The organism is Rahnella sp. PD4 (assembly GCF_049199325.1).
Taxonomy (GTDB): domain Bacteria; phylum Pseudomonadota; class Gammaproteobacteria; order Enterobacterales; family Enterobacteriaceae; genus Rahnella; species Rahnella perminowiae.
The window spans coordinates 517,319-574,989 of the sequence record NZ_JBLZQF010000003.1; the positions used below are offsets into that span (position 1 = coordinate 517,319).

A 57,671-nucleotide genomic window follows, 5' to 3' on the forward strand; every position below is an offset into this window, starting at 1 on the left:
CAGGACAACTTCCACCGGCAAATCCGCAGTCAGCGCCTGAATACGCCGCTGAATATCGCTGAGATAATCCTGCGTGGCGACTTCGATATCAAGCCAGACGGGTTTTTGTGCATCGCCGCCTTCGAACTGCGCCAGTTGCTTTTCAATTTCCGCCAGCGAGCCTTTGAGTATCTGCATGGGCTGGAAAACAGGAATTTCCAGCGTGTCGATGGCACTGAGCGTTGCCCCGTCGAAATCGAGCAGATACACACTTTTGGCTTTGCTCAGTTCGTCAAAGCTCAGGGCAATTGGCGAACCGCTGTAACGGATGTGGTGAGTTTTTGCGACGCACTGTGCGCGGTGAATATGGCCAAGCGCCACATAATCAACCGGCGGGAACGCCTGCGCGGGGAAGGCGTCAAGTGTGCCTATATAGATGTCACGCACGGAATCAGAAGTACTGACGCCAACGGTGGTCAGATGGCCGGTTGCAATAACGGGCAGCGGTATGCCAAGTTCATCACGCCTGGCCTGCGCGGCCTGCCAGAGCGCGTCATAATGTGCGGCGATGGCTTCCTGCAATGCCAGTTGTTTGTCGCTGCCGGACTGACCGGCCTGACTGGCCAGCAGATCACGCGGGAGTAAAAACGGGATGGCACACAGTACCGCGCCCGGTTTTCCGTCACGCTGACTGAGCACCAAAATCTGTTCAGACAGATTTTCGCCGACAGTGGCAATCACCCGCGTATTCAGGCAGGAAAGTAGCTCGCGTGATTCATTAAGTGTTGCGACGGAATCGTGGTTGCCAGCCAGTACCACCAGCTGACAGCCGGTTTGTTGTAATTCCACCACGAAGCGGTTATACAATTCGCGGGCATAACTGGGCGGTGATCCGGTATCGAAAATATCACCCGCGACAATCACGGCGTCGACCTGATGTTGCTGCACCTGACCGGTCAGCCAGCGCAGAAATGCCTGATGTTCGGCTGCACGGCTTTTGGTGAAAAAGTACTGGCCAAGATGCCAGTCTGACGTGTGGATCAGGCGCATGAGACTCCTGTATGAACCCTGGATGACGACAATGGGGCAAAGTATAAACGTCGGCGGGGGGAGATGTCCCCGATAAATCAGTCCAATTTCAGCGAGATGGCCGCTAATTATCTGTCATATTTGACTGTAATGAACCATTCTTTTCATTCATAAATCTGTCACAAAACTGACGCATAATGGCGCCCGCAATCAAATAAAAGATCGCTAACCTATTGGCAGGACCTACGATGGCTAGACGTATATTGGTGGTTGAAGACGAAGCTCCAATCCGTGAAATGGTGTGTTTTGTACTGGAACAAAATGGCTATCAGGCCGTAGAAGCTGAGGATTTTGATTCAGCGATTGGGCAGCTTGTTGAACCTTACCCTGAACTTATCCTGCTCGACTGGATGTTACCTGGCGGTTCCGGTATTCAGTTTATTAAGCATCTTAAACGTGAGGCGCTGACCCGCGAAATTCCGGTAATGATGTTGACCGCACGCGGTGAAGAAGAAGATCGGGTGCGTGGCCTCGAAGTCGGTGCCGATGATTACATCACCAAACCGTTTTCCCCGAAAGAGCTGGTTGCCCGCATTAAAGCGGTGATGCGTCGCATCTCGCCAATGGCGGTGGAAGAAGTGATCGACATGCAGGGTTTAAGCCTGGATCCCTCGTCTCACCGGGTGATGGCCAACGAACAGGCGCTTGATATGGGGCCGACAGAATTTAAGTTATTACACTTCTTTATGACGCATTCTGAACGTGTTTATAGCCGGGAACAGTTGCTCAATAACGTCTGGGGCACTAACGTTTATGTGGAAGATCGCACCGTAGACGTGCATATTCGTCGTTTGCGTAAGGCGTTGGAAACCAGCGGACATGACAGAATGATCCAGACTGTTCGTGGTACCGGATACCGTTTTTCAACGCGTTATTGAGTCCTCACAGCGGAGAATCTGTGTGCTAGAACGTTTGTCATGGAAACGATTGGCCGGCGAATTTTTTCTCTTTTGTCTGCCAGCGTTAATTCTCGGTATTTTCGTCGGTCATTTCGGCTGGCTCCTGTTTGTGTCGCTGGTTGCGGCACTGGGCTGGAATTATTACAACCAGCTTAAACTCTCTCACTGGCTGTGGCTTGACCGCAGTATTACGCCGCCGAACGGCCGCTGGAGCTGGGAGCCGCTGTTCTACGGGCTTAACCAGATGCAGATGCGCAACCGGCGTCGGCGTCGCGAATTAGGTCAGTTGATCAAACGTTTTCGCAGCGGTGCTGAATCGCTGCCCGATGCCGTGGTGCTGACCACGGAAGAAGGCAATATTTTCTGGTGTAACGGGCTGGCGCAGGATCTGCTCGGTTTCCGCTGGCCGGAAGATAACGGGCAACATATCTTCAACCTGCTGCGTTATCCGGAATTCCGGCTGTGGATCCAGACCCGCGATTTCAGTCGGGCGCTGAATCTGCAACTCAATAACGAGCATTACGTCGAGTTTCGCGTTATGCCTTATTCAGAAGGGCAACTGCTGATGGTGGCACGCGATGTCACACAGATGCGTCAGCTTGAAGGTGCCCGGCGTAACTTCTTTGCTAACGTCAGTCATGAGCTGAGAACCCCGCTGACCGTATTGCAGGGATATCTGGAAATGATGGAAGACGCCAAACTGGAAGAACCTTTCCGCACCAAAGCACTGGATACCATGCAGGAACAGACGCGGCGAATGGACGGGCTGGTGAAGCAGTTGCTGACGCTGTCGAAAATCGAAGCTTCAGCGAATATTGATTTGCATGAGAAAGTCGATATTCCGGTGATGCTCGGTATGCTCGAACGTGAGGTGCAAACGTTAAGCAACGGCCGGCATGAGGTGGTGTTTCGCATTAATGACAAACTGAACGTCTTTGGTAATGAAGATCAGTTGCGCAGTGCGGTATCGAATCTGGTGTATAACGCCGTCAACCACACGCCTGCCGGGACGCGGATTGAAGTCAGCTGGCAGCAAACGCCGCATGGCGCGCAATTCCAGATCAGTGATAACGGACCGGGCATTGCGCCGCAGCACCTCCCGCGCCTGACCGAACGTTTTTACCGGGTCGATAAGGCCCGCTCGCGGCAGACCGGCGGCAGCGGACTCGGGCTGGCGATCGTCAAACATGCGCTCAGCCATCACCACACCAAACTTGAAGTCATGAGTGAAGTGGGGGTCGGTACGCGCTTTATGTTTACGCTGGCACCGAAGTTGATTGTTCCTCCGGAACAGGCCAGCCAAAGCGATGTAAAGGGATAAAAATCAAGCCACAGCAACAAGCTGTGGCTTCTTTTAGCAAACGTTCATCAGCCATTAGACATCGCCTCTTTAATTAATCCAGTCCGAAGTTCTGCTTTGAGTTGCAGTTCTGTGACGTTGAGCAAATCTTTAGCAATGGCCTTATACAAAGACAAAAGTTTGTCGGGAATTTCTGGTCCCTTCTTACGGACACTGTGTTTCAGCCAGCCATCGATAAAAAAATCTTCTCCTCCAAACGGAAAGCGACAATGGCCCGGCCAAACCTTGATTTCGATCTCCCTGTCGGCGCAATTCTCTTCTTGTAAACGTTGCCGGACAAATCCACATCAAAAAGTCCGTTTGCCAGTTTATGTGCCGACGTGAGGATAACCTGTCCCGACAATTTGCTGGCGGTCATGAAGTCGTGAAAATCCTCTGTAACGAAAATACGTAAACAGTTCATGCTATCGTCCCTGGTAAAAACAACTGCAGTATTTATTACCACAGATCGTCATGAGGCAAATATTGTTCAGCATCATGAAACATCGCAAAGCGATCATGAATTTTATTCAAGCCTCATGAGGATTCCTCTGTTGCTCCGGAGCAATCTGCATGACAATATCGGTTTAAAGACGTTTAGACATCCAGATGTCTAAATATAACGCCGCGTAATTATTCACTATGTAAATCATTCGCATTCCGCCGCAAGAAGCGGGATGGCTAAAAGGAGTCATGCATGCAACGTACAACCCCTCCGTTCCGCGCTGATGTCGTCGGCAGTTTCCTGCGCCCTGCGGCAATTAAACAAGCCCGTAAGCAATTTCAATCCGGGGAGATTGATGCCGCGCAACTGCGGGCAGTAGAAGACGCTGAAATCCGCCGCGTGGTGGATTTACAGCGCGAAGCCGGTCTGCAAGTGGTCACTGACGGTGAGTTCCGCCGGGCGTGGTGGCACTTTGATTTCTTCGAAGGTCTTGAAGGTGTGGAAGGTTACGACGCAGTGCAGGGGATCCAGTTCAACGGCGTCCAGACCAAAGCACGCAGTATTAAAGTGGTCAGCAAACTCGGTTTCGGCTCGCATCCGATGCTGGAAGATTTCCGTTTCCTGAAAAGCATCAGCGGAACGGCGGTGCCGAAAATGACCATTCCAAGCCCGAGCGTGATGCATTTCCGCGGCGGACGTAACGCCATTAGCAAAGAAGTTTATCCGGATCTGAAAGAGTATTTTGACGATCTTGCGCAGGTTTATCGTGACGCGATTAAAGCGTTTTACGATGCCGGTTGCCGTTATCTGCAACTTGACGACACGGTGTGGGCGTACCTGTGCTCTGAGGATCAAAAGAAGCAAATCCGCGAACGTGGCGACTCTCCGGAAGCGTTAGCGCGTACTTACGCTGATGTGCTGAATAAAGCGATTGCCGGTAAACCGGATGATCTGGTGATTGGTCTGCATGTCTGTCGCGGCAACTTCCGTTCCACCTGGATTTCAGAAGGTGGCTATGAGCCGGTGGCGGAGATCCTGTTTGGTGGCGTGAACATCGATGCCTTCTTCCTGGAATATGACAACGAGCGTTCCGGTGGTTTCGAGCCGCTGCGTTTCATCAAAAAAGGCCATCAGCAGGCGGTCCTGGGGCTGATTACCACCAAATCCGGTGAACTGGAACTGGCAAAAACAGTAGAATCACGACTGGCAGAAGCCGCTGAATATCTGGATATTAACCAGATTTGCCTCAGCCCGCAGTGTGGTTTTGCGTCTACGGAAGAGGGTAACAGCCTGACCGAAGCGCAGCAGTGGGAAAAACTGAAGCTGGTGGTCGATATCGCTGCCCGCGTCTGGTAACCCCTGACGCGGTCGAAATTCAGCTTCAGGAATATGCTGAGTATTGTGCGTGAAATAACCTGCAGATGGTGATTTCACGCATTTTTTGTCTTATCTGGGCGTATCTTGTGCTTCGTTAGTTTAAAAATCATACATATCATATGGTGTGTTTTTGACGGTATTTAGTGAATATCCCTGCTTTGATATATTAATCTGGTCAAACACTCTGCTTTTTCGATCACGTCTTGCCTTTATACGCTATAAAAGTTTACCTTAGCCTTCGCTGTCGCTCGATACTCCCTGCATAACAACGTAATCATCTGCATATCATCAGGCGTTTTGCTCACTTCGATCCTTATATTGATGCTCTCTGACTTTTTCAGGACATTCATCCTTTTGACGACGTGGCGCGACGGCAGCATCGGACACTTTATTCATTTGAACAGGCAACACGACACCCATCATGAGTACTCGTTTAACAAATAAAGATATTCTGGCGCTGGGTTTCATGACCTTCGCCTTATTCGTCGGGGCCGGAAATATCATTTTCCCGCCAATGGTTGGCCTGCAGGCAGGCCATGACGTCTGGTGGGCTGCTGCCGGGTTTATGATTACCGCCGTCGGGCTACCCGTGATGACGGTCATTGCACTTGCGCGCGTTGGTGGCGGTGTGGATGCCCTGAGTACGCCAATTGGTCGTGGTGCCGGTATTCTTCTGGCGACCGTGTGTTATCTGGCCGTTGGTCCGCTGTTTGCTACGCCACGCACGGCAACCGTATCTTTTGAAGTGGGGATCGCACCGATGACCGGTGACGGCCCGCTGCCTTTACTGATTTACAGCGTGATCTATTTCGCTCTGGTCATTGGCATCTCTCTGTATCCGGGCCGTTTGCTCGATACCGTCGGACATTTCCTCGCGCCACTGAAAATGGTCGCGCTGGCGGCACTGGGTATCGCTGCTGTACTTTGGCCAGCGGGTTCTCCGATGCCAGCGGTGGATGCTTACCAGACGGTGCCGTTCTCCAGCGGTTTCGTTAACGGTTATCTGACCATGGATACACTGGGGGCGCTGGTGTTTGGTATCGTTATCGTCAATGCCGCGCGTTCCCGTGGTGTTACGGATGCCAAACTGCTGACCCGTTATACGGTTCTGGCGGGTCTGATTGCCGGTCTGGGTCTGATGCTGGTTTATCTCAGCCTGTTCAAACTCGGCGAAAACAGTGCTTCACTGGTGCCTGACGCGACTAACGGCGCGATTATTCTGCATGCGTATGTGGCGCACACCTTTGGTGGCATTGGCAGTTTCTTCCTCGGTGCGCTGATTTTTATTGCCTGCATGGTGACGGCGGTTGGCCTGACGTGTGCCTGTGCGGAGTTCTTTGCCCAGTATTTACCGCTGTCTTATAAGACACTGGTCTTCATTCTGGGTCTGTTCTCCATGCTGGTGTCCAACCTGGGGCTGAGCCATCTGATTCAGATTTCAGTGCCGGTACTGACGGCGATTTATCCGCCATGTATCGCGCTGGTTGTGCTGAGTTTCACCCTGCGCTGGTGGAACAGCACCACGCGTATCGTGGCTCCGGTCATGGTGGTAAGTCTGGTGTTCGGCATTGTTGATGGGATCAAAGCCTCTGCTTTTGCTGACCTGATGCCCGCCTGGACCGCTAACCTGCCACTGGCTGCGCAAGGTCTTGCCTGGTTACCGCCTTCATTATTAATGCTGGTGCTGGTGGGAATATATGACAAAATCAGCGGCCCGCGCAGCGTAACCGCGCATCAGTGATCATCGGGTGAATGTTCGAAGAGCTGAAAGCATGAATGTCTGACGAATGTTTCGCCAATCAGGCCACGGAGAACCCTTCCGTGGCTTTTTCATTGGCGGGCTAAAAGTCATTTTTTTAGAATACGATTTTTGATATCAAAAAAAACAACACGGGTTAACGCACATGCAGCAAGAAGCTGAACAACCAATCGCGCAACAAGAAGCGCCGGGCACGAAGTTAAAACGTGGCCTGACAACGCGCCATATCCGCTTTATGGCACTGGGCTCAGCCATCGGAACCGGTTTGTTTTATGGCTCGGCAGACGCCATTAAAATGGCCGGGCCGAGTGTATTGCTGGCGTATCTGGTCGGCGGAATTATCGCGTTTATCATCATGCGTGCCCTCGGCGAAATGTCGGTTAACAACCCGCAGAGTGGTTCATTTTCGCGTTATGCGCAGGATTACCTCGGGCCGATGGCAGGTTACATCACCGGCTGGACATACTGTTTCGAAATCCTGATCGTCGCTATCGCTGATGTCACGGCGTTCGGTATTTATATGGGCGTCTGGTTCCCGGATGTGCCGCAATGGACCTGGGTTCTCAGCGTGGTGCTGATTATCGGCGCGATTAATCTGGTCAGCGTAAAAGTGTTTGGCGAGCTGGAGTTCTGGTTCTCGTTCTTCAAGGTTCTGACCATCATTATCATGATCGTGGCAGGCTTTGGCATTATCTTCTGGGGCATCGGTAATGGCGGGCAGGCGACCGGTATCCACAATCTGTGGAGTCACGGCGGCTTCTTCAGTCAGGGGATCATGGGGACAATTTTATCATTGCAACTGGTAATGTTTGCTTATGGCGGCATTGAAATCATCGGGATCACGGCCGGTGAAGCAGAAAATCCAAAACAATCTATCCCTAAAGCCATCAACTCCGTGCCGCTGCGTATTCTGGTATTTTACGTGGGTACACTGTTTGTGATCATGTCTATTTTCCCATGGAATCAGGTGGGGACACAGGGCAGCCCGTTCGTGCTGACTTTCCAGCACATGGGTATTACCGCGGCGGCGGCAATCCTGAACTTCGTGGTGATCACCGCCTCGCTGTCGGCGATTAACAGTGATGTATTCGGCGTGGGCCGTATGCTGCATGGTATGGCAGAGCAGGGGCAGGCACCGAAAATGTTCAGCAAGGTATCGCGTCTGGGCACGCCGTGGGTCACCGTGCTGGTGATGATGGCGGCACTGCTGGTAGCGGTTTATCTGAACTACGTCATGCCGTCGGCTGTGTTTCTGGTGATTGCGTCTCTGGCGACTTTCGCGACGGTCTGGGTGTGGATTATGATCCTGTTCTCCCAGATTGGTTTTCGTCGCAAACTGAGCAAACAACAGGTGAAAGAACTTGAATTCCCGCTGCGAGGGGGTGTTTACACCTCCGTGTTCGGGATCATTTTCCTGGTGTTCATCATTGGCCTGATTGGTTACTTCCCGGATACCCGTATTTCGCTGTATGTCGGGATGGTGTGGGTAGTGGCATTACTGGTGGGTTATGCCTTCAAACGCCGTAACGATCGCAAGAAAGAAGCGCTGGCGCTGAGCAACAAAGCGTAAGCAAGCACTTACCTTCCGGTAAATTTTAAAGCCCTTGATATCAGATGATTTTAAGGGATTTTTACTGTTTATAAATTGTTATTAACCAAATCATTCGGGCTGTATCAAGGCAGTCAACGCAGAGACAGCCCGAAGGATGAAGGTTAATAGCCGATGGCGGCACCTGCAGGTCGCCGCACATCATTTGCACCGTAGAGATAACCTTCGCGAACCTTGCCTGACACTGCCGAGTCATTACCTGAGTTCGCCGATGTCACGCCAGCAGCCCCCGGTAACCCCACCATAATCAGCTCTGTCGCGCCCCATGGCGTCTGCTCCACCATCTTGTAACCCATCTTCTGCAGGATGTTCAGGCTGTCCTGAGAAACGCCACGCTGCTCATAATAGACCTCATCCGGCAGCCACTGATGATGAATACGGGGGGCATCCACCGCTTCCTGTGGTGCCATGCCGTAGTCGATAACATTCAGCGCCGACTGCAAAGTAATGGTGATAATACGTGATCCGCCCGGCGACCCCAGAACCATGAAGATTTTACCGTCTTTGGTCACCAGACTCGGGCTCATAGACGATAGTGGGCGCTTACCGGGGGCGATGGCATTTTTGGTTCCCTGTACCAGTCCGTACAAATTCTTCTCGCCGACTTTGGTCGTGAAGTCATCCATCTCATCATTCAGGAAAAAGCCCGTACCCGGTGCAATCACCACTGAACCAAAGCGGCCATTGACCGTATAGGTGGTTGAAACGGCATTCCCCATTTTATCGACAATAGAGTAATGGGTCGTTTCCGGCTTCTCGTGGGGTTCCATGCCAGGCTGAACCGCCGTCGAAGGCGTGGCTTTATCCGCTTCTATTTTCTTACGGATTTCTTCGGCATAGCTTTTGCTGACCAGACGGTCGACGGGATTTTTCACAAACTCCGGATCGCCGAGATAGGTATTTCTGTCCATATACGCATGGCGCATGGCCTCGGTAAGGGTGTGTATAGAGGCTGCAGAGTTGAAACCCATACTTTTCAGATCATAACCTTCAACAATGTTGAGGATTTCACACATCGTGACGCCGCCGGAACTCGGCGGCGGAGCCGATACGAATTTATATCCGCGGTAACTGCAGGTGATAGGGGCGTCTTCAGTGACCTTATAGTTCGCGAAATCGGCCGCTGTCAGGATGCCGCCACCTTTTTTCGCAGCGGCCTCAACCGCCGCCGGGATTTTGCCTTTATAGAATGCATCCGGACCGTGCCGGGAGATGGACTCCAGCGTGTTGGCTAAATCGGTTTGCACCAGTTTGTCGCCGGGTTGCAGCGGGCTGCCGTCTTTGCGCAGGAAAATACGAGCCGCTTCAGGATCTTCTTTGAAGCGTTTCACGGTGGTGTCGAGAATATCGGTATCGGCGCGGGTCAGCACAAAGCCCTGACGGGCCAGTTTAATTGCCGGTGCCATAACTTGCTGGCGCGTCAGTTTGCCATATTCTTTCTGCACCGTATCCATGCCCAATACTGTGCCGGGTACGCCTGCAGCGAGATACCCGTACAGGCTGGCACCTTTCTTCACGTTGCCGTCAGCATCCAGATACATATTGGCGCTGGCAGCAGCAGGCGCAGTTTCACGGAAGTTGATAAAGGTATCTTTACCGTTGGCAAGATGCACCGTCATGAAGCCTCCGCCGCCAATATTGCCACAGCATGGGTTAACGACAGCCTGCGCGTAGCCGACAGCCACGGCAGCATCGATAGCGTTGCCACCCATTTTCAGAATATCGACGCCGACCTGAGAGGCCAGATATTGCGAAGTGACGACCATCCCGTTTTTGGCTTCCACCGCAGGATTAGATGCGGCGCAGAGCGGGAAGCTGGTCAGCAAGGCCAGCGCGATGAGTGATTTCCGTAACATATAGGCTCCTGTTTATTACCCTGTCTTTTGAGTCATAACCTTCAGGTTATTGTGTGATAACGCTTTTTTGTTATTTTAGTCCGACCATTATTATGCAAACGTCGCGCCATGATGACGCAGCCTGACCGTTTTCAGCGTAGACCTAAATAACAGAGAGTGAGGAAGCGGGGAGGGAAAAATGTGATCGTGCAGGATAAGAGGCAAAAAAAACGGCCAGCGAGGCTGACCGTCATGCATCATAAAACCGTGAAGGAATTACAGATTTGATGCGTTTTCAGACAAATATTTGGCCACGCCATCCGGGGATGCGCCCATGCCTTTTTTGCCTTTTTCCCACTGAGCCGGGCACACTTCGCCGTGCTCTTCGTGGAATTGCAGCGCGTCAACCATACGCAGCATTTCGTCGATGTTACGACCCAGTGGCAGATCATTCACTACCTGGTGACGGACAACACCTTCTTTGTCGATCAGGAAAGAGCCACGCAGTGCAACGCCGGCGTCCGGATGTTCAATACCGTAGGCTTTCTGGATTTCGCGTTTGATGTCAGCAACCATCGCGTACTTAACAGGACCGATGCCGCCTTTCTCAACTGGGGTGTTACGCCATGCGTTGTGAACGAACTCGGAGTCGAAGGACACGCCTACCACTTCTACGCCACGATTCTGGAATTCTTCATAACGGTGATCGAAAGCGATCAGTTCTGAAGGACAGACGAAAGTGAAGTCCATTGGCCAGAAGAAGATAACAGTTGGTTTGCCTGCAGTGTGTTTTTTGAAGTTGAAGTTTTCAACTACTTCGCCGCTGCCCAGTACGGCTGCTGCGGTGAAGTCAGGGGCTGGGCGAGTTACCAGAACCATAATATTACTCCTTATGAAACCCAAGAGGGCGTCGTAGGTGAAAGGAAAGGATGAACAAAACGACTGCCAGTATAGGGGCAAGCTGCGGGTGAATAAACCCCATCGCACCAATCAATCAGATAGTATCCGGCTATCAGTCTTTGACGTAAGTCCCAGAGTTCTTTAACAACAACCTCTTGTGTTGCAGGGAATTGCGGGACGGTTCACAGAACTGGTGAGATTGATCAGAGTTGTCGGTCTTTCGCCTGTTGCATCATGACCGGATAAAACTGCCAAAAAAGCTGCTCAAGGGCATCGTAATTCAATTCGATATCGTGGAAAGAGCCGGTCAGCGCACTAAGTTTCGGCCTCCGGTTGGCCATACCGCGTAATACGTCCCCAATAAAAGGCAGTGCGGCATAACGTTCCATCCAGCGTTCAGGCCATAAATACGCATTCAGATTCCGGAAACGTTCAGGCATTTCAGGCAGCAGCGGTTCAATTTCCTGCTGACAGGCGTCGAGAAAATCTTCGAGCGATTGCTGTGGATGAAGTGTCGCCCAGTGGCGGGAGAGAAAGTGATCCCAGACGACATCCAGCGTGATGGGCGCGACGCGGCGAAAATCTTCACGAAAATAGCGGCGGGCAATTTTCACTTCCGGCAGCGAATCGGTCATGGTATCTACGCGGCGATGCATGCGGATCCCGCTGACGATCTCGTCAGAAAATTGTCCGTCAGGATTGCCGCGAACGAAATCAGCCAGCAGGTTGCCGGTCAGGGAACTTTCGGCCAGAGAGGCTAAGTGGAGATGCGCTAAAAAATTCATCGGGCGAGTATAACGCAGGAAAGTTGATCTCTGACAGGGCTGTGATGCCTTTATTAGCGCAGAAGCTTGCAGGGGATGCCCCGTCCCTCTAGACTAAGCCGCCTGTTTTTGTCGTTAAGTGAAGTGAAAAGCCATGCGTGTTGCCGATTTTTCTTTTGAACTCCCTGAATCCCTGATTGCCCGCTATCCGCAGACCCAGCGCAGCGGCTGTCGTTTGTTGTCTCTGGACGGGCCGAGCGGTGAGTTAACGCACGGCGTGTTCACCGATATTCTGGATAAAATTCATCCCGGTGATTTGCTGGTTTTTAACAATACCCGCGTGATCCCGGCCCGCGTATTCGGCCGTAAGGTCAGCGGCGGTAAAATTGAAGTACTGGTTGAGCGTGTGCTCGATTCACACCGCGTTCTGGCACACGTACGTGCGTCTAAATCGCCAAAGCCGGGCGCTGAACTGCTGCTTGGCGACAACGAAGATATTAAAGCGACTATGGTGGCGCGCCACGATACCTTGTTTGAGCTGGAATTTAATGAAGATCGTGATGTCTTTACTCTGCTCAACGAAATCGGCCATATGCCGCTGCCGCCATATATCGATCGCCCCGATGAAGATGCTGATCGGGAATTGTATCAGACAGTCTACAGCGAACGTCCCGGCGCAGTGGCAGCCCCTACCGCCGGTTTACACTTCGACCAGCCGCTGATGGATGCGCTGAAAGAAAAAGGTGTGGAATTTGCTTTTGTGACGCTGCACGTGGGCGCAGGAACTTTCCAGCCGGTTCGCGTGAACACCATCGAAGACCACATCATGCATGCTGAGTATGCCGAAGTGCCTCAGGAAGTTGTGGATGCGGTGCTGGCCTGTAAAGCGCGGGGTAATAAAGTCGTGGCGGTGGGAACAACCTCGGTACGTTCGCTGGAAAGCGCGGCGAAGGCCAGCGAAGATGCGCTGATTGCGCCCTTCTTCGGTGATACCAAGATTTTCATCTACCCGGGTTATCACTATCAGGTTATTGACTCCCTGATCACCAATTTCCACCTGCCTGAATCGACACTGATCATGCTGGTGTCGGCGTTTGCCGGCTATAAAAATACCCTGAATGCCTATCATCAGGCCGTCGCAGAGCAATACCGTTTCTTCAGTTATGGTGATGCGATGTTTATCAACCGTAACCCGCTGGCGCCACAGGAAGTGGTGGGGCAGCAGTAAACCGCGCCGGACGCACTCGGTGCATCCGGGCTTTCTTTTCCGGGCGTGATGCCACGGACTTAACCTCATCAGACTGTTTCTCTGATGCTGGAGGCAATGTGAAGTACGAATTAAGCACTACCGATGGCCGCGCACGCCGCGGACGTCTGGTCTTTGAACGTGGCGTAGTCGAAACCCCGGCATTTATGCCTGTGGGCACTTACGGCACAGTAAAAGGTATGACCCCGGAAGAAGTGAAAGAAACCGGCGCACAAATTCTGTTGGGTAACACTTTCCACCTGTGGCTGCGTCCGGGGCAGGAAATCATGAAGCTGCACGGCGACTTACATGATTTCATGAACTGGCATGGCCCGATCCTCACCGATTCCGGCGGCTTCCAGGTATTTAGCCTGGGTGCGATGCGCAAAATCAAAGAAGAGGGCGTGCATTTCCGCAACCCGATCAACGGGGATCCGGTGTTCCTGAGTCCGGAAAAATCCATGGAGATCCAAAACGATCTGGGCTCCGACATCGTCATGATCTTCGACGAATGTACGCCATATCCTGCCGACTGGGATTATGCAAAACGCTCGATGGAAATGTCTTTACGCTGGGCAAAACGCAGCCGCGATCGCTTCAACGAGTTGAATAATAAGAATGCTTTGTTTGGGATTATTCAGGGGAGCGTTTACGAAGATTTACGAGATGTATCATTAAAAGGGCTGGTAGATATCGGCTTTGATGGTTACGCTGTGGGCGGACTGGCAGTCGGCGAGCCGAAGGAAGACATGCACCGTATTCTGGAGCACGTTTGTCCGCAAATTCCGGCAGACAAACCTCGCTATCTTATGGGTGTCGGTAAACCGGAAGATCTGGTTGAAGGCGTGCGTCGTGGTATCGATATGTTTGACTGCGTGATGCCAACGCGTAATGCACGAAACGGCCATCTTTTTGTGACCGACGGTATCGTTAAAATCCGTAATGCGAAGCATAAAGATGACACGTCAACGCTTGACGAACACTGTGATTGCTACACATGTCGCAATTATAGCCGCGCTTACTTGCATCATCTCGACCGTTGCAACGAAATTCTGGGTGCGCGCCTGAATACGATCCATAACCTGCGCTATTACCAGCGTCTGATGGCCGGTTTACGCCAGGCTATTGAAGAGGGTAAATTGGAAGCGTTTGTGACAGACTTCTACGAGCGTAAAGGCAAACCGGTTCCGCCTTTAAACTTCTGATTTCTTTCTCGCGTCGGCATCTTCGAAAGGAGGTGCCGATTTTATAATTTCTTGGACCGGCATTATGGGGTATTGTGCGAGACGTTTTATCGCCAGTCTCCGGGTCGGATTCTCGGTTTGTTTTACATCAATTTGCTTCACAACAACAATGAGGGAATTTAAATGAGCCTTTTCATTTCTGATGCAGTCGCAGCGACCGGCGCACCGTCACAGGGAAGTCCTTACTCTCTGGTTATTATGCTGGTGGTTTTTGGTCTGATTTTCTATTTCATGATCCTGCGCCCGCAGCAGAAACGTTCTAAAGAACACAAAAAACTGATGGATTCTATCGGTAAAGGTGACGAAGTCATGACCACAGGTGGCCTGATCGGTCGCGTAACCAAAGTAGCCGAAACCGGTTATGTGGTTATCGCACTGAACGACACCAACGAAGTGATGATCAAACGTGACTTCGTGGCAGCAGTTCTGCCAAAAGGCACGATGAAGTCTATCTAATTTTCGATTTTCCCGAAGGGAACTGCCGTGTTAAACCGTTATCCTGCGTGGAAGTATCTGATGCTGATCGTTGTGGTCATCGTCGGGCTGCTTTATGCACTTCCCAACCTTTATGGTGAGGATCCGGCTGTTCAAATCACTGGTGTTCGGGGTTCCGACGCCAGTGCAGCAACACTGGATCAAGTCCGTAATGTATTAGACCAAAACAAAATCCAGAGCAAATCGATTGCCCTGGAAAATGGCGCTATTCTTGCCCGTTTTAAAGACACAGACGTACAGCTTCGTGCACGTGAAGCGCTGACTGAAGCGTTGGGCGACAAGTTTGTTATTGCACTGAACCTCGCGCCGGCAACGCCGCGCTGGTTGAGTATGCTGGGCGCTGAGCCGATGAAGCTGGGCCTCGACTTACGTGGTGGTGTGCACTTCCTGATGGAAGTGGATATGGATACCGCGTTGAGTAAGCTGCAAGAGCAGACCATGGACAGCATGCGCAGTGACCTGCGCGACAAGAATATTCCTTATGCCACGGTGCGTAAGCTCGACAACTATGGCGTTGAAGTGCGTTTCCGCGATGCTGCGACCCGTGATTCTGCAGCCAGCTATCTGAGCCCACGTCATCGCGATTTAGTGATCACTAACAGCGGTGACAATGCTTTGAGTGTGGTGATGACTGATGCCCGCCTGAGTGAAGCCCGTGAGTACGCCGTTCAGCAAAACATCAATATCCTGCGTAACCGCGTAAACCAACTGGGTGTTGCTGAGCCACTGGTACAGCGTCAGGGTTCCGACCGTATTGTGGTTGAACTGCCGGGGATTCAGGATACTGCACGTGCCAAAGAAATCTTAGGCGCGACCGCGACCCTGGAATTCCGTCTGGTTAACACCAACGTGGATGCTTCTGCTGCTTCAACCGGTCGTGTACCGGGCGACAGCGAAGTGAAAGACATGCGTGATGGTCGCCCGGTTGTATTATACAAGCGGGTGATTCTGACCGGTGACCATATCACTGATTCCACATCCAGCATGGATGAATACAATCAGCCACAGGTCAACATCTCACTCGACAGCGCTGGCGGTAACGCCATGTCTAACTTCACCAAGGATAATATCGGCAAACCGATGGCAACCTTGTTCGTGGAGTACAAAGACAGCGGTAAGAAAGATGCCAACGGCCGTGCGATTCTGGCGAAACAGGAAGAAGTTATCAACGTGGCGACTATTCAGTCACGTCTGGGCAACAGCTTCCGTATCACTGGCGTCAACGATCCGAATGAAGCCCGTCAGTTGTCCCTTCTGCTGCGTGCCGGTGCGTTAATCGCGCCAATTCAGATTGTTGAAGAACGGACCATTGGCCCGACCTTAGGGATGCAAAACATCACTCAGGGTCTGGAAGCGTGCTTGTGGGGCCTGGTGGCATCCATTCTGTTTATGGTGGTCTTCTACCGTAAATTTGGTGTGATCGCGACGACCGCGCTGATTGCGAACCTGGTCCTGATTGTCGGGATCATGTCTCTGCTGCCTGGTGCGACGCTGACCATGCCGGGTATTGCCGGTATCGTACTGACGCTGGCGGTGGCCGTCGACGCCAACGTACTGATAAACGAACGTATCAAAGAAGAGTTGAAGAACGGGCGTTCCGTTCAGCAGGCGATTCATGAAGGCTATAAAGGCGCGTTCTCCAGTATCGTTGATGCCAACATTACGACCCTGATCACGGCAATTATTCTTTATGCAGTGGGTACCGGTTCGATTAAAGGCTTTGCTATCACCACCGCTATCGGTGTGGCAACCTCGATGTTTACGTCGATCGTGGGAACCCGTGCCATCGTGAACCTGGTTTACGGCGGCAAACGCATTAAAAAGCTGTCTATCTGAGGAGTGCGTTGTGGCACAGCAACAACCATATACTGTTGAACAACTGAACTACGGCCGTAAAGTTATCGACTTTATGCGCTGGGACAACGTGGCCTTCTGTATTTCAGGCCTGTTGTTTATCGCATCCGTTGCGATTATGGGCGTTCGCGGGTTCAACTGGGGTCTGGATTTCACTGGCGGTACCGTCATTGAAATCAGCCTTAGCCAGCCCGCTAACCTGGACGTAATGCGTGCCGATCTGGAAAAAGCAGGATTCAAGGATCCTGTTGTTCAGAACTTCGGTAGCAGTCGTGATGTGATGGTTCGCCTTCCACCTGTATCGGGTAATGCCGGTCAGGAACTGGGGAATAAAGTCCTGAGTCTGGTGAATGCGGATATCGACAAAGACGCGACCGTGAAACGTGTTGAGTTTGTCGGCCCGAGCGTGGGGAGTGATCTGGCGCAGGCTGGCGGCATGGCGCTGCTGATGGCGCTGATTTGCATCCTGATCTATGTCGGTTTCCGTTTTGAATGGCGACTGGCGCTGGGGGCGGTAATCGCACTGGCGCATGACGTGATCATCACCATGGGCGTATTGTCACTGTTCAGGATCGAAATTGACCTGACCATCGTCGCGTCCCTGATGTCCGTTATCGGCTACTCGCTGAATGACTCCATCGTGGTATCGGACCGTATTCGTGAAAACTTCCGCAAAATTCGTCGCGGTAATTCTTACGAAATCATGAACGTGTCCCTGACCCAGACGTTAAGTCGTACCATTATGACCTCAGCGACCACGCTGATGGTGGTTCTGATGCTCTATATCTTTGGGGGTGCGTTGCTGGAAGGCTTCTCACTGACCATGTTGATTGGCGTGTCGATCGGTACGGTTTCGTCAATCTACGTGGCGTCCGCGCTGGCCCTGAAACTGGGTATGAAGCGTGAGCACATGTTGCAGCAGAAAGTGGAAAAAGAAGGCGCAGATCAACCTTCGATTCTGCCGTAAGTTGCTGATGGTTCCGTTATCGGAATAGAAAACCAAAACCCCGCGACGCGGGGTTTTTTTTATCTGCTGTTTGCGGTTTTTATCGGGTTACGACAGGCAGGGACTGTGGCGTTGCCACAATATTATGCAGATGTACAAATCCCAGCGTTTCGACAGTCACCTGGTCAAACTTCACATCGACTGTTTTCACCGGACCCGGCAGAAGGTCTGGCTCGACGGTAATGGTCTGGGTCTGCATATCGACAGTCAGCGGCTTGCCTGTAACCGGATCGAGCTGTCCCCAGCTCAGAGATGCCGTAAACGCTGGCAATGGCTGACCGGCATTATTTTTGATTTCCAGTACGGCCTGTACGCCGCTGGCGTCCGGAGCGATACGGGTTAGCTGAAGACTTAATTCACCAATGTTACTTTTGAGCAATGCGGCACTTTTGGCTGCCGGTAATAAATAGACACCATTATCCGACTGGCGGTTGAGGGTGGTTTGCTGTTCCAGTGCGAGGGCCAGATCGGTCAGGTGTTGCAGCTTTTGATTAAGCTGCCCGACTTCCGTTTTCAGGGCCGGTATTTGTGAATTTTGCGTCGCGCAGCCCGTCAGGCTGAACAATGCGGCGCAGACCAACAAAAGGTGTGGATGTTTTGTCATATCAGAGACTTCCTTTCATCTGCCCGTTGAAACATTCCATCCGGGCACCCATATCGATAGCTAAGTTTAACCCGATGTCGATGAAAGTAGCGACAGCCTTTGTTGTCGGCACACTTCGGGTTAAACTACTGTTCAATTGAGTTCGCGATCAGGAAGTGCTATGCATTGCCCATTTTGTGCCGCTGTTGATACTAAAGTCATCGATTCCCGTCTGGTAGGCGATGGATCGCAGGTTCGCCGTCGCCGTCAGTGCCTGGTGTGCCATGAACGTTTCACCACGTTTGAAGTGGCGGAACTGGTGATGCCGCGCGTCATTAAAAGCAATGAAGTTCGTGAACCGTTCAATGAAGACAAACTTCGCGGTGGCTTTCTGAAAGCGCTGGAAAAACGCCCGGTAAGTTCCGATGACGTCGAAACTGCCATCAGCCACATTAAGTCGCAGCTGCGTGCGACCGGCGAACGTGAAATCCCGGCTAAAATGATCGGTAATTTGGTGATGGACGCCCTGAAAGGGCTGGATAAAGTCGCCTATATCCGCTTTGCGTCGGTGTATCGCAGCTTCGAAGATATCCGTGAATTTGGTGAAGAAATTGCCCGCCTTCAGGACTAAGGAAAGCTGATGTCGTCTGAACAATCTGCAAAGCCACTCTCCGCCGAAAACCATACCGATGAACGCTATATGGCGCGGGCTTTCGAGCTGGCGCGCCGCGGGCGTTTTACCACCACACCTAACCCTAATGTCGGTTGTGTCATTGTATTGAATGGCGAAATTGTGGGTGAAGGCTATCATCTGCGTGCCGGTGAACCCCATGCAGAAGTTTACGCATTACGCATGGCCGGTGAGAAAGCCAGAGGGGCGACCGCTTATGTGACCCTCGAACCGTGCAGTCATCATGGGCGTACACCACCGTGTGCCGATGCATTGCTGGCGGCAGGCGTCGCCCGCGTGGTAGCGGCGATGCAGGATCCTAATCCGGAAGTGGCAGGGCGGGGTTTGTACCGGCTCAAACAAAACGGCGTGGATGTTAGCCATGGGCTGATGCACCCGCAGGCTGAAGCGGTGAATCTGGGTTTCCTCAAACGGATGCGCACCGGTTTTCCCTATGTTCAGCTTAAAATGGGTGCCTCTTTAGATGGCCGAACGGCGATGGCTTCTGGCGAAAGTCAGTGGATCACCTCGGCGGCGGCCCGTGCTGATGTTCAGCGTTTTCGCGCAGAAAGCTCGGCGATCCTGAGCACCAGTGCCACGGTTCTGGCTGACAATCCTTCGCTTAATGTACGCTGGAGCGAACTGGGCAATGAAGTGCAGGCAATTTATCCCGAGGAAAATCTGCGTCAGCCATTACGGATTATTCTCGACAGTCAAAACCGCGTGACACCACAGCATCAGCTGATGAATTTACCGGGGGAAGTATTACTCGCACGGCTGGAAACTGACTCGCAAGCCTGGCCGGAGTCTGTTGAACAATGGCGCGTGGCCGGACGCGACAATCGTATTGATCTGGTTCTGCTGATGATGCAACTGGCGAAACGTCAGGTTAATTCCATCTGGGTGGAAGCCGGCGCACAACTGGCCGGTGCCTTATTACAAGCCGGTCTGGTTGATGAATTAATCGTTTATATGGCGCCTAAGTTATTGGGCAATAATGGTCGGGCACTGTGTGAACTGCCAGGATTGCAGCATCTGGCGGATGCGCCGGAATTTATTTTCAGCGATATCCGCCAGGTCGGCCCTGACTTACGTTTGCGTCTGAAACCGGTGTATTGAGAATTTTACTCCTCCCTGCGGAATGGCTTTAAAAGCGCATGTCCAGACAGGGTTATTTTATGATAGAATCCGCCCCCCTGCGGCTGGGGTTGAGAAACTCCTGAACCCACTTTAAGGAAAACTATGAACGTTATCGAAGGTGTTGTAGCCACGCCTAACGCGCGCGTAGCGATCGCGATTGCTCGTTTTAACAATTTTATCAATGACAGCCTGCTTTCAGGTGCTGTTGATGCATTAAAACGTATCGGTCAGGTCAGCGATGACAACATCACCGTAGTCTGGGTCCCGGGCGCGTACGAATTGCCTCTGGCAACCCGCGCACTGGCTGAAAGCGGCAAATACGATGCGGTTGTTGCACTTGGCACCGTGATCCGCGGGGGCACTGCCCACTTTGAATTTGTGGCGGGCGAATGTAGCTCTGGCCTGTCCAGCGTTGCCATGAACAGCGAAATCCCGGTTGCCTTTGGTGTGCTGACCACAGAAAGCATTGAACAAGCCATCGAACGCGCAGGGACAAAAGCCGGTAACAAGGGTGCAGAAGCTGCACTGACCGCGCTTGAAATGATTAATGTTATCAAGGCTATTAAAGCCTGAATCTAGTTAAGGGGAAATCCGTGAAACCTGCTGCTCGTCGCCGCGCCCGTGAATGTGCCGTTCAGGCGCTTTACTCCTGGCAGTTGTCGAAAAATGACATCGCCGATGTTGAATTAGAATTCCTGACCGAGCAGGATGTCAAAGACGTAGACATTGCCTATTTCCGCGAACTGCTGGCTGGTGTAGCAAACAGTGCTGAGAAACTCGATGCACTGATGGCGCCGTACCTGTCCCGCCAGCTGGATGAACTGGGCCAGGTGGAAAGAGCAATTTTGCGTCTGGCTCTGTTTGAGCTAAGCAAACGCCAGGACGTCCCTTACAAAGTGGCGATCAATGAAGCCATTGAACTGGCGAAAACTTTTGGTGCTGAAGATAGCCATAAGTTCGTCAATGGTGTGCTGGATAAAGCAGGCCCGCATATTCGTAAAAAATGATCATCAAAAAAGTTTCGGCTTCAGTCACAAATGGCGACAGTCATTTTGGCCTGGTAACCGTCTCTGTTGATAATCTGGTGATGTCACCTGGTTTATCTTTTGTGTGACACCCTTCTTAAGGCCGGATTTCCGGCCTTAAGTCATTCTAACGATTTGGAAATGTACTATGTCATGCGGCGAATTTGATGTAATCACTCGCTACTTTAACCGGTTCAGAACCGCCCGACAGGATGTTCATTTAGGCATTGGTGATGATTGTGCCCTGCTGACGGTAGGCGAGAAGCAACTATTAGCAGTCAGCACCGACACGCTGGTCGAAGGCATCCATTTTCTCAAAACGATTTCACCGGCAGACCTGGGCTATAAAGCGCTGGCGGTTAACCTGAGCGATCTGGCTGCTATGGGTGCCGATCCTGCGTGGGTTTCTCTGGCGCTGACACTACCGGAAGTGAACACTGAATGGTTGCAGGCATTCAGTGACAGTCTGTTTGAACAGCTTAATTATTACGGCATGCAGTTGATTGGCGGGGATACGACACGCGGACCGCTGAGCATGACGTTAACCATTCAGGGTCTGGTGCCTGCGGGGCGTGCTTTAACCCGCGCCGGTGCGGGCATAGGCGACTGGATCTTTGTTACCGGTACGCTGGGTGATAGCGCAGCTGGCCTGGCGATTTTGCTGGAACAGCTGAATGTTGATGATGCGAAAACTCGCGAATTTCTGCTTAAACGCCATCTGCGTCCGTCGCCACGTGTTTTACAGGGGCAGGCGCTGCGCGATTTAGCCACCTCAGCCATCGACCTGTCCGACGGGCTGGTTTCCGATCTTAAACATATACTGAATGCCAGCGAGTGTGGTGCACGCCTCGATCTTGATGCGATCCCTTTCTCGCCAGCCATGAATCAGGTGGCGGATCCGGAACAGGCACTGAAATGGGCACTGACCGGCGGTGAAGATTATGAACTTTGCTTCACTGTGCCGGAAATTAACCGGGGTGCGCTGGATGTTGCGCTGAGCCATCTGGGTGTCAACTTTACCTGTGTGGGTCAGATTGCGCCGCTTTCAGAAGGTATTAAGTTTATGCGTTCAGGCGTACCGGTCGAACTTGAATGGCAAGGTTTTGACCACTTTGCCGGAGAGGAATTGTTGTGAATATAGGCCGTAAAAAACGCCCGGCGGGGTACAAAGGAAAAACCGGAGATCCGGTTCAGGACATGGCTGCGGCCAAAAAGCGTCTGGATCTGCGTAATCCGTGGCATTTGCTGGCGACAGGTTTTGGCAGCGGTTTATTCCCTGTTGGCCCTGGCACGGCGGGCTCCGTCGCCGCGATCCCGTTCTGGATTGTCATGACCTACCTGCCATGGCAGGTGTATTCGATGATCGTTATGTTCAGCATTTGTATCGGGGTTTATCTTTGCCGCCAGACCGCGCGCGACATGCGGGTTCATGACCATGGCAGTATCGTATGGGATGAATTTGTCGGTATGTGGATCACACTGATGGCGATCCCGGTCAATGACTGGCGCTGGGTGTTGATCGGATTTATCGTTTTCCGTGTGCTGGATATCTGGAAGCCGTGGCCCATCCGCTGGTTTGACCGCAACGTACAGGGCGGAATGGGTATTATGATCGATGATGTGGTCGCCGGTGTGCTTGGCGCGGCTATCATCTATCTGGTCGGGCATCACTGGCCGCTGGGCCTGTTCTGATCTTCGTGACCATGCAGTGAAAAGGCGTTACAGGATTGGCCTGGTAACGCCTTTTTTGTCATCTCAGATTACTGGAAACCGGTCGCCTGATGCGGCACATACGCCATTTCCAGCTCGGCGATTTCCTCAATGGAAAGTTTCACCTCCAGTGCGGCGATGGCATCTTCCAGATGAGCGGGGCGCGAAGCACCGATTATAGGCGCGGTAACGATATGTTTACTTAAGATCCACGCCAGGGCGATCTGCGCACGTGGTACGCCATGGTCTTCCGCTATTTTCCCGACACGCTCAGCGATTTTACCGTCGGCCTCATCGGTCGCGTCATACAGCGTTTTGGCAAAATTATCGGAAACTGAACGGGCGGTGGTTTCTCCCCACGGACGCGTGAGTTTACCGCGTGCCAGCGGACTCCAGGGCAACACTGCAATATTTCTTTCCAGGCACAGCGGGTACATTTCGTTTTCTTCTTCACGCTGGATAAGATTGTACTGATCCTGCATTGAGACAAAACCCGCCCAGCCATTTTGCTCAGAGACATCTAATGCGTGTTTGAACTGATGTGCATGCATGGAAGACGCGCCAATAAAACGCGCTTTGCCGGCTTTTACTACGTCATTCAACGCCTCCAGCGTTTCCTCTATCGGCGTTTCGTAATCCCAGCGGTGGATTTGCAACAGGTCGACATAATCCATGTCCAGACGGCGCAGGCTGTCATCGATGGATTGCATAATCGAGGCCCGTGAAAGCCCGGGTTTTAAGCCGGTGACCGCGTGATACACTTTAGTCGCCACGACAATCTCATCGCGCCTGGCAAAATCCTTCAGGGCACGGCCGACGATTTCCTCGCTGCTGCCGTCAGAATAACTGTTAGCGGTGTCAAAAAAATTAATCCCCGCATCCAGCGCCTGCCGGATGATAGGACGGCTGCTCTCTTCCGGCAGTGTCCACGCGTGGGTGCCGCGATCCGGTTCGCCAAAAGTCATACAGCCGAGACACAGGCGGGAAACTTTCATACCGGTTTTTCCGAGCGTAATGTATTGCATGATGTCTCCTGGTAAGCATGAAGTGATAACAGAAAATCGTGAAAATGATTAGCACGCTATAACTGTAGCTTAAAGCAGGGCAGGCTCGTGTGACTGAAAAGGAAATCGGAGGGGAAAACCCCTCTTTCAGGAAGAAAGAGGGGGAATAATCAGGCCAGCCAGTCAGTTATCTGACGGTCAATGCCTTCGGCATCCAGCCCTAAATCATGACGGATTTCGTCCTGTGTACCTTGCGCAACAAAGCTGTCCGCCAGACCGATATTCAGTACAGGCACCAGGATTCGCCTGGACATCAACAGTTCATTTACGCCGCTGCCCGCGCCGCCCATGATGGCGTTTTCTTCCAGCGTGACCAGCACTTCATGGCTGGCGGCCAGTTCCTGAATCAGCGCTTCATCCAGCGGTTTTACAAAGCGCATGTCAACGACGGTGGCGTTGCGTTTTTCTGCTGCGGCCAGCGCTTCCGGCAGCAATGTACCGAAGTTCAGGATCGCTATCTTTTCGCCTTCACGACGCACGACGCCTTTCCCGATGGGCAGAGAAGCCAGCGGTTCACAGGAAGCACCGGTACCATTACCACGCGGATAGCGTACGGCAACCGGCCCGTTGTTATGGTGATAACCGGTATGCAACATCTGGCGACATTCGTTTTCATCGCTCGGCGTCATAATGGTCATGTTCGGGATGCAGCGCAGGAAGGAGAGATCGAACGCGCCCTGATGCGTCTGACCATCAGCGCCGACGATGCCACCGCGGTCGATAGCAAACAGTACCGGCAGATTCTGGATCGCTACATCATGGATAACCTGATCATAAGCGCGTTGCAGAAACGTTGAATAGATCGCCACAACCGGCTTGTATCCGCCAATCGCCAGGCCTGCCGCAAAGGTGACGGCGTGCTGTTCGGCGATGGCCACATCGAAATATTGTTGCGGATATTCGCGTGAAAAACGCACCATACCGGAGCCTTCGCGCATCGCCGGCGTAACGGCCATCAGCTGGCTATCTTTGGCGGCGGTTTCGCACAACCAGTCACCGAAAATTTTCGAATAGGTCGGCAGACCTTCTTTGCTTTTCGGCAACGTGCCGGAAGCCGGATCGAATTTAGGCACCGCATGGAAACTGATGGGATCTTTTTCGGCTGGCGCGTAGCCTTTGCCTTTTTTAGTCATAATGTGCAGTAACTGCGGGCCTTTCAGGTCCCGCATGTTTTTCAGCGTCTGCGTCAGCGCCAGCACGTCATGACCATCTACCGGCCCGATATAGTTAAAGCCCAACTCTTCAAACAACGTGCCTGGCACCATCATGCCTTTCAGATGTTCCTCGGTTCGGCGCACCAGTTCTTTAATCGGTGGCAGGCCAGACAGGACCTTCTTGCCGCCTTCACGCAGACGCGAATACAGTTTGCCGGAGAGCAGTTGTGCCAGGTGGTTATTTAGCGCCCCGACGTTTTCGGAAATCGACATCTCGTTGTCGTTGAGGATCACCAGCATGTCGGGTTTAATGTCGCCCGCATGGTTCATCGCTTCAAACGCCATACCTGCTGTGATCGCACCATCGCCAATCACACACACGGTGCGACGGCCTTTACCTTCACGTTCAGCCGCGACAGCCATGCCGAGACCTGCACTGATTGAGGTCGATGAGTGACCGACGGATAGGGTGTCGTATTCGCTTTCACCACGCCACGGGAACGGGTGCAGACCGCCTTTCTGACGGATGGTGGAAATACGGTCACGGCGACCGGTCAGAATTTTGTGCGGATAGGCCTGATGGCCGACATCCCAGACAACGTGATCGAACGGTGTGTTATAGACATAATGCATCGCCACGGTCAGTTCAACCGTCCCCAGACCGGACGCAAAGTGTCCGCTGGACTGACTGACGCTGGCCAATAAATATTGGCGCAACTCATCGCAGAGCTTAGGTAAGCTCTCTTTAGGAAGTGAGCGGAGATCTTCAGGATTCTCCGCCAGCATCAGTGTCGGGTATTTCGCTAATTCAAGACTCATCAGTTGCTCATAGTAAGTTTAATTATCGCGTTCAATGATAAAGCGGGCTAACGCGAGAAGTGGCGCCGTGTTGTAGGAAAGTGCGGCCAACTGATCCAGTGCGGAAACGGCTTCCTGATACAGGTCTGCGGCCTTGGTTTTCGCGCCATCCAGCCCCAGCAGGGCAGGATAGGTACTTTTCCCGAGTTGCTGGTCAGCACCCTGACGTTTACCGAGCGTAGCGGTATCGCCAACCACGTCCAGAATATCATCCTGAACCTGAAATGCTAAACCAATGGCCTGCGCGTAGTTATCCAGTATCGGTAAAACGGCACGTCCGGTTTCACCGGCTGCCAGCGCGCCCATGCGCACGGCGGCGCGGATCAGCGCACCGGTTTTATGACGATGAATTTTTTCCAGCGCCTCCAGGCCAACCTGCTGGCCTTCCGCAGCTAAATCCAGAGCCTGACCACCACACATACCGCTGACTCCGCTGGCGCGGGCCAGTTCGGAAATCATCGCCAGACGATCTTTTATGGCAACATCCGGCATTTCGCTGTCAGCCAGAATAGAAAACGCCAGCGTTTGCAGGGCATCGCCCGCCAGAATCGCATTAGCTTCGCCAAATTTAATGTGGCAGGTTGGCTGACCACGGCGCAAATCGTCGTCGTCCATGGCCGGTAAATCATCATGTATCAGTGAATAGGCATGAATACATTCCACGGCAGCCGCAGGCGCATCGAGATTTTTCAGATCGAGGCTGAACAACTGGCCGCTGGCGTAAACAAGATATGGACGCAGACGTTTACCCCCCAGCAGCGCGCCGTAACGCATGGCTTCAACCAGCGGTAAATCTGCCAGCGGCTGTGCGCTGACATAGGCTGTTAGTGCCTCATCGACACGCTTTTGCATTGCGCGCAGTTCACGGGTAAATCCGCCAGCGCTGGAGAGAGAGATCGCTTCAGACATGACCCGTTACTCGGCTTCTGGGGTGAACGGCGTCAGCGGAGCATCGTTGTCGCTGTCGAGCAGGATCTGAACGCGTTGTTCTGCCTGTTGCAGCTTTTGTTGCCCCTGACGTGCCAGCTGGACGCCTTGCTCAAATTCGTTGAGTGCGTCTTCTAACGGCAGCTCGCCCGACTCAAGGCGGGAAACAATCTGTTCCAGTTCGGCCAGAGCCGTTTCAAAATTGGCAGGTGATGCAGATTTTTTTGACATAATTCTCTTTTAATATCGTTGATCAGAACGGATGATCGAAGTACTGAGGCGACAGACTCAGCGCTCAGCCTCAAGAGACATTCCTGTTCAGTATGAGATCGGCTACAGGGTTTTGTGCACAGAGTACCCATTTTAAGTGATATACTCTGCGCCGCAGATATTATTGCTAAGCCCAATGTGACACATAATGAACATTTGGCTTAGCAATAATAGGATCCTAGATCCTTATTCAGCGACTTACTACCCCGTTTTTTCACCCGCTAACAAAAGACTGCCATGAAGTTTATCATTAAATTGTTCCCTGAAATCACCATCAAGAGCCAATCTGTGCGTTTGCGCTTTATTAAGATCCTCTCAAGCAGCATTCGCAATATTGTGCGACCGCATGATGAGACGCTGGCGGTGGTTCGCCACTGGGATCATATCGAAGTTCGCAGTAAAGACGAAAGTAAACACGACCTGATTCAGGAATTGCTCTGCCGCATTCCGGGTATCCGTTATGTGGAAGAAGTTGAAGACCGTCCTTATACCGACGTTCACAATATCTTTGAGCAGGCGCTGGAGGCTTATCGCACTGAAGTAGAAGGCAAAACTTTCTGCGTGCGTGTTAAACGTCGTGGCAAACATGATTTCACGTCTACTGAAGTTGAGCGCTATGTCGGCGGCGGTCTGAATCAGCACATCGAATCGGCCCGTGTGAGCCTGACCGCTCCGCAGGTCACGGTGAAACTGGAAATTAACGACGATAAACTGGTGCTGGTAAAAAGCCGCCTCGAAGGCCAGGGCGGTTACCCGATTGGCACACAGGAAGATGTGCTGTCACTGATTTCCGGTGGCTTTGACTCCGGCGTATCCAGTTATATGCTGATGCGTCGTGGCTGTCGTGTGCATTATTGTTTCTTTAATCTTGGCGGTGCCGCGCATGAAATCGGCGTAAAACAGGTGGCTCATTATCTGTGGAACCGTTTTGGCAGCTCGCATCGTGTGCGTTTTATCGCGGTTGATTTCGAACCGGTAGTGGGTGAAATACTCGAAAAAGTCGAAGACGGCCAGATGGGTGTGGTGCTGAAACGCATGATGGTGCGAGCGGCGTCTGCTATCGCTGAGCGCTACGGCGTCCAGGCACTGGTGACAGGTGAGGCGTTGGGGCAGGTGTCCAGCCAGACACTGACCAATCTGCGTTTGATTGACAATGTTTCGGACACGCTCATCCTGCGCCCGCTGATTTCTCACGATAAAGAGCACATCATCAGGATTGCCCGTGAAATCGGTACCGAAGATTTTGCCAAGACCATGCCTGAATACTGTGGAGTGATTTCGAAAAGCCCGACGGTGAAGGCGGTGAAAGCCAAGATCGAAGCTGAAGAAGCAATGTTCGATTTTGACGTGCTGGATAAAGTGGTCAGTGAGGCGCGCAATGTCGATATTCGCGAAATCGCTACGCAGGCAGCTGAAGTCGTACCGGAAGTGGAAACGGTGGCGGAGTTTATCTCAACAGACATCGTTCTGGATGTCCGCGCACCGGATGAAGTGGAAGCACAACCGCTGGCACTGGAAAATGTTGAAGTGAAACCGCTGGCGTTTTACAAACTGGCCACTCAGTTTGGCTCTCTCGATCAGAGCAAAACCTATCTGTTATATTGCGACCGCGGCGTCATGAGCCGTTTGCAGGCGCTGTATCTGAAAGAACAGGGTTTCGATAACGTTAAGGTGTATCGCCCTTAGTTTTTACCCTTCAGGCTGCAGGTGCGCTGGCTTTCCTCTTCCCGTCGGGGCCAGCGCAGGCGCAGTTTAAAAGGTTGCCCTGCAGCCCGAATTATTTCGGGTATCTGATGGTTCAGGCTTCCCGGGCACCTTCATCGGTATAATTATAAATCCCCGGCGCAAGAACCAGTTGCGCGGCAATCTCTGCCGCTTTGGTTTTACCCAGCAACAGATCGATAATCTTCAGGGCAAACTCCATTGATGTACCCGGTCCCTGACTGGTCAGAAGATTAACGCGTGGATCGAAAATCACGCGACGATCGGACCATTTGTTCGGGTCGATCTTATCCCTCAAGCCCGGAAAGCCAGTCATGTTGCCTACCGGGAATAAATCGTGATATTCCAGCACCAGCGCAGGAGCGGCGCAGATGGCGGCAACGATTTTACCGCTGACGTGCATCTGTCGGACTTTCTCCACCAGCAACGGGCTTTCACTGAAGCAGGTTGCACCAGCGAGGCCGCCTGGCAGTACGATCACGTCATGCTCATCATCTGCGACATCCACCAGCGCGACGTCGGCCAGAATCCGCACGCCGCGTGAGCAGCGGATCTCCAGATTGCCATCGCCGGCGACGCTGGCCGTGATGACGTTAATGCCCGCCCGCACCAGCAAATCAATTACGGTAACGGCTTCTATTTCTTCGCTACCAGGTGCCAGGCAGACCAGAACTGATGCGCTCATAATCGTTTTCCTTTCTCTTAATCTGTTCAAATAAGCGGGTATTCACCGGTAAATTCAGCCCATATTTCCGTCCGCGCCGCAGGACATAGCCGGTAATGTAATCAATTTCAGTATGACGCTGGCTGCGGATATCCTGCAACATCGATGAATGATTTGCTGACGTCGAGTCGATCACCTGATAGACAAAACTGAGTAAAGATTCGCTATGAATTTCAACGCCTTCAATGGCCATCACCTGTGCGACTTCCTGACAGATTTCTTCAATCTGCGCGGTATGGGCCAGTAAATCGCCGTTAGTGCAATTGTATATCGCCGTCAGCGGATTGATGACGCAATTCACCGCCAGTTTATTCCATAACGATGATTTGATGTTGTCATGCCACGCGACATCCGGTAACGCATTATGCAGCGTATCTGCCAGTGAACTCAGTGCAGCACCGCGCGGTGTTACCGGCCCGATGTGTGTGACACCCGCTGCGACATGGACAATTGCGTTGCTTTCATGACGTGCCGCATGGGTCGTCGCGCCTTGCAAAATGGCCAGACGATGGGGCGGTAATTCATCAACAGTACCCATGCCATTATGCAGCAGTAATATTGCGCAATTATCATCAAGCTTTGGCATCAGCGCGCTGACCGCGCCGGAAACCTGCCATGCTTTGAGCGTAACCAGCAGTAATTCGCTTTGTGCCAGATGTTCCGGGTCGTTAGTAGGCATATTGCGATTAAAAGCAATGCCTTCCGGCGAGATAACGTTGACGGCACAAAATGGCTGCGGAATGCGGATCCAGCCCTGTACGTCGTGGCCTTGCTGATAAAGAGCCGAAAGCCAGAGTTGTCCCAGCGCACCGCAACCCAATACTGTTATTTTCATTGTGCCTCCCGGGAATCGTGGCGAAATAGAACCATGAAGAAGATAGTTGAAAGAATATTCTGCTGTCCGGTTATCTTATTAGTATAGACTTTTGTGCTACAGATCACATTTTCACCTGCACTTTATGAGCACCGGAGCATTTAATGTTTGGTGCTTTGCTGTCGTTTGGCATCGGCGGTTGAAGGCGGTATTATGCACGCCATATAACGCAACACAAAAACTACAGGGAGAAGCGATTATGCCGTCTTTTGACATTGTTTCCGAAATCGACATGCAGGAAGTGCGTAATGCCGTGGAAAATGCCAGTCGTGAACTGCAAACCCGTTGGGATTTCCGCAATATTCCTGCCAGCTTCGATCTCAATGAAAAAAATGAGAGTATTAAAGTGGCCAGCGAATCAGATTTTCAGGTGAACCAGCTGGTGGATATTCTGCGTGAGAAGTTAGCCAAACGTGGCATTGAAGGCGGGGCGTTGGAAATTCCGGAGCAGATGGAGCACAGCGGTAAAACTTACAGTGTTGAAGCAAAATTGCATTCCGGCATTGAATCCACGCTGGCGAAGAAAATCGTCAAGCTGATCAAAGACAGTAAGATTAAAGTGCAGGCGCAGGTTCAGGGTGACGAAGTTCGTGTCACTGGCAAAGCGCGTGATGATTTACAGGCTGTGATGGCACTCATCCGTAACGGCGATTTAGGCCAGCCGTTCCAGTTCAAAAACTTCCGCGACTGATAGCCGTCGTTCTTTGAGCGGCAGATGTGTTGACCGTATTCAGTAACCCGAATCACTTACTCCGGTAAGCGCATCGGGTTCCTTCATTTGCCGCCTTCCTGCCGCTCAAATTACCTGGCTCTCTGGCAATTAACATGGGAACGCATTGCGTCCCTTTTTTGTGGGTTACTTGCGCTGGCGTAGTCTTTTCACCAGCTCGAAATCTTTAAAGTAAACAGGTTTGTCATACTGCATCGACAGGTTCCCGGCGATCCCGGTCAGGATCGACATGGCACCGGCGCGATGATCGGCTGCACGTTTTAACGGATCCTCTTTGCGCTCGCCGAACAAGTCTTCCAGCATCGCATTATCACCGCCGCCGTGACCACCTTCTCCCAGCTGGAATTGTGCCTTCCAGGGTTCGGCAAATAACGGATAAACCGTGATTTCCGCTTTTTCAATGCTGCCTTCTTTTTCGCGTTTCCCACCTGCGTTAACGTAAGACATCTCGACAATTTTCATTTCAATGCGTCCCCGGGTGCCGTTAAACACCACGTTCAGCCCTTCCCATGGCAGATATGCATTCAGTGAATAGGTCAGTTGCACCTTGTTCTGATATTTCACCAGCACCGATAACGTATCTTCAATATTGATGCCCTCGCTGAATACACTCTGATCACGGAAGTAGTTATCTTCGTGTTCCGCATCCAGATACAGCGCTTTAAGCTGGGCATTATTTGCCATATGCAGTGCAAACGGATCATTTTGTGCCTGTGTGTAGCCATGCGCACGCGGATAAAATTCTGTCATGCCGCGTTTCTCAGCATTCTCTTTACCGTAAAACCGCAGGTCACCCTGGGCGTATACTTTTTCCGGCGTACTGTTCAGCCAGAAGTTCATCAGGTCAAAATGATGGGTGGATTTATGCACCAGCAGGCCGCCGGAATTGCGTTTTTCACGGTGCCAGCGACGGAAGTAATCTGCACCATGTTCGGTATTGAGCAGCCATTCAAAATGAACTGACAGCACTTCGCCGATAGTATCCTGCATCAGCAGTTCGCGTATTTTGCTGTGATGCGGCGCGTAGCGGTAATTGAACGCCACACGCACCTGATAACCGGTGGCATCGACCGCATCCAGAATACGCAGCGCCCGGTGTTCATCAATGGTCATCGGCTTTTCAGTAATGACGTCGCAACCGGCGTGCAGGGCGCGGACGATGTAATCATCATGCGTGCGGTCCATGCTGGTGACAATCACGATATCCGGTTTGGTTTCGTCGAGCATCGTATTGAAACCGGCCGCTTTCCAGGTCGGTACCCGGGCGACGCCACTTTGCTCAAGCTGGCGGTTCGCATAATCCATTCGCGTCTGGTTTGTATCACAGAAAGCCACAAATTTTGCATTGTGGCGGTATTTGCCAGTGATCGCTTCAATGTATAAACCCGAGCGACCGCCGGTGCCAACGAGAGCATATGTTTTCATGAGATCCTCAAAAGGCCCGAAAGCCGTCATCACTGACAAAATTTTTGTTAAGGAATTCCTGAGGATAATGATTACTGAGGTTTTTTAAGTGAGGGGAGTCACGCGGCAGAGATAAAAGTGAAACGCTGTGCCAGTTTGCCAGCACAGCGTGTTTTTGTCAGGAGGGCAATCAGGCCGCGCTGACCAGTTGTTCGAGCGCTTTACGGTTAGTCTGTTTGGTATCCACTTTCACATAGGCACTGAATTCTTCCGGTACGACAACGGCTTCAGCCACACCTGGCTGTGCAAGGATCCGCGCCTGCAAGGCGGAATCTTTCACTGCCAGTTCAGATAAGGTGATACGCAGGCTACTGACATACGGCGGTTCAGTCATAGTAGAACTAACCAGCAACCAGACGACGGCAATTGCCGCACATACCAGGAATACTGTACCGGCACCGGCGTGTCCGTAAACATAACCGCCTAAACTGCCACCAATTGCTACCCCGATGAACTGGCTGGTGGAGTAAAGTCCCATTGCCGTGCCTTTATAGCCTGCGGGAGATTCTTTACTGATTAGCGAGGGTAAAATCGCCTCCATCACGTTGAAGGCCAGGAAGAACAACTGGATACCGGCGATGACTGCCCATAAATGCAGGCCAGCAGCCCACAGCACGATTTCAGCCAGCAGCAACACCATCACGCAACCCATGAATACCTGTTTCATGTGGCGCTTTTTCTCGGCGTAAACGATCACCGGAATGACGGCAACGAAAGATGTCAGCATGGTGATCAGATACACCCGCCAGTGTTCACTCGGCGGGAAACCTGCATGTTCCATCACTTGCGGCAACACCACGAAACTCGACATCAGTAACACGTGAAGACACAGGATGCCGAAGTTCAGCTTCAGCAATTTAGCGTTACTCAGCACTTTACCGAAGCTGCCTTTCACCATGCTCGATTCACGGTTCAGGATGTGCGTGGCAGGGGAGGGCACCACGGCCACGGTGATGATGATACCGAGAATGGTCAGCGCCGCGATCGCCCAGAACAAGGCGTGTAAGCCCCAGGCGTGGGTGATGATCGGGCCGAGAACCATTGCAATCGCAAAGGTAATACCGAAACTGATGCCGATAAACGCCATCGCTTTGGTACGGTTTTGCTCGCGGGTCAGGTCAGAAAGCAGGGCCATCACGGCAGCTGCAATTGCGCCAGAGCCTTGCAAGGCACGACCTATGATCACGCCCCAGATAGATTCGGTGGAAGCAGCCACAATGCTGCCGATACAGAAGATGACCAGACCAAAGACGATCAGTGGTTTGCGGCCAACACGGTCAGAAAGCAGGCCAAACGGGATTTGGAAAACAGCTTGTGCCAGTCCGTAAATACCGATGGCGATGCCGATCAGTGTTTCGCTGGCGCCGGACAGTTTCATGCCATAAGTGGTCAGCACCGGCAGCACCATGAACATGCCGAGCATGCGCAAAGAAAATACAGTCCCTAGTCCCCATGTAGCCCGACTTTCCTGCGGGGTCATCTGGTTATCGTTCACATTACTACCTCAAAATAACAATCCGACATTTTAATGATTAAGCCGGCTTGGGTAAAACGATGGATCTTTAGCAGATATTACGAAATTTGCCCGTCAGAGTGAGCAAAAGAAAAGGCCAGTATTGCTACTGGCCTTTAGCTGTGATTTCAGCGGGTTACACTGAACGTGTGCGTTACCAAACGTACGTCAGCAATGATGTCGGGGCAGAATTAAAATCCACGGACATCATGAAGCTCAGCGACATGATAGTGATGATGGAGAAACCAAACAGCTTCCTCGCCCACAGCACATCGTTTTCCGTTTTGTAACCCTTCAGTGCCATACCCAGCCACCAGATACTCACAGCGGCGGCGACAATCAGGTATTTATAACCTGCATAACCGCTCAGGGTCAGCATCAGTGTCGCAATCATAAAGGCCAAAATATAGACGATAATATGATGCTTGGCGACAGAAATGCCTTTCACCACTGGCAGCACCGGGATGCCCGCAGCCTGATAATCCTTGAAGCGGAAGATGGCAATCGCGTACGAATGCGGCATCTGCCACAGGCTGAAAATCAGAAGCAGGATCAGGGCACCGGTATCGAACTGGCCTGAAACGGCACAATAACCGATAACCGGTGGCGCTGCGCCAGATAAGCTGCCGATCAACGTGCCGTATACCGAGTTGCGTTTCATGTACAGGCTGTAAATGCCGACATAAACCACAAAGCCCATCACTGCCAGCCACATCGCCAGCGGATTTGCTCCGATATACAACAACGCAAAGCCCGCAATACCCAGAATGGTCGCGTAAACCAGGCTTGTTTTCGGCGGAATAAGCCCTTTCACCAGGACCCGGTTCTTCGTTCTTTCCATGATCCGGTCGATGTCGCGGTCGATAAAGTTGTTAAATACACAACCCGATGCGACCACCAGCGAAACACCGACCAGTGTGGCGAGAAAGAGTGGGAAGTCGATGCTGCCTTTGGCAGCAAGGAGAAATCCCCCGATGACAGAAATTAAGTTGCCGAAAATAATTCCTGGTTTCGTTACTTGCAGGTATTGCTTAATCATCACGTGCAGCTCGGCTCTTTAACTGACCATCATATTGAGGTTGAGGTTATACATAATCCACAATGAGCCCACAACAACGATAAAGATAATCACAGCGGTGAACAGAAGCGCCACCAGGTTCCAGCGCTCTTCCGACGACGTATTCATGTGCAGGAAGAACACTAAATGGACAACGATCTGGATGATGGCGGAAGCAACCACGGTACCCAGAATCAGTGAATGTGATGCCGTGTCGGTCATGACCATGGCAAACGGGATCACCGTCAGGATAACCGACAAGATGAAGCCAATAGCGTATGACTTCAGGCTGCCGTGGCTTGCGCCACCATGGGAAGTAGCAGAATGACTCATTACATCGCTCCCATCAGATAAACAACGGTAAACACGCAGATCCACACCACGTCAAGGAAGTGCCAGAACAGGCTCAGACACATCAGACGGGTTTTGTTAACTTCCGTCAGACCGCGACGTGAAACCTGAACCATCATCGTCAGGATCCAAATCAGACCACAGGTCACGTGCAGACCGTGGGTGGCGACCAGTGCAAAGAAGCCAGACAGGAAACCACTGCGTTGCGGGCCATAGCCTTCAGCAATCAGGTGATGGAATTCATAGAGTTCCATCCCGATGAAGCCTAAACCGAACAGGAATGTCAGGAACAACCAGCCGTTAACAGCGGCTTTGTTGCCTTTGTTCATGCCCAGCATGGCAAAGCCGTAAGTGATACTACTGAACAGCAGGCAGAAGGTTTCTACCAGCACGAACGGCAGTTCAAAAATGTCTTTACCAGAGGGACCGCCAGCGGTCCCGTTTACCAGCACTGCATATGTCGCGAACAGGCTCGCAAACAAAATGCAGTCACTCATCAGGTAGATCCAGAAGCCGAAGACTTTGGTTGCACCTGCATCGTGGTGCCCATGCTCAGCATGGGCCTCATCGTGGTGAGTCAGAGTATCAGTTGCCATGTTTCACACCTGCTTTACGGATTTGTTCATAATGTTGGTTTTCAATACGTTCCACTTCTTCAACTGGCACGTAGTAATCAACATCTTCGTCGAAGCTTTTCGCAATCCAGGTCGCAGCCAGGGCAATGAAGCTCACTGCAGCCAGCCACCAGATATCCCAGATTAAGGCGAAACCACAAACCAGACTCAGCATAGCGATGATGAAACCGGCGCCGCTGTTACGTGGCATATGAATCGGTTCATATTTAGCAGGCTGCTTGTAAGCGGTACCTTTCTCTTTCATGTCCCAGAACTCATCGCGGTCGTGAATTTGCGGCACGATGGCGAAGTTGTAGAACGGAGGAGGAGAAGATGTTGACCACTCCAGAGTACGTGCGCCCCACGGGTCGCCGGTCAGATCACGGTTCTGGTCGCGGTCGCGAACGGAAACGAAGATCATGATCAGCTGGCAGAGGATACCGCAGGCAATCAGTGCAGCACCGCATGCCGCAACAACCAGCAGCGGGTGGAACTCAGGGTCGATGTTCTGGCTGACACGACGGGTCATGCCCATGAAGCCCAGTACGTACAATGGCATGAATGCAACGAAGAAGCCGATGATCCAGAACCAGAATGAACGCACACCCCATTTTTCGTTCAGCGTGAAGCCGAAGGATTTAGGGAACCAGTAAGTCAGACCTGCGAAGCAACCGAAGACCACACCACCGATAATAACGTTATGGAAGTGGGCAATCAGGAACAGGCTGTTGTGCAGCACGAAGTCAGCACCCGGAACCGCCAGCAGAACGCCGGTCATACCACCTACAGAGAAGGTGATGATGAAGCCAACAGTCCACAACATCGCCGCGTTAAGCGTGATACGGCCCTGATACATGGTGAACAGCCAGTTGAAGATTTTTACCCCGGTCGGGATAGAAATGATCATCGTCATGATGCCGAAGAAGGCATTGACGTTAGCGCCTGAACCCATGGTGAAGAAGTGGTGCAGCCAAACGATGAACGACAACACGGTGATGGCGATGGTTGCCCATACCAGCGAGGTGTAACCGAACAGACGTTTTTTGGAGAAGGTCGCGGTCACTTCCGAGAACACACCGAATACTGGCAGAACCAAAATGTACACTTCCGGATGGCCCCAGGCCCAAATCAGGTTGATGTACATCATCATGTTGCCGCCCATATCATTCGTGAAGAAATGGGTGCCCAGATAACGGTCTAAAGTCAGCAGTGCAACAGTCACGGTCAGAATCGGGAAGGACACGATAATCAACACGTTGGTGCACAGTGCGGCCCAGGTAAATACCGGCATTTTCATCAGCGGCATACCCGGTGCGCGCATCTTCAGGATGGTCGCAAAGAAGTTAACACCGGTCAGCAAGGTACCGACACCGGATATCTGGAGACTCCAGATCCAGTAATCTACCCCGACCCCCGGACTGTATTCCTTACCTGACAGTGGCGGATAAGCTAACCAGCCGGTCTGTGCGAACTCACCCACACCCAGAGAGATGTTGATCAGCACAACAGCCGCGGCGGTAAACCAGAAGCTCACGTTGTTCAGGAACGGGAACGCAACGTCGCGCGCACCGATTTGCAAAGGAACAACCACGTTCATCAGACCGATTACGAAAGGCATCGCCATGAAGAAAATCATGATCACGCCGTGCGCGGTAAAGATTTGGTCGTAGTGATGAGGGGGGAGGAAGCCCGGCTCGCCCGCAGAGGCAAGGACCTGCTGGCTACGCATCATGATGGCATCGGCAAAACCACGCAAAAGCATGACGAAGGCCAGAATGATATACATGATACCTAATTTTTTGTGGTCGACGGAGGTCAGCCACTCGGTCCACAGATACTTCCACTTACCGAAATAGGTGATGCCGGCAACGACTGCCAGACCACCGATAATAATTGCGGCAACTGTGACCATGATAATCGGTTCATGATACGGAACCGAATCAAGCGTTAATTTTCCGAACATCTTTTATTCCTCGGCTCCGGCTGCGTGAGACTGTCCACCCATATCCATGCCTTTCATGTCAGCGCCTGCAGGTATTGGCATGGTATGACCTTCCGGCGCTGCCTTCATGTCATGCATGGAGTATTTGCCAATGATTTCTTTAAACAAACCAGGTTTTGCAACAGAGAAGTATTCGACCGGGTTGTCGATGCTCTGTACAGCCAGTTTGTTGAAGTCATCAGTTGTCGCCAGCTGATTCGGTGCACTTTTCACTTTCGCTACCCAGGTGTCGAAATCGGCACGGGTTGGAGTCGCAATTGTGTTGAACTTCATACCTGAGAAGCCGCGGCCGCTGAAGCTTGCTGAAATGCCTTTATACGTACCCGCTTCATTTGCAATCAAATGCAGCTGAGTTTGCATACCGGCCATCGCATAAATCTGCCCGCCTAACTGAGGAATGAAGAACGAGTTCATCACAGAGTCTGAAGTGACTTTGAACTGAACAGGCACATCTTTAGGAATAACCAGTTCGTTAACGGTCGCGATGCCCTGTTCTGGATAAATGAACAACCATTTCCAGTCCAGAGAAACGACTTCAACCGTCATCGGTTTTTGGTCAGTCACAATTGGCTTGAACGGATCAAGCGAGTGGGTGGTTTTCCAGGTAATCGTTGCCAGGATGGCAATGATAATAATTGGAACTGTCCAGACGACGGCTTCAATTTTGTTGGAGTGGGACCAATCAGGACTGTATTTTGCTTTTGTATTGGAAGCGCGATACTTCCAGGCAAAGGCAAACGCCATGATAATAACTGGTATAACAACGATCAGCATTAAACCGATAGCGGTTAAAATCAGCGTTCTCTGCTCAAGTCCAATTGCTCCCTTGGGATCCATCAATGCCGTATTGCAACCGCTCAACATTACTGCGGAGGCAAATAAGGACAACATCCCAATACTTTTATTGTATTTCTTAAGTCTCATCTAACGACCTCAATAACTAGGGCTCTATTGTCGCTTCAGGTGTGCGGGCATTTTACGGGAAGGTTGCAGGACTGTAAACACGCTTAAACAAGTGTCAAAGCGCTGTTGACACTTTATGTTAACGCAGTCACACATGTCACGGAACGTGACAATTTACAGTCGGCAACAATATGTTGCGTATGGATTTTTTTCTATAGTGATGAAAAACAAGGAGTGACAGATTTTGACATTATAATTACCGTGCGATATCGCATCGGTAGGTTTAATTAATGTTAAATTAATGTAGACAGCAGGTGAAATAAAAGCACAAAAAGCACGAAAGAAAATTATCCCTGAAAATATTATTTTTTCTGGATTTAATTTATTGCCTCATATGTAGAGATAATTTGTTAAATGAAATACGCCATTCATTTCGAATGAATGGCGGTAAATCAGGCACGTGCAGTACGGCGCAGAGATAAAAAATCGAGCAGGCTGCCTAAAATAACGCCAGTCAGGCAAATGATGGCACCCGCTTGTAACAGGATTGTCGCCAGACTTTGCCAGGATGCCCATCCGGCACTGTCGATTATCAGCGTGAGCAGCCAGAGTACCAATAACACGCTGCCCGTCAGCATGCAACGTAACGCCCAGCGGTACGGGGCGGCGAAGTGAATGCGTGGCAGGAAAGCCTCTGTTTTTTGAGTGTATTCAAGAGTCTGCCGGCAAACTGCAAGCAGTAACAAGCCGGGTATAGCGGCCACAATCGAGAAAAGATAAAACCAAGGCCAGCCGTAAGCTTCAACGAACCATCCGGCAATCGGCCCGACATATACGCGTCCCACGGCAGACAATGCTGAAAGCAGCGCAAACTGGGTGGCAGAGAATGACCGATTACACAGTGTCATGAGCAACGCCACGAATGCAGCTGTCCCCATACCGCCACACAGGTTCTCAAAGAAAATCGCCGCGCCCATGGTGGTTAAATCTTTATCGGTAATGGCCAGGATCCAGTAACCGGCGTTGGAAACAGCCTGTAAAATCCCGAACAACATGAGTGCGCGGAACATGCTCAGACGCTGCATTAACATTCCGCCAAATAAGGCGCCGATAATCGTTGCCATCAGCCCGAGCGTTTTATTTACCAGCCCGACCTCCCCGGCATCAAAGCCAACGCCACGGATTAAAAATGTTGTACTCAGGCTACCTGCAAAGGCATCGCCCATTTTGTACATGACGATAAGCAGCAAAATCAGCCAGGCATTGTTGCGGCCGAAAAAATCTTTAAGCGGGGAGATAACAGCCATCTCAATACTGCGAGGCGCGGGTTGGGCGTTTTGAGGTTCCGGTGCTAACAGGGTAGCGAGAACGCCTATCAGCATCAGACCCGCCATCAGCCAGTACATATGCTGCCAGCCGAGATACCGGTCAGCCAGCCATAACGCCAGTCCCCCTGAGACCAGCATCGCCAGACGGTAACCCAGGACCGACACGGCGGCACCATTTCCGCGTTCTTCCGGTGGCAGTACATCGGTTTTATACGCGTCGAAAACGATGTCCTGCGACGCCGAGGCGAAGGCGATCAGTACGGCCAGCGCAGCCAGCCAGAATAAGTCTTTTGAGGGATCCATAAATCCCATCGCGAAAATCGCCACGACCAACAGCAACTGCGTCAGGATCAGCCATCCTCGTCTGCGCCCGAGAAAAGAGGGGGTATAGCGATCCATCATCGGCGACCATAAGAATTTAAACACGTAGGCCTGACCTACCAGCGAAAAAATACCGATGGTTTTCAGGTCGACATTTTCGACCGTCATCCACGCTTGCAATGTGCCGGACGTCAGCGCCAGGGGTAAACCGGAAGCGAAGCCCAGAAGCAATAAAATGACCGTATTGCGTTGCGTGAAAATTTTAAAGTACTGACTGATCATGAAAATTGTGTTCCTGCGAACCGTTGAGAGAGTGGCGCACATGCATAATAAAGGAAGGGATACATTTCAGGAAAGATAATCGCTGGCTGTAAAAAGCATTCTGCCCGGACGAGCCGGGCAGAATTCATCATGTAAACTTCAGCTGAACTTAACGGGCGTTTGCTTTGATGAAGTCGCTGATGCTGGTATCTGACGCCATGTCACTGATGACATCGCCTAGTGTGGTGTTAACGGCATTGGTGATTTTTGCGTTAGTCGCAGACAGTGCACCCTGAACGTTATACGTCGAGCGGTAGTTTTTTACCTGCTTGCTGCCGTTTTTCGCCGTCGCGATGATAGAAATATCGGCTTTGGTGGTGATGTTATAACGCAGGTTCCCTTCCTGAACGTCAGCATACAGTTTGTTCACCACAATTTGCAGATCAACGGCACCGTCAGCACCGACCATGTAGCCCCGGGCAGTCATTTGCTTCTCCAGAGATTCCTGCAGCAGGAAGCGAAGATCACGTGACGGGGTCAGGGAAATCAGCTGACCATCGCGGTTCACTTTCGCCAGTGCCTGATCCTGACGCTGGTCAGCACCATTAATGCTGATAGTAATCCCCTGCAGGGTAGGATCCTGGGAAGGCAGAACAATTTTCGGGGAAACATCCAGCGTGTTAGTGCTGGTAGCGCAACCCGCCAGCATAAAGAGCGCCAGAACAGGGAAAATAATTTTCTTTAGCATGTGTATTTTCTCAATATTAATAAGGGAATAGTGCTCAAAAATTTGCCGACATCATAACATTGCCATTTGCCGGGGGAAGTCCCAACAATCCGGAAAAATGTGTTTTTCGCGTTTTTTTTCAGCAAAGTCACAGTAAAGCGGCGAACGGCTGACGTCATCCGTGGCTAAGCGGCACTTTATTTGACAGACTGAGCGGCATTTTTATCAATCCGCAGCAGAAATTTATTCTTCTGGTGTGCATAGAATCTGGAAAGCCGCCTATCATTATAAAAGGATAGGGGTACCAGACAGGCGCAGTTCTCTGCTGATGCGGTGTAAGGAGATTGCTATGATTCGTGAGCAAATAGAAGCAAAATTAGTTGAAGCATTCGAACCTGCGTTTCTGGAAGTGACTGACGAAAGCTATCGTCATAATGTCCCGGCAGGCTCTGAGAGCCATTTTAAAGTGGTCATGGTGTCCGATAAGTTTATCGGGGAGCGTTTCCTGGCGCGCCATCGAGCCATCTACGGGAAATTAACCGAGGAGCTGGCAGGCAGTGTACATGCGCTGGCTTTGCACACGTATACCTTGAAAGAATGGGAAGGCTTACAGGATACGGTACCGGCTTCACCGCCATGTCGTGGTGCGGGCACAATGGCCTGACAGTGGCGATCTGATTCACAAAAGGCATAAATATCGGCATTTGACACGGTAAAACTGGAACTTTCCTTGTCAGATGCGGTATTAGTAGGTGCGAATTTCAAGAAACGGCCTGCGGGCCGTTTTTGTTTTTCTTCTGACGGACTGACGGCAAGAGGTTTGTGCCTCTGAAATGACCGCATTTTTCGAAGGATCGAGTCCCGTGTGAGTTTCCCTCCCGCGCATCAGAGACCGTCCTCGACTCAATGCGTATGCGCCGCTATAATGTCGCGTCTAATTTTTCCGGAATGGTTTCGGACGCTCTCGAATACAGGGCTACGTTCTGATACAGAACTGTCCCGGTTCTTAGAAGTCGTTTTCAAGGTAAGTTTGCGCTCATCTTGAGAACGACTTCTGGAGTTGACCGAGCACTGTGATTTTTTTTTGAGGTAACAAGATGCAAGTTTCTGTTGAAACCACTCAAGGCCTTGGGCGCCGCGTAACGATTACTGTTCCTGCTGAAAGCATTGAAAAAGCAGTGAGCAGTGAACTGATCAACGTCTCTAAAAAAGTACGTATTGACGGCTTCCGTAAAGGCAAAGTACCCAGCCATATCATCGAACAGCGTTACGGCGCATCAGTACGTCAGGACGTACTGGGTGATCTGATGCAACGCAATTTCGTTGATGCGATCATCAAAGAAAAAATCAATCCAGCTGGCGCACCTAACTATATCCCGGGTGAGTACAAGCAGGGTGAAGACTTCAACTTCTCCGTAGAATTTGAAGTGTACCCGGAAGTTGAGCTGAAAGATCTGGAAAACATCGAAGTTGAAAAACCGGTTGTTGAAGTTAACGACGCTGATGTTGACACCATGCTGGAAACTCTGCGTAAGCAACAAGCGGACTGGAAAGAAACTGATGCTGCTGCCACTGCTGAAGACCGCGTAACTGTTGATTTCTCCGGTTCTATTGACGGTGAAGAATTCGAAGGCGGTAAAGCTTCTGATTTCGTACTGGCTATGGGCCAGGGCCGCATGATCCCAGGCTTCGAAGACGGTCTGGTTGGTCACAAAGCCGGTGAAGAATTCACTATTGACGTGAACTTCCCGGAAGATTACCACGCTGAAAACCTGAAAGGTAAAGCGGCTAAGTTTGCTATTACCCTGAAGAAAGTTGAACAACGTGAGCTGCCAGAGCTGACGCCAGAATTCATCAAACGTTTCGGCGTGGCTGATGGTTCTGTAGAAGGTCTGCGCGCTGAAGTGCGTAAAAACATGGAACGCGAGCTGAAAGGTGCTGTTCGTAACCGCATCAAAACTCAGGCAATTGACGGTCTGGTCAGCGCTAACGAAATCGACGTGCCATCTGCATTGATCGACGGCGAAGTGGATGTTCTGCGTCGTCAGGCTGCACAACGTTTTGGCGGCAACGAAAAACAAGCGCTGGAACTGCCACGCGAATTGTTCGAAGAGCAAGCTAAGCGTCGTGTCGTTGTCGGTTTGCTGCTGGGCGAAGTCATCAGCCAGCACGAACTGAAAGCTGATGAAGATCGCGTTAAAGCGCTGATCGAAGAAATGGCATCAGCGTACGAAGATCCACAAGAAGTGGTTGAGTTCTACAGCAAAAATAAAGAGCTGATGAACAACATGCGTAACGTCGCGCTGGAAGAACAAGCGGTCGAAACTCTGTTGTCTAAAGCGAAAGTGACCGAAAAGGCCACGACTTTTACTGAGCTGATGAACCAGACTCAACCTGCATAATTTTAATACACATTGCTGAACCTGTTTACAGGTTTGCTTCCAAAGCCCGCAGTTTTTACTGCGGGCTTTTTATTTCCTGAAAATCAGGTATTTTTGTTTTTGACTGTTGTTTTTGCACTATATTTATCAATATAAGGCACAGCCGACGTAGAAACCGTTGACCGCCCCCCTCAGGATGGTTTTTTACGGAGCCTGGGGCGCGTCAAAAAAAGAAATGTCCCTGCAGGCTTGAAAAAGGGGGCAATTTCCCCCATTGATAAGAACTAACCCAGGTAAATTTGTACTTAAAATCTGACTGATAAACACCGTCAGGCGTGTAAATGGCGACTTGGCCGCTTGAGCATAGTCATGTGTGCCTATCTCAAGTAGAATTGATGTTAAATAGCGCCAAACAGAATCTATTAGGAGACGGTTATGTCATACAGTGGTGAAAGAGAGCAATTTGCACCAAACATGGCGTTGGTACCCATGGTGGTTGAGCAAACTTCACGGGGCGAGCGTTCATACGACATCTTCTCCCGTCTGCTTAAGGAACGTATCATCTTCCTGACCGGTCAGGTCGAAGACCATATGGCTAACCTGATTGTTGCCCAGATGCTATTCCTGGAAGCAGAAAGCCCGGAAAAAGACATTTATTTGTATATCAACTCACCGGGTGGCGTGATCACTGCCGGTATGTCGATTTATGACACCATGCAGTTTATCAAACCAGATGTCAGCACGATTTGTATGGGACAAGCATGTTCAATGGGTGCATTCCTGCTGACAGCCGGGGCTGAAGGCAAACGTTTTTGCCTGCCAAACTCACGGGTAATGATCCACCAGCCACTGGGTGGTTTCCAGGGTCAGGCGACAGATATCGAAATCCACGCTAAAGAAATCCTGAAAGTGAAATCTCGTATGAATGAACTGATGGCGAAACATACGGGAAAATCTCTTGAAGAAATAGAGCGTGACACTGAGCGTGATCGTTTCCTGTCCGCTGATGAGGCTGTACAGTACGGGTTAGTAGACTCCGTATTTACCCATCGCGCCTGACGGCTTATTTCTGCCGGGCTGATGGTCTATAGTTATACTCATACGGTCGTCTCAACGGCAGAGCTTGAGCCACTAAAGCTCTGCTGAAATGAGTCATAACAGGAATGAACAGACATCAGCCAAACAAACATGCGGCTGTTGTGTAATATAGTGGTGTCGTGGTGTTATTGTTACGCTGCGGGACTGATACCAGAGAAGAGGTTTACTGATGACAGATAAGCGCAAAGACGGTTCAGGAAAGCTGCTGTACTGCTCTTTTTGCGGCAAAAGCCAGCATGAAGTTCGTAAGCTGATTGCCGGGCCGTCAGTGTATATCTGCGATGAATGTGTCGATTTATGTAATGACATTATTCGCGAAGAGATCAAAGAAGTCGCGCCACACCGTGAACGCAGTGCACTACCGACGCCGCATGAAATCCGTCAGCACCTTGACGATTATGTTATCGGCCAGGAACCTGCGAAAAAAGTGCTGGCAGTGGCGGTCTATAATCACTACAAGCGCCTGCGTAATGGCGATACCAGCAACGGTATCGAATTAGGTAAGAGCAACATTCTGCTGATCGGGCCGACCGGTAGTGGTAAAACGCTGCTGGCTGAAACCCTGGCACGTTTCCTGGATGTGCCATTTACGATGGCCGATGCGACCACCCTGACCGAAGCCGGTTATGTGGGGGAAGACGTCGAAAATATCATTCAGAAACTGCTACAGAAATGCGATTACGATGTTCAGAAAGCGCAACGCGGTATTGTTTATATCGATGAAATCGACAAGATTTCCCGCAAATCGGACAACCCATCGATCACGCGTGACGTGTCCGGTGAAGGTGTTCAGCAGGCGCTGTTGAAACTGATTGAAGGCACGGTGGCTGCCGTTCCACCGCAAGGCGGACGCAAGCATCCACAGCAGGAATTCCTGCAGGTTGATACCTCGAAAATTCTGTTTATCTGTGGCGGTGCTTTTGCCGGCCTGGATAAAGTCATCGGACAGCGTATCAATACCAATACCGGTATCGGTTTCGGTGCCGAAGTGAAAGGCAAAGAGCAGAAAGCGACGGAAGGTCAGTTACTGGCTCAGGCAGAACCTGAAGATTTGATCAAATTTGGTCTGATCCCAGAGTTCATTGGCCGTCTGCCTGTGGTGGCGACCCTGAGTGAGCTGAATGAAGAAGCTCTGATTCAGATTCTGAAAGAGCCGAAAAATGCGCTGACTAAGCAATATCAGGCATTGTTCAATCTGGAAGGCGTTGAACTGGAATTCCGGGACGAAGCACTGACGGCGATCGCGAAAAAAGCCATGGTCCGTAAAACCGGGGCACGCGGTCTGCGTTCCATTGTGGAAGCTGCATTGCTGGATACTATGTATGATCTGCCATCTCTCGAAGATGTCGAGAAAGTGGTTATTGATGAATCCGTGATTGCGGGTCAGTCAGAACCTCTGATGATTTATGGCAAACCAGAAGCGCAACAAGCATCTGGCGAATAATTAGCCAATCTATCCAGAGAGTTAGCCACGAAATGGGGGATTTTGTCCCCCATTTTTTTTTCGCACATTCTTATCGTTGAATGTCGGACATTCATCCCCATATACTCAGTTAACGACTTGCTGAAACCCGTCTGACTCGTGTTTCACGAGATTTCCTTAACCTGGCGGAAGCTAAACTAAGAGAGAGCTCTATGAACCCTGAGCGTTCTGAACGCATAGAAATCCCCGTATTGCCTCTGCGCGATGTGGTGGTTTATCCGCACATGGTGATCCCGTTGTTTGTTGGCAGGGAAAAATCGATACGATGCCTCGAAGCCGCGATGGATCACGACAAAAAAATCATGCTGGTGGCCCAGAAAGAAGCCTCAACAGATGAGCCGGGCGTTAACGATCTCTTCTCCGTGGGTACGGTTGCCTCAATATTACAAATGCTGAAGCTCCCGGACGGCACGGTCAAAGTGCTGGTGGAAGGGTTACAACGCGCGCGTATTACGACACTTTCTGACAGTGGCGAGCATTTTGCTGCCCAGGCGGAATACCTGGAATCTCCGGCTGTGGATGAACGCGAGCAGGAAGTTCTGGTGCGGACTGCGATTAATCAGTTTGAAGGTTACATCAAACTGAACAAAAAGATCCCGCCGGAAGTGCTGACTTCGCTCAACAGCATTGAAGACGCTGCACGTCTGGCTGATACCATCGCTGCACATATGCCACTGAAACTCGCTGACAAACAATCTGTGTTGGAAATGTTTGATATCACCGAGCGTCTGGAATATCTGATGGCGATGATGGAATCGGAAATTGACCTGTTGCAGGTTGAGAAACGCATTCGCAATCGTGTCAAAAAACAGATGGAAAAAAGTCAGCGTGAGTACTATCTGAACGAGCAAATGAAAGCGATTCAGAAAGAACTCGGTGAAATGGATGACACACCTGACGAACACGAAGCGCTGAAACGCAAAATCGAAGCGGCCAAAATGCCGAAAGATGCGCGTGAAAAAACCGAAGCTGAGCTGCAAAAACTGAAAATGATGTCGCCGATGTCCGCCGAGGCCACGGTTGTCCGTGGTTATATCGACTGGATGCTTCAGGTGCCATGGAATGCCCGCAGCAAAGTTAAAAAGGACTTGCGCAAAGCACAGGAAGTTCTGGATACCGACCATTATGGTCTGGAGCGTGTCAAAGACCGCATTCTGGAATATCTCGCTGTGCAGAGTCGTGTCAGCAAAATTAAAGGGCCTATCCTCTGTCTGGTGGGGCCTCCGGGCGTGGGTAAAACCTCACTGGGTCAGTCAATCGCACGCGCGACTGGCCGTCAGTATGTGCGAATGGCGCTGGGTGGCGTACGTGATGAAGCGGAAATCCGCGGTCACCGTCGTACCTATATCGGTTCCATGCCGGGCAAACTGATCCAAAAAATGGCTAAAGTAGGGGTTAAAAACCCGCTGTTCCTGCTTGATGAGATCGACAAGATGTCATCGGATATGCGTGGCGATCCGGCCTCTGCCTTGCTGGAAGTCTTGGATCCGGAACAAAACGTGGCGTTCAACGATCACTATCTGGAAGTCGATTATGATCTATCAGATGTGATGTTTGTGGCGACCTCTAACTCCATGAATATCCCGGCTCCGCTGCTGGACCGTATGGAAGTGATTCGTCTTTCCGGTTATACCGAAGACGAAAAATTGAACATCGCCAAACAGCATCTGTTACCGAAGCAGCTTGAACGCAATGCGCTTAAGCAGAACGAACTGACTGTGGATGACAGCGCAATCATCGGTATTATCCGTTTCTATACCCGTGAAGCGGGTGTACGTAGTCTGGAACGTGAATTGTCGAAACTGTGCCGTAAAGCGGTTAAGCAATTGCTGATGGATAAAGACACCAAGCATATTGAAATCAACGGCGACAACCTGAAAGATTTCCTGGGTGTGCAGAAGGTCGATTATGGCCGTGCTGATACCGAAAACCGTGTAGGTCAGGTTACAGGTCTGGCGTGGACCGAAGTGGGTGGCGAACTGCTGACCATCGAAACGGCCTGCGTACCGGGCAAGGGTAAGCTGACTTATACCGGTTCTCTGGGGGAAGTCATGCAGGAATCTATTCAGGCCGCGCTGACGGTTGTCCGTTCACGTGCAGACAAACTGGGTATTAACCCTGACTTCTACGAAAAACGTGATATTCACGTTCACGTACCAGAAGGGGCAACGCCAAAAGACGGTCCGAGTGCGGGTATTGCTATGTGTACCGCGCTGGTGTCTTGTCTGACAGGCAACCCCGTTCGTGCAGATGTTGCGATGACCGGTGAAATCACGCTGCGTGGTCTGGTTCTGCCAATTGGTGGTCTGAAAGAAAAACTGCTGGCAGCCCATCGTGGCGGCATTAAAGTGGTTCTGATCCCGGACGACAATAAACGTGATCTGGAAGAAATTCCGGCAAACGTGCTGGCAGATCTTGAGATCCACCCGGTAAAACGCATTGATGATGTTCTGAACATTGCACTGCAAAATCCGGCCTACGGCGCATTGCCGGTGGCAGCAAAATAGTGACTTCAGCTTACACAGTTGAATAAAACTGAGGCTGGCAGGTGAAATCTCACTTGCCAGCTTTTTTTTGTGCCGTTAACTTAGTCAACGGTCATAGAGTTTCAGGCTGCTTTCAGTCGCTTGCATCGCTCTGACAAGATTGATATAACAGCAGCGCGGTCACGTCCGTAGGGAAAATGCGCCGTGATGAACGAATTTTAAGAGGGGATGATAAGAGTGAATAAGTCACAATTGATCGACAAAATTGCTGCAGGCGCTGATATTTCTAAAGCCGCAGCGGGACGTGTTTTAGATGCTGTTCTTGCATCTGTCACTGACACCCTGAAAGCTGGGGATGAAGTAGCTCTGGTTGGTTTTGGGACTTTCTCTGTGCGCGAACGTTCAGCACGTACTGGTCGTAACCCACAGACCGGTAAAGAAATCAGCATTGCAGCGGCTAAAGTGCCTGGCTTCCGTGCAGGTAAAGCGCTGAAAGATGCCGTTAACGGTTAATTACCCGCAGACTGACGTCGAAACTGTGTGAAGCGTATCACTGATGCTTTTTCATTCAGGTCTGGTTGTTAAACAATAACCTGACGTCATCGGGCTGGTAAGGTAAGATATAAGGCGCATCGAAAACGGTGCGCTTTTTTTATTACAGCGGAGTGTTGCCACACTATGATGGACAATTTACGCGCGGCCGCCAATCACGTCGTGCTCAAAATCATTCTGGCCCTGATTATTCTGTCCTTTATTTTGACAGGGGTGGGCAACTACCTGATCGGCGGTTCAGGCGACTATGCAGCGAAAGTGAATGGTCAGGAAATAGGACGTGCTCAGCTGGAACAGGCAGTTCAAAACCAGCGTAGCCGTTTGCAACAGCAGCTTGGAGATCAATTCTCTGCGCTTGCGGGCAGCGACGGTTATATGCAGCAATTACGCCAGGAATCCCTGAGCAATCTGATTGACGTCACGTTGCTGGATCAGTATTCCAAAAAATTAGGCATTACCGTCAGCGATCAGCAGATCAAAGACGCGATTATTGCCACCCCGCAATTCCAGACTGACGGGCGTTTCGACAACGCTAAATATCTGCAAAGCATCCAGGGTATGGGATACACCGCCGATAATTTTGCGCAGCTGATGAAACAACAACTCATCAGTCAGCAGCTGGAACAGGCCTATGGCCGGTCCGATTTCGTTCTGCCTGTGGAAAGCAAATCATTGGGTGAGCTGATTCTTCAGAGCCGTGATGTGCAGACTGCCACAGTGGATACCGATGCACTGGCAGCTAAACAGCAGGTCACTGATGCTGAATTGCAGGCATTCTACGATCAGAACAAGAACAACTTCCTCTCGCCTGAACAGGTGAAAGTCAGCTACATCGAAATGGATGCAGCGGCCATGCAGGGGAAAACAGATGTGTCGGATGCGGATATCAGCGCTTATTACGACCAGCATAAAAGCGAATTTGGTCAGCCTGAACGACGTCGCTACAGCGTTATTGTCCTGAAATCTCAGGCTGATGCTGATGCTGTGGCCGCCGAGCTGAAAAAAGGCACCGATTTCGCGGCGCTGGCTAAGTCTAAATCGACCGACACCCTGAGTGCAAAACAGGGGGGGGATCTGGGCTGGATGGAACCTGAAACCACGTTACCCGAATTTAAAAATGCCAATCTGACTACGAAAGGTCAGGTTTCCGGTGTGATTAAATCTGACAGCGGCTTCTTCATTCTGCGCCTTGATGATGTGACGCCTGAGCAGGTCAAACCGTTAGCTGACGTTCGCAACACGATTGCAGACAAGCTTAAACAAGAGAAATCACTGGATGCTTACTACGCGCTGCAACAGAAAGTCAGCGAAGCGGCAACCAATGACAACGAATCTCTGGCCTCAGCTGAAGAAGTTGCCGGTACGAAAGCGGTTCATACTGACTGGTTCACCCAAAATCAAATCCCGGCAGGTATTAATTTTAAACCTGTCGTACAGGCGATTTTCGACGGTGGCCTGATTGGTCAGGACGGTTCTCCGGGCAGTAACTCAGACATTATTACCGTTGATGGTGACCGGGCCTTTGTGGTTCGCGTGGATGCGCATAAAGCTGAAGGGGTCAAACCTTTCGCTGACGTGAAAGATCAGGTTACGACGCTGGTGAAGCGGCAGAAAGCACAGGATCAGGCGCGGATGGAAGGCGAGAAATTACTGACCGCGTTGAAAGATGGCAAAGGCGATGATGCCATGAAAGCTGCTGGCCTGACATTTGGCGCAGTCCAGAAAGTACAACGCAGCCAGCAACCTTCCGCATTCGAAGAAAACGTCTACGCGCTGCCTCATCCTCAGAAAGACAAGCCGGTTTATGGCCTGACTCAGGACGATAAAGGCAACAGCGTACTGGTCAAACTGAATGCGGTGACGCCAGGCACCCTTCCTGACGCCGATGCAGTACGTTTTAATCAGGAAATGCAACAGACCTCCTCGAATGTGACTTTTGATGCGCTACTGACCAACCTGCGCCAGGAAGCGAAAATTAAATACGGTTCTGCTGCACAAAACCAGTAAACGCCGCAAAGTTTTGCAACGCGTTGCAACAAACAAAAGGCCGCTTCCGCGGCCTTTTCCACATTTGAAAGTTGCCCATTGTCCGCTTTCTTTGCCTGATGCACTCTCTCCGTGCTGTCAAACACATGGAGGATACAGCATGAAAAAATTAGGCATTACCTCACTTTCGTTAGCGCTGGCGCTGGGGCTTTCTACACTACCTGTAATGTTGCAAGCCGCTCCCAATGCGACCAGTAGCGTGGCGACCACGGCGCCGGCACCGGCGACGGCAGCCAGCAAAAACACTGGCCCGCAAGTGAAAAAGGAGCAAGTAGCCGTCACCGATGAAGGTACCGTAAGCATCAACACAGCGACGGCGGAAGAATTTGCCAGCGTGATGAACGGCGTCGGTATGAAAAAGGCGCAAGCCATTGTCAGTTACCGCGAAGAGCTGGGGAAATTTACGGATATTGAACAACTGCGTGAGGTGCCGGGGATCGGCGCCGCATTGTTTGAGCGTAACAGGGACCGTCTGAAATTGTGACGGATGTCGCGGCGGTGATCCCTTAACGGTTGCCGCCGTTTTCTTCTGCTAATCTCTAAAGACATCTGACCAGTTTGGTCGTATACCTCAGACGACTATCAGGAGTTTTTTAACGATTATGCATACGTTCATTAAAGTTCGCGGTTTTCACATTGATGTTTATCAACACGTAAATAATGCGCGTTATCTGGAGTTTCTTGAAACGGCGCGCTGGGAGTGGCTCGACAATCAGTCGGGTTTCCAGTGGATGAGCCAAAACAAGATTGCTTTCATTGTGGTGAATATCAACATCAACTACCGAAAACCGGCCGTACTGGGCGACGTTCTGCGTATAGACAGCAGCTTGCAGCAACTGAACGGACGCAGCGGTGTTCTCGAGCAGGTTGTTACCTGTGAAGGTGAAGTGGTTGCGGATGCGACGCTGACGTTCGTATGTATCGATTTGCGCACGCAAAAAGCGCTGCCGCTGGAAGGGGAATTGCTCGAACGGTTACGTGAACTGGAACTGGAAAACGATTAACCTTTTCGCTTTATACATAATAACTGCCGCGCGGAAAGAACAAACAGACGGGCGGTTTGTAAGCCGCCCGTTACCGAAAGTCAGTCACTGCAACACCACAACCCTAATACTAGCGCAGCCCGGTTTTATTCTTCATGTTACTCATCACGCCCGCTTGATCCTGCATGTACTGTTGCAAGCCATTGGCGCGCAAATGGCATGCTGCACACTCACCGCAGCCATCACCGGCAATGCCGTTGTAGCAGGTTAACGTTTTATGGCGAACCAGATCCAGTTGCTGATAATAATCAGCCAGTGCCCAGGTTTCGGCTTTATTAAGCCACATTAACGGAGTCTCGAAGCGAACATCGCGTGCCAGACCCAGTGAGACGGCGGCATTCAGCGCCTTAACAAATTCATCACGACAATCCGGATAACCGGAGAAGTCAGTTTCACACACACCGGTGATCACCGCTTCTGCCTGGATCTGATAGGCATAAATGGCTGCCAGTGTCAGAAATAGGATATTCCGGCCGGGAACGAATGTACTCGGCAGGCCGCCGTTACTTTCATCATTAAAGTTTGGCACCGGAATATTATCGCGGGTCAGGCTGCTGACAGCCAGTTCGTTTAACAAACCGACATCCAGCAGTTTGTGGGCACGAGCGCCCAGTTCCACAGACAGTTTTTGTGCGATCTCAATTTCTGCACGATGACGCTGACCATAATCGAAAGTAACGCAGTGGACTTCGTCATATTGCTGCAGAGCCTGAATCAGGCAGGTTGTTGAATCTTGTCCGCCGCTAAAAACCACCACTGCTCTTTTCATTAAGATTACCTGTTGTTAAAACCATTATCTAAAACCTACTGCGCACCGGGCAGTAAAATTGCCCTAATGTTACTTTCCTTTCCCTTCAGAGTGTAGTGAAACAGCTCCTTCAGGTACTTTCCGTTGGCAGTGGCGGCGGAACCCATGCCTGACAAAAATCGAACCAGCCCCATGCGGTGAGTTGCACTCCGCTGATGCGCGGTGGTGCGCTGACCTGATACTGATAGTTAAACAATGGCGTGACGATGGCTGATTGCATCCATTGAAAAAAATGATCGCGCAGTTCGTCCGAGCGATGATTTTCCAGCGGAATTTGCTGGATAGCGCTAAGGCGTTGTTGCTGGCGGCCATAATCTTCTTCACGCAGAATTCCCGGCCAGAGCGGATCTTGCTGTAACCAGTTTTCCAGTGAAGCATCAGGGGATTCGCCAATCAGGCGATCACCGAGAAGCAGGTCAGCCGAGTCCAGCCGTGCATCATCTTCCCATAGTCGCCCGGCATGATACTTAATCTCCAGTGCACAACCTTCTTCCGCCAGCTTTTTCCGGAGCGCCTTCGCCACCAGCTCGAATTCAACCGGCGGGTGAAACAGTAATGTCAGTTTTGCAGGCAGCGGAACATCCGCATCATCGTGCAAAGGTATTGGCCAGCCAGGCAACATTTCCTTGCTGGCTTTCACCAGATCATGATCGATAGGTAAATTATCCAGCATGCCGCTGCGCTGAATAATACGGACGATTTTACGTGCCTGAGCCTCATTTAACACGCCACGTTTAAGATTGGCAGCGATGTAGCAAAATCCCAGGCTGGTACTGCGTCTGACGGGTTTCACACGCGATAATTCATCCTGTTCCCCCAAAATGATCCGCACAGGATGCTGGCAACTGACGTTGCTCTTCTGCGCAAACAGTTGCGGCGTGATCCAAAATTCGATAGCTGCCAGATAAGGGTGCTGCAAGGCGTACAACGTATGTTGTTCCAGCCTGAGAAGTTCGGGCGAAAAGGTAGTCAGGCGAAAAGGGCCTGCACCGATATGCGGGTTATCAGGATGCGATAACAAGCAGTTCAGGTCGGCAAACCGGTGCGCCAGCCAGTAATCAGGTTTATCGAGTTCAAACTGCAGGCACAGTGCGTGCGGCTGTGACAATTTGCTCACGGATGCCAGATTATGTTTACCGCGCGGCGAATTTCTCAGTTGTTCAAAACGCGCCATCAATTGCGCCGTTTTAAGGGGTTCACCGTTATGCCAGAACAACTGGCTGCGCAGGAAAAACTGCCAGGTTTTGCCGTTATTACTGAGTTGCCAGTGATGAGCAAGATCGGGCTGAGGGGTTGAATTTCCCGGAATAAAACGCGTCAGCCCTGCATGAATAGTATGGGCAAGATGCTGCTCAGCGCGACCGGTCAGTGTCAGTGGATCCAGCGGCTGGAGAGGGCGATAGTAAGGAATGCGCAGTGTGGGCGCATCCTCCTGCCATTGTCCGCCCAAATGCGGTGCGAGCAATGCATTGAGATGGCTCGGATCCAACTGACTAAGTTGCAATGCGGCCGAATGTTCGCCATTTTTCAGCAGTGCCTGCAGATAGGCTCCCCGCAGATCTTCAGGTGTTCTCAGGCAACAGAGCGAGGCGCGTTTCCCGCGGCCGGCTTGCGATTGCCAGTCAATCCAGCCCGCATCCTGAAAATGTGCCAACAGTGTACGGGTATGCCGTTCACTGCAGCAGAATACCTCTGCCAGTTCTGCCACGGTAAACTGAACCGGATGTTGTCCGGTCTTCAGGTATAAACGCTGGAACTGATTTAGCCGGTTTTGCAGGCGCACGATAAACAGGAAGCCTTATTTTTCAGATTAAATAATCTGTTCAGCCTATCGCACCTATGATGCCCTGGCTTGCAGTGAAGAGCCAAAGTGTGAACTAAAACCGGAACAGTATTCACAAACTGTTCACTATTAGTTCCGCAAATCGCAGTCCATACTTTGACGGTGAAAATCATTCCCTTTCTGAGAGAAAATATGTTCCGTTTAGCTGCATTTGATATGGATGGCACACTGCTTTTACCTGATCACACGCTGGGCGAAAAAACGCTGGCGACGCTACGACAGCTGGCCGAAAAGCCAATAAAACTGACGTTTGCGACTGGCCGTCATTATCTCGAAATGAAAGATATTCTGGCGAATATCGGGCTTGAAGGTTTTCTGATCACCGGAAACGGCACGCGCATTCATGACTTATCCGGGCACCGGCTGCATGCCAGTGACTTGTCCGAAGATTGTGCGCATGAGCTTTTACATACGCAATGGGACACGCCTGCCAGCTTGCATGTATTCCGTGATGACGGTTGGTTTACTGCTCTGGATGATCCGGATTTACTGATCCCGCATCAGTTCAGCGGCTTTCGCTACCAGTTACAGGATCTGCGTTTATTACCTGACTCCGGCAACAGCAAAGTTTGTTTCTGCGCACCGCACGAAACCCTGCTGGCGCTGGTACCGCAACTTGAAGCGCATTTCGGCCCGCGCCTTGACCTGTGTTTTTCAGCGGCAGACTGTCTGGATGTGCAGCCAGCAGGGAGCAATAAAGGCAGCGCTCTGGCGCTTCTTACTGCTGGTCTGGGTATCGATATGTCAGAATGCATGGCATTCGGCGATGCCATGAACGACAAGGAAATGCTGGAAAGTGTCGGGATGGGGCTGATCATGGGTAACGCCTTGCCTGTGCTGAAGGAACGAGCCCCTCATTTACAAATTATCGGACATTGCCGTAATCAGGCTGTGTCTCACTTTTTGCAACACTGGCTGCAGACTCCACACCTCACCTATTCCCCCGAATAATAAGGTATTGCAGCAAGCCGGGTTCACTTTAACTGTCCCGGCTTTTTTCCGTCATACTTCAAGCTGCAAAGGCGTTGGCTGCGTTTGCTCACCCGAATCATTTACTGATGTATGTTCATTGGGATTCACACATTTGCCGCCTGCCTGCAACGCGAATTATTTTTGATAAATATTAGTTAAGTCCTTCCAGTTGTGCCGCATAAACCGAAATATCACCGATATTATTCTCTACCCAGTGATTATCAAAATAGGTATTAAGATAACGTTCGCCGCTGTCGCAAAGCAGGGTAACGATCGAACCGGTTTCGCCTTTCTCTCGCATGTGTTTTGCCAGTTGCAATACTCCCCACATATTGGTGCCAGTCGAGCCGCCGACTTTTCTCCCCAGTACCTGCTCAAGCCAGCGGACGGCAGCAATGCTTGCGGCATCAGGCACTCGCATCATGCTGTCAATGACGTCAGGAATAAATGAGGGTTCGGCACGCGGGCGCCCAATACCTTCAATGCGACTGCTGCATTGTGCATTAACGCTGGCGTCACGTTGCTGAAAATAATCGTAAAAGACAGAGTTTTCCGGATCCACCACCACCAGTTCGGTATCGTGCCCCCGATAACGGATGTAGCGGCCAAGTGTTGCGGACGTTCCGCCGGTGCCGGCGCTCATTACCAGATAACGCGGCACCGGATGTGGTTCGCAGGACATCTGACGAAAAATACTGTCTGCAATATTATTGTTGCCGCGCCAGTCAGTGGCCCGCTCCGCGTAGGTAAACTGATCCATGTAATGGCCGTTCAGTTCTTTCGCGAGCTGCTCCGAGGCAGCATAAATCTGACCGGAGTTTTCGACAAAATGACAGCGGCCGCCATAAAACTCAATTTGTTGAATTTTGCGCGGGGCGGTACAGGCGGGCATCACGGCAATAAAGGGCAGGCCCAGAAGACGCGCGAAATAGGCTTCGGAGATGGCGGTACTGCCCGAAGATGCTTCAATAATCGGTGTATTCTCGCGGATCCAGCCATTACACAGGCCATATAAAAATAATGAGCGAGCCAGACGGTGCTTCAGGCTGCCGGAAGGGTGCGTGCTTTCATCCTTCAGATACAACGAAATTCCGGGAAAATCATTCAGTGCGAGACGGATTAAATGT

52 protein-coding genes (2 of these 52 running past the window's edge) are annotated in these 57,671 nt (G+C 51.3%); 28 read left to right on the top strand and 24 right to left on the bottom strand.

What is annotated here, in order from left to right; all coding sequences use genetic code 11:
* Positions 1-1,029, bottom strand: partial view of an exonuclease subunit SbcD gene (gene sbcD, locus ACOZIO_RS11270; protein WP_421595279.1) — the 5' portion only. Its footprint begins 210 nt before the window's first position; only the first 1,029 of its 1,239 coding nucleotides appear in the window; the start codon lies at positions 1,027-1,029; its stop codon lies off the left edge, out of view.
* 227 nt (positions 1,030-1,256) lie between these two features.
* Here sbcD and phoB point away from each other — a divergent pair, with 227 nt between their 5' ends.
* Together phoB and phoR are read left to right on the top strand one after the other, a co-directional pair.
* Positions 1,257-1,946, top strand: coding sequence for a phosphate response regulator transcription factor PhoB (gene phoB / locus ACOZIO_RS11275; RefSeq protein WP_013576682.1), 690 nt, complete (start codon positions 1,257-1,259; stop codon positions 1,944-1,946).
* A 22-nt stretch (positions 1,947-1,968) separates the two neighbouring features.
* Positions 1,969-3,288 (top strand): phosphate regulon sensor histidine kinase PhoR, encoded by a 1,320-nt coding sequence (phoR, locus tag ACOZIO_RS11280; protein ID WP_129952867.1) that lies wholly within the window; start codon positions 1,969-1,971, stop codon positions 3,286-3,288.
* A 199-nt stretch (positions 3,289-3,487) separates the two neighbouring features.
* Here phoR and ACOZIO_RS11285 read toward each other — a convergent pair whose 3' ends face one another.
* A complete protein-coding gene (locus ACOZIO_RS11285) occupies positions 3,488-3,730 on the bottom strand; it encodes a type II toxin-antitoxin system RelE/ParE family toxin (RefSeq protein WP_421595280.1) in 243 nt (80 codons plus the stop codon).
* A gap of 273 nt (positions 3,731-4,003) precedes the next feature.
* Here ACOZIO_RS11285 and ACOZIO_RS11290 point away from each other — a divergent pair, with 273 nt between their 5' ends.
* The 3 genes from ACOZIO_RS11290 (at position 4,004) to proY (ending at position 8,457) form a co-directional block, all read left to right on the top strand.
* The gene (locus ACOZIO_RS11290) at positions 4,004-5,107 is read left to right on the top strand and encodes a cobalamin-independent methionine synthase II family protein (protein ID WP_129952864.1); all 1,104 of its coding nucleotides are present in this window, start codon (positions 4,004-4,006) and stop codon (positions 5,105-5,107) included.
* A gap of 442 nt (positions 5,108-5,549) precedes the next feature.
* Positions 5,550-6,869, top strand: a complete 1,320-nt coding sequence (brnQ, locus tag ACOZIO_RS11295; protein WP_129992097.1) for a branched-chain amino acid transport system II carrier protein — start codon at positions 5,550-5,552, stop codon at positions 6,867-6,869.
* Positions 6,870-7,032: 163 nt separating this feature from the next.
* Positions 7,033-8,457 (top strand): proline-specific permease ProY, encoded by a 1,425-nt coding sequence (gene proY / locus ACOZIO_RS11300; RefSeq protein WP_129992096.1) that lies wholly within the window; start codon positions 7,033-7,035, stop codon positions 8,455-8,457.
* A 143-nt stretch (positions 8,458-8,600) separates the two neighbouring features.
* Here proY and ggt read toward each other — a convergent pair whose 3' ends face one another.
* From ggt to ACOZIO_RS11315, 3 genes are all read right to left on the bottom strand, one after another.
* Positions 8,601-10,352: a gamma-glutamyltransferase gene (ggt, locus tag ACOZIO_RS11305; protein WP_129952861.1), complete on the bottom strand. Its 1,752-nt coding sequence runs from the start codon at positions 10,350-10,352 to the stop codon at positions 8,601-8,603.
* Between the two features lie 255 nt (positions 10,353-10,607).
* The gene (locus ACOZIO_RS11310; protein WP_013576674.1) at positions 10,608-11,210 is read right to left on the bottom strand and encodes a peroxiredoxin C; all 603 of its coding nucleotides are present in this window, start codon (positions 11,208-11,210) and stop codon (positions 10,608-10,610) included.
* Between the two features lie 224 nt (positions 11,211-11,434).
* Complete coding sequence (locus ACOZIO_RS11315; RefSeq protein ID WP_129952860.1) at positions 11,435-12,016, bottom strand: ACP phosphodiesterase; 582 nt, start codon at positions 12,014-12,016, stop codon at positions 11,435-11,437.
* 133 nt (positions 12,017-12,149) lie between these two features.
* Between ACOZIO_RS11315 and queA the strand changes: the two genes are divergently transcribed.
* The 5 genes from queA to secF all read left to right on the top strand — a co-directional run bounded on the left by queA (position 12,150) and on the right by secF (position 17,801).
* Entirely contained in the window at positions 12,150-13,223 is a 1,074-nt protein-coding gene (queA, locus tag ACOZIO_RS11320; RefSeq protein WP_421595281.1) for a tRNA preQ1(34) S-adenosylmethionine ribosyltransferase-isomerase QueA, read from the top strand.
* A 98-nt stretch (positions 13,224-13,321) separates the two neighbouring features.
* Entirely contained in the window at positions 13,322-14,446 is a 1,125-nt protein-coding gene (tgt, locus tag ACOZIO_RS11325; protein ID WP_129952858.1) for a tRNA guanosine(34) transglycosylase Tgt, read from the top strand.
* A 162-nt stretch (positions 14,447-14,608) separates the two neighbouring features.
* Complete coding sequence (yajC, locus tag ACOZIO_RS11330) at positions 14,609-14,941, top strand: preprotein translocase subunit YajC (protein WP_013576670.1); 333 nt, start codon at positions 14,609-14,611, stop codon at positions 14,939-14,941.
* A 27-nt stretch (positions 14,942-14,968) separates the two neighbouring features.
* Positions 14,969-16,816 (top strand): protein translocase subunit SecD, encoded by a 1,848-nt coding sequence (secD, locus tag ACOZIO_RS11335; protein ID WP_129952857.1) that lies wholly within the window; start codon positions 14,969-14,971, stop codon positions 16,814-16,816.
* Positions 16,817-16,889: 73 nt separating this feature from the next.
* The gene (secF, locus tag ACOZIO_RS11340) at positions 16,890-17,801 is read left to right on the top strand and encodes a protein translocase subunit SecF (RefSeq protein ID WP_217139566.1); all 912 of its coding nucleotides are present in this window, start codon (positions 16,890-16,892) and stop codon (positions 17,799-17,801) included.
* 79 nt (positions 17,802-17,880) lie between these two features.
* On the opposite strand, the gene ACOZIO_RS11345 is transcribed toward secF, so the two are convergent.
* Positions 17,881-18,444, bottom strand: coding sequence for a DUF3251 domain-containing protein (locus ACOZIO_RS11345; RefSeq protein WP_129952855.1), 564 nt, complete (start codon positions 18,442-18,444; stop codon positions 17,881-17,883).
* A 160-nt stretch (positions 18,445-18,604) separates the two neighbouring features.
* On the opposite strand from ACOZIO_RS11345, the gene nrdR reads away from it, so the two are divergent.
* From nrdR to pgpA, 6 genes are all read left to right on the top strand, one after another.
* Entirely contained in the window at positions 18,605-19,054 is a 450-nt protein-coding gene (nrdR, locus tag ACOZIO_RS11350) for a transcriptional regulator NrdR (protein ID WP_015698341.1), read from the top strand.
* 9 nt (positions 19,055-19,063) lie between these two features.
* The gene (ribD, locus tag ACOZIO_RS11355; protein WP_129992094.1) at positions 19,064-20,212 is read left to right on the top strand and encodes a bifunctional diaminohydroxyphosphoribosylaminopyrimidine deaminase/5-amino-6-(5-phosphoribosylamino)uracil reductase RibD; all 1,149 of its coding nucleotides are present in this window, start codon (positions 19,064-19,066) and stop codon (positions 20,210-20,212) included.
* A 123-nt stretch (positions 20,213-20,335) separates the two neighbouring features.
* Entirely contained in the window at positions 20,336-20,806 is a 471-nt protein-coding gene (ribE, locus tag ACOZIO_RS11360) for a 6,7-dimethyl-8-ribityllumazine synthase (RefSeq protein ID WP_013576664.1), read from the top strand.
* Between the two features lie 20 nt (positions 20,807-20,826).
* Positions 20,827-21,240 (top strand): transcription antitermination factor NusB, encoded by a 414-nt coding sequence (nusB, locus tag ACOZIO_RS11365; RefSeq protein ID WP_013576663.1) that lies wholly within the window; start codon positions 20,827-20,829, stop codon positions 21,238-21,240.
* A 166-nt stretch (positions 21,241-21,406) separates the two neighbouring features.
* Positions 21,407-22,393: a thiamine-phosphate kinase gene (thiL, locus tag ACOZIO_RS11370; RefSeq protein WP_129992093.1), complete on the top strand. Its 987-nt coding sequence runs from the start codon at positions 21,407-21,409 to the stop codon at positions 22,391-22,393.
* Positions 22,394-22,455: 62 nt separating this feature from the next.
* Positions 22,456-22,950, top strand: coding sequence for a phosphatidylglycerophosphatase A (gene pgpA, locus ACOZIO_RS11375; RefSeq protein WP_129953312.1), 495 nt, complete (start codon positions 22,456-22,458; stop codon positions 22,948-22,950).
* Between the two features lie 68 nt (positions 22,951-23,018).
* Here the strand turns inward: pgpA and ACOZIO_RS11380 are convergent, their stop codons facing one another.
* The 4 genes from ACOZIO_RS11380 to xseB form a co-directional block, all read right to left on the bottom strand.
* Positions 23,019-23,993: an aldo/keto reductase gene (locus ACOZIO_RS11380; RefSeq protein ID WP_129992092.1), complete on the bottom strand. Its 975-nt coding sequence runs from the start codon at positions 23,991-23,993 to the stop codon at positions 23,019-23,021.
* Between the two features lie 149 nt (positions 23,994-24,142).
* Positions 24,143-26,005 (bottom strand): 1-deoxy-D-xylulose-5-phosphate synthase, encoded by a 1,863-nt coding sequence (gene dxs / locus ACOZIO_RS11385; RefSeq protein WP_129992091.1) that lies wholly within the window; start codon positions 26,003-26,005, stop codon positions 24,143-24,145.
* Between the two features lie 18 nt (positions 26,006-26,023).
* Positions 26,024-26,953 (bottom strand): (2E,6E)-farnesyl diphosphate synthase, encoded by a 930-nt coding sequence (gene ispA / locus ACOZIO_RS11390; RefSeq protein WP_129992090.1) that lies wholly within the window; start codon positions 26,951-26,953, stop codon positions 26,024-26,026.
* 6 nt (positions 26,954-26,959) lie between these two features.
* Entirely contained in the window at positions 26,960-27,202 is a 243-nt protein-coding gene (gene xseB, locus ACOZIO_RS11395; RefSeq protein ID WP_129952849.1) for an exodeoxyribonuclease VII small subunit, read from the bottom strand.
* A gap of 276 nt (positions 27,203-27,478) precedes the next feature.
* On the opposite strand from xseB, the gene thiI reads away from it, so the two are divergent.
* The gene (gene thiI, locus ACOZIO_RS11400; protein ID WP_129952848.1) at positions 27,479-28,927 is read left to right on the top strand and encodes a tRNA uracil 4-sulfurtransferase ThiI; all 1,449 of its coding nucleotides are present in this window, start codon (positions 27,479-27,481) and stop codon (positions 28,925-28,927) included.
* Positions 28,928-29,039: 112 nt separating this feature from the next.
* Here the strand turns inward: thiI and yajL are convergent, their stop codons facing one another.
* The gene (gene yajL / locus ACOZIO_RS11405; protein ID WP_129992088.1) at positions 29,040-29,648 is read right to left on the bottom strand and encodes a protein deglycase YajL; all 609 of its coding nucleotides are present in this window, start codon (positions 29,646-29,648) and stop codon (positions 29,040-29,042) included.
* Complete coding sequence (gene panE, locus ACOZIO_RS11410) at positions 29,611-30,522, bottom strand: 2-dehydropantoate 2-reductase (RefSeq protein ID WP_129992087.1); 912 nt, start codon at positions 30,520-30,522, stop codon at positions 29,611-29,613. The genes yajL and panE overlap by 38 nt, the downstream gene beginning before the upstream one ends.
* A gap of 238 nt (positions 30,523-30,760) precedes the next feature.
* Between panE and ACOZIO_RS11415 the strand changes: the two genes are divergently transcribed.
* Positions 30,761-31,252 carry a YajQ family cyclic di-GMP-binding protein gene (locus ACOZIO_RS11415; RefSeq protein WP_129952845.1) on the top strand — a complete coding sequence of 164 codons (492 nt, stop codon included), beginning with the start codon at positions 30,761-30,763 and terminating at the stop codon, positions 31,250-31,252.
* A 165-nt stretch (positions 31,253-31,417) separates the two neighbouring features.
* Here ACOZIO_RS11415 and ACOZIO_RS11420 read toward each other — a convergent pair whose 3' ends face one another.
* From ACOZIO_RS11420 to ACOZIO_RS11460, 9 genes are all read right to left on the bottom strand, one after another.
* Positions 31,418-32,716, bottom strand: coding sequence for a Gfo/Idh/MocA family protein (locus ACOZIO_RS11420; RefSeq protein WP_129952844.1), 1,299 nt, complete (start codon positions 32,714-32,716; stop codon positions 31,418-31,420).
* Positions 32,717-32,885: 169 nt separating this feature from the next.
* Complete coding sequence (locus ACOZIO_RS11425) at positions 32,886-34,250, bottom strand: MFS transporter (protein WP_129952843.1); 1,365 nt, start codon at positions 34,248-34,250, stop codon at positions 32,886-32,888.
* A 172-nt stretch (positions 34,251-34,422) separates the two neighbouring features.
* Positions 34,423-35,307: a heme o synthase gene (gene cyoE, locus ACOZIO_RS11430; RefSeq protein ID WP_129952842.1), complete on the bottom strand. Its 885-nt coding sequence runs from the start codon at positions 35,305-35,307 to the stop codon at positions 34,423-34,425.
* Positions 35,308-35,325: 18 nt separating this feature from the next.
* Entirely contained in the window at positions 35,326-35,658 is a 333-nt protein-coding gene (locus tag ACOZIO_RS11435) for a cytochrome o ubiquinol oxidase subunit IV (protein WP_013576648.1), read from the bottom strand.
* Complete coding sequence (locus ACOZIO_RS11440; protein ID WP_013576647.1) at positions 35,658-36,272, bottom strand: cytochrome o ubiquinol oxidase subunit III; 615 nt, start codon at positions 36,270-36,272, stop codon at positions 35,658-35,660. The genes ACOZIO_RS11435 and ACOZIO_RS11440 overlap by 1 nt, the downstream gene beginning before the upstream one ends.
* Positions 36,262-38,253, bottom strand: a complete 1,992-nt coding sequence (gene cyoB / locus ACOZIO_RS11445; RefSeq protein ID WP_013576646.1) for a cytochrome o ubiquinol oxidase subunit I — start codon at positions 38,251-38,253, stop codon at positions 36,262-36,264. The genes ACOZIO_RS11440 and cyoB overlap by 11 nt, the downstream gene beginning before the upstream one ends.
* A gap of 3 nt (positions 38,254-38,256) precedes the next feature.
* The gene (gene cyoA, locus ACOZIO_RS11450; protein WP_129952841.1) at positions 38,257-39,216 is read right to left on the bottom strand and encodes a cytochrome o ubiquinol oxidase subunit II; all 960 of its coding nucleotides are present in this window, start codon (positions 39,214-39,216) and stop codon (positions 38,257-38,259) included.
* Positions 39,217-39,647: 431 nt separating this feature from the next.
* A complete protein-coding gene (ampG, locus tag ACOZIO_RS11455) occupies positions 39,648-41,126 on the bottom strand; it encodes a muropeptide MFS transporter AmpG (protein ID WP_129992085.1) in 1,479 nt (492 codons plus the stop codon).
* Positions 41,127-41,274: 148 nt separating this feature from the next.
* Complete coding sequence (locus tag ACOZIO_RS11460; protein WP_129952839.1) at positions 41,275-41,853, bottom strand: lipoprotein; 579 nt, start codon at positions 41,851-41,853, stop codon at positions 41,275-41,277.
* Positions 41,854-42,181: 328 nt separating this feature from the next.
* Between ACOZIO_RS11460 and bolA the strand changes: the two genes are divergently transcribed.
* From bolA to ACOZIO_RS11505, 9 genes are all read left to right on the top strand, one after another.
* A complete protein-coding gene (gene bolA / locus ACOZIO_RS11465) occupies positions 42,182-42,496 on the top strand; it encodes a transcriptional regulator BolA (protein WP_112151718.1) in 315 nt (104 codons plus the stop codon).
* A 433-nt stretch (positions 42,497-42,929) separates the two neighbouring features.
* Complete coding sequence (gene tig, locus ACOZIO_RS11470; protein ID WP_129952838.1) at positions 42,930-44,234, top strand: trigger factor; 1,305 nt, start codon at positions 42,930-42,932, stop codon at positions 44,232-44,234.
* A 414-nt stretch (positions 44,235-44,648) separates the two neighbouring features.
* Positions 44,649-45,272: an ATP-dependent Clp endopeptidase proteolytic subunit ClpP gene (clpP, locus tag ACOZIO_RS11475; protein WP_013576640.1), complete on the top strand. Its 624-nt coding sequence runs from the start codon at positions 44,649-44,651 to the stop codon at positions 45,270-45,272.
* A gap of 208 nt (positions 45,273-45,480) precedes the next feature.
* Positions 45,481-46,755: an ATP-dependent protease ATP-binding subunit ClpX gene (gene clpX / locus ACOZIO_RS11480; protein ID WP_095924953.1), complete on the top strand. Its 1,275-nt coding sequence runs from the start codon at positions 45,481-45,483 to the stop codon at positions 46,753-46,755.
* Between the two features lie 191 nt (positions 46,756-46,946).
* Entirely contained in the window at positions 46,947-49,301 is a 2,355-nt protein-coding gene (gene lon / locus ACOZIO_RS11485; protein WP_129952837.1) for an endopeptidase La, read from the top strand.
* 216 nt (positions 49,302-49,517) lie between these two features.
* Complete coding sequence (gene hupB, locus ACOZIO_RS11490) at positions 49,518-49,793, top strand: nucleoid-associated protein HU-beta (protein ID WP_013576637.1); 276 nt, start codon at positions 49,518-49,520, stop codon at positions 49,791-49,793.
* A gap of 165 nt (positions 49,794-49,958) precedes the next feature.
* On the top strand, positions 49,959-51,839 hold the full coding sequence (ppiD, locus tag ACOZIO_RS11495) for a peptidylprolyl isomerase (RefSeq protein WP_129952836.1): 1,881 nt from the start codon (positions 49,959-49,961) through the stop codon (positions 51,837-51,839).
* Between the two features lie 139 nt (positions 51,840-51,978).
* Positions 51,979-52,362, top strand: a complete 384-nt coding sequence (locus ACOZIO_RS11500; RefSeq protein WP_129952835.1) for a ComEA family DNA-binding protein — start codon at positions 51,979-51,981, stop codon at positions 52,360-52,362.
* A 118-nt stretch (positions 52,363-52,480) separates the two neighbouring features.
* Positions 52,481-52,882 carry a YbgC/FadM family acyl-CoA thioesterase gene (locus ACOZIO_RS11505; RefSeq protein ID WP_129952834.1) on the top strand — a complete coding sequence of 134 codons (402 nt, stop codon included), beginning with the start codon at positions 52,481-52,483 and terminating at the stop codon, positions 52,880-52,882.
* Positions 52,883-52,991: 109 nt separating this feature from the next.
* On the opposite strand, the gene queC is transcribed toward ACOZIO_RS11505, so the two are convergent.
* Together queC and ACOZIO_RS11515 are read right to left on the bottom strand one after the other, a co-directional pair.
* Positions 52,992-53,690, bottom strand: coding sequence for a 7-cyano-7-deazaguanine synthase QueC (gene queC, locus ACOZIO_RS11510; RefSeq protein WP_129952833.1), 699 nt, complete (start codon positions 53,688-53,690; stop codon positions 52,992-52,994).
* Positions 53,691-53,799: 109 nt separating this feature from the next.
* Entirely contained in the window at positions 53,800-55,512 is a 1,713-nt protein-coding gene (locus tag ACOZIO_RS11515) for an SgrR family transcriptional regulator (RefSeq protein WP_421595282.1), read from the bottom strand.
* A 192-nt stretch (positions 55,513-55,704) separates the two neighbouring features.
* On the opposite strand from ACOZIO_RS11515, the gene cof reads away from it, so the two are divergent.
* Positions 55,705-56,523 (top strand): HMP-PP phosphatase, encoded by an 819-nt coding sequence (cof, locus tag ACOZIO_RS11520; protein ID WP_217158691.1) that lies wholly within the window; start codon positions 55,705-55,707, stop codon positions 56,521-56,523.
* Positions 56,524-56,695: 172 nt separating this feature from the next.
* Here cof and ACOZIO_RS11525 read toward each other — a convergent pair whose 3' ends face one another.
* Positions 56,696-57,671: the 3' portion of a PLP-dependent cysteine synthase family protein gene (locus ACOZIO_RS11525; RefSeq protein ID WP_129952830.1), read on the bottom strand. Its footprint extends 68 nt past the window's final position; only the last 976 of its 1,044 coding nucleotides appear in the window; its start codon lies off the right edge, out of view; the stop codon is at positions 56,696-56,698.

Coding starts and splice junctions, on each gene's coding strand:
- ACOZIO_RS11415 (WP_129952845.1), top strand. CDS start 30,761: ATGCCGTCTTTTGACATTGTTTCCGAAATCGACATGCAGGAAGTGCGT.
- ribE (WP_013576664.1), top strand. CDS start 20,336: ATGAACGTTATCGAAGGTGTTGTAGCCACGCCTAACGCGCGCGTAGCG.
- ACOZIO_RS11315 (WP_129952860.1), bottom strand. CDS start 12,016: ATGAATTTTTTAGCGCATCTCCACTTAGCCTCTCTGGCCGAAAGTTCC.
- clpX (WP_095924953.1), top strand. CDS start 45,481: ATGACAGATAAGCGCAAAGACGGTTCAGGAAAGCTGCTGTACTGCTCT.
- phoB (WP_013576682.1), top strand. CDS start 1,257: ATGGCTAGACGTATATTGGTGGTTGAAGACGAAGCTCCAATCCGTGAA.
- ppiD (WP_129952836.1), top strand. CDS start 49,959: ATGATGGACAATTTACGCGCGGCCGCCAATCACGTCGTGCTCAAAATC.
- ispA (WP_129992090.1), bottom strand. CDS start 26,953: ATGTCTGAAGCGATCTCTCTCTCCAGCGCTGGCGGATTTACCCGTGAA.
- brnQ (WP_129992097.1), top strand. CDS start 5,550: ATGAGTACTCGTTTAACAAATAAAGATATTCTGGCGCTGGGTTTCATG.
- yajL (WP_129992088.1), bottom strand. CDS start 29,648: ATGAGCGCATCAGTTCTGGTCTGCCTGGCACCTGGTAGCGAAGAAATA.
- ribD (WP_129992094.1), top strand. CDS start 19,064: ATGTCGTCTGAACAATCTGCAAAGCCACTCTCCGCCGAAAACCATACC.
- dxs (WP_129992091.1), bottom strand. CDS start 26,005: ATGAGTCTTGAATTAGCGAAATACCCGACACTGATGCTGGCGGAGAAT.
- queA (WP_421595281.1), top strand. CDS start 12,150: ATGCGTGTTGCCGATTTTTCTTTTGAACTCCCTGAATCCCTGATTGCC.
- nrdR (WP_015698341.1), top strand. CDS start 18,605: ATGCATTGCCCATTTTGTGCCGCTGTTGATACTAAAGTCATCGATTCC.
- ACOZIO_RS11505 (WP_129952834.1), top strand. CDS start 52,481: ATGCATACGTTCATTAAAGTTCGCGGTTTTCACATTGATGTTTATCAA.
- cyoE (WP_129952842.1), bottom strand. CDS start 35,307: ATGATTAAGCAATACCTGCAAGTAACGAAACCAGGAATTATTTTCGGC.
- ampG (WP_129992085.1), bottom strand. CDS start 41,126: ATGATCAGTCAGTACTTTAAAATTTTCACGCAACGCAATACGGTCATT.
- lon (WP_129952837.1), top strand. CDS start 46,947: ATGAACCCTGAGCGTTCTGAACGCATAGAAATCCCCGTATTGCCTCTG.
- clpP (WP_013576640.1), top strand. CDS start 44,649: ATGTCATACAGTGGTGAAAGAGAGCAATTTGCACCAAACATGGCGTTG.
- tig (WP_129952838.1), top strand. CDS start 42,930: ATGCAAGTTTCTGTTGAAACCACTCAAGGCCTTGGGCGCCGCGTAACG.
- ACOZIO_RS11310 (WP_013576674.1), bottom strand. CDS start 11,210: ATGGTTCTGGTAACTCGCCCAGCCCCTGACTTCACCGCAGCAGCCGTA.
- xseB (WP_129952849.1), bottom strand. CDS start 27,202: ATGTCAAAAAAATCTGCATCACCTGCCAATTTTGAAACGGCTCTGGCC.
- yajC (WP_013576670.1), top strand. CDS start 14,609: ATGAGCCTTTTCATTTCTGATGCAGTCGCAGCGACCGGCGCACCGTCA.
- ACOZIO_RS11460 (WP_129952839.1), bottom strand. CDS start 41,853: ATGCTAAAGAAAATTATTTTCCCTGTTCTGGCGCTCTTTATGCTGGCG.
- ACOZIO_RS11500 (WP_129952835.1), top strand. CDS start 51,979: ATGAAAAAATTAGGCATTACCTCACTTTCGTTAGCGCTGGCGCTGGGG.
- panE (WP_129992087.1), bottom strand. CDS start 30,522: ATGAAAATAACAGTATTGGGTTGCGGTGCGCTGGGACAACTCTGGCTT.
- ACOZIO_RS11380 (WP_129992092.1), bottom strand. CDS start 23,993: ATGCAATACATTACGCTCGGAAAAACCGGTATGAAAGTTTCCCGCCTG.
- proY (WP_129992096.1), top strand. CDS start 7,033: ATGCAGCAAGAAGCTGAACAACCAATCGCGCAACAAGAAGCGCCGGGC.
- ACOZIO_RS11290 (WP_129952864.1), top strand. CDS start 4,004: ATGCAACGTACAACCCCTCCGTTCCGCGCTGATGTCGTCGGCAGTTTC.
- pgpA (WP_129953312.1), top strand. CDS start 22,456: ATGGCTGCGGCCAAAAAGCGTCTGGATCTGCGTAATCCGTGGCATTTG.
- ACOZIO_RS11345 (WP_129952855.1), bottom strand. CDS start 18,444: ATGACAAAACATCCACACCTTTTGTTGGTCTGCGCCGCATTGTTCAGC.
- cyoB (WP_013576646.1), bottom strand. CDS start 38,253: ATGTTCGGAAAATTAACGCTTGATTCGGTTCCGTATCATGAACCGATT.
- ACOZIO_RS11440 (WP_013576647.1), bottom strand. CDS start 36,272: ATGGCAACTGATACTCTGACTCACCACGATGAGGCCCATGCTGAGCAT.
- cyoA (WP_129952841.1), bottom strand. CDS start 39,216: ATGAGACTTAAGAAATACAATAAAAGTATTGGGATGTTGTCCTTATTT.
- cof (WP_217158691.1), top strand. CDS start 55,705: ATGTTCCGTTTAGCTGCATTTGATATGGATGGCACACTGCTTTTACCT.
- ACOZIO_RS11435 (WP_013576648.1), bottom strand. CDS start 35,658: ATGAGTCATTCTGCTACTTCCCATGGTGGCGCAAGCCACGGCAGCCTG.
- thiI (WP_129952848.1), top strand. CDS start 27,479: ATGAAGTTTATCATTAAATTGTTCCCTGAAATCACCATCAAGAGCCAA.
- secF (WP_217139566.1), top strand. CDS start 16,890: ATGCGCTGGGACAACGTGGCCTTCTGTATTTCAGGCCTGTTGTTTATC.
- ggt (WP_129952861.1), bottom strand. CDS start 10,352: ATGTTACGGAAATCACTCATCGCGCTGGCCTTGCTGACCAGCTTCCCG.
- bolA (WP_112151718.1), top strand. CDS start 42,182: ATGATTCGTGAGCAAATAGAAGCAAAATTAGTTGAAGCATTCGAACCT.
- thiL (WP_129992093.1), top strand. CDS start 21,407: ATGTCATGCGGCGAATTTGATGTAATCACTCGCTACTTTAACCGGTTC.
- ACOZIO_RS11420 (WP_129952844.1), bottom strand. CDS start 32,716: ATGAAAACATATGCTCTCGTTGGCACCGGCGGTCGCTCGGGTTTATAC.
- queC (WP_129952833.1), bottom strand. CDS start 53,690: ATGAAAAGAGCAGTGGTGGTTTTTAGCGGCGGACAAGATTCAACAACC.
- ACOZIO_RS11285 (WP_421595280.1), bottom strand. CDS start 3,730: ATGAACTGTTTACGTATTTTCGTTACAGAGGATTTTCACGACTTCATG.